The following is a 57269-nucleotide window of genomic DNA, read 5'->3' on the forward strand; positions in this document are numbered from 1 at the left end:
GCGAGAAATTGAGTGCCGCTCATGAAGCGGTCACCATTCGCGGGCTCGACCCGAAAACGATCAAGAGTTTGCGGTTGGTGCTCAAGCAATTGCTGGCCAACGTGTCGGCACCGCTGGACTGGGAAGCTGATGTTTCCTCATCCAAGGCACTGTCCGGCGCCGATCAATAGGCCGTGGTTCAGCTTGACACCGGGGTGTCCTTAAATAGATTAATATTCATATATTTAATCTAAATTCGAGGGGGGATGAAATGGGGAGCAAAAGAGCGAGTGTTTTCGCCGCGGTGATATTCGCATTCCTGGCCGTGCCGTTGGCGGCGCAAGCCCAGGTCTGGCCGAGCCGGGCCGTTACGTTCATTCTGCCTTTTGGAGCGGGAAGTGCCACCGATGCCGCCGCGCGGGTGATTGCCGAGCGCCTGCAAAAGCAATGGGACAAGCCGGTCGTTATCGAGAACAGGCCGGGTGGCGACGGCTTGATCGCCATCCGCGGCTTTCTGTCGGCCAATGACGATCACGTCTTGCTCTATGCTTCATCCGGCTCCTTTCTATCTCACCCCTATACCTTGCCCGAGAAGCCATCTTACGAATTGATGCGCGACTTGGTGCCGCTCGTTCAGGTCGCTCATACCGTGCCCGTCGTCGCCGCGCCCGCGAAGCTTGATGTGAAATCGCTGCGGGATTGGGTTGAACTCGCGCGCTCCACGCAATTGAATGCCGCCGGTGCTGCCGGCGTGCCTGAATTGTCGTTGAGGGCCTTTTTGAAGACGAGCGCACCCAGCGCCGCTCGCGTCCCTTATCGTGACATCGTGCCGGCAGCCAATGATCTCGCTGAATCTCGCATCCAGTTGTTGTTCACATCTTTCGCCGTGGTGCGTCCGCTCGTCGAAAGTGGGCAGATTCGCATTCTCGCTATTCCGAGCGGTGAACGTTCGCCGCTTTTGCCGGCCATTGCCTCTTCGGCCGAGCAGGGCTTTCCCAGCGCCTTGATGGATACGACATCGGGCATTTACGGCCCCGCCAAATTATCCGCCGCCGATGGCAGCCGTATTGCCAAAGACGTCATGACGGCGCTCTCCGATCCGGCAGTAAAGACGATCTTGAACAATACCGGGCAAGCCCCAGCGCCGGGCGACGGAAAAGTGCTGGCGGAGACCCTGACGCGGCAGCAGGAGCAAGTCAGGCGTCTTGCGGAGATCGGGCTGAATTAGCGCGAAGCGGCGTTCGTGAAGGACGGCCGGTCCGTCTAAATCTGCATCGCATAGGTCGAGAGCCCGCGCTTGTTCTCGTCGATCTCCAGCCGTTGCGACAGCGAGGGCATGGCGCGATCGGCGCAATCGCCGCGCGGGCAGACGCGGCAGGACACGCCGATGGGCGTGACGATCTGCGGATCGTCGAGATTGAGCCCGTCGGCGTAAACGAGTTCCTTGGCGAAATGCACGGCGCAGCCGAGGCCGACGGCGAGCTGGCCGATGCGGCTCGGCAAGCCGCCGCGCGGGCTGATACGGGCTGCCGTATCGATGGTGCGGGCGACGCAGAAATAGCTCGAATTGTCGGGCATGCGCGACACCTGCACGCGCACCATGCCGGGCGTGGCAAAGGCATCGTAAACGTTCCAGCGCGGGCAGGCGGCGCCGAACCGGGCGATGTGAATGCCCGAAGCCGAAAAGCGCTTGGAAATATTGCCGGCGATGTCGACGCGGATGAGATGAAACGGAATGCCTTCGTGGCCGGGGCGGCGCAATGTCGTCAGGCGATGGCAGATCTGTTCGAACGAGACGCCGAAGCGGTGTTGTAGCACGTTGATGTCGTAGCGCGTCGACTTGGCCGAGGCCAGGAATCTATCATAGGGCATCATCACGGCGGCGGCGAAATAGTTCGCCATGGCGGAGCCCGCCAGCGCATCGGCCTGCGGCGTCGTGAACTTGCCGGATGAGACGGCGTGATCGATTTCACGGCGATGGCCGAGCAGAGCGATCTGATAGGCGAGCTGGAAGGTGCGGCTGGGGCCGGGCAGCATTTCCGACAAGGTCAGCTTGCGCGTCAGCGGATTGAACATGCGCAGATGGCCGGGCATGGCGGAGGCGGGCGCGATTTCGAGATCGACGGCAAAGCGTTCGGCCAGCACTTTGATGAGGTCCTGCTGCAAGGTGAGCAGCGCCAGACTGTTGTCATGCCACAGCGACTCCGCTGCCTCCTCGAGGCCGGGGAAGTAATTGAGCTTGGCCTGCAGAAAGTCTGTCACTTCCTCGGAGGGCAGGCCGATTGGCGCAGCGTCGCTATCTGAATCGCCTTCCACCGGTGCCAGCGCCGTGCCGCGCCGATAGCTTTGGTAGAGCGCCAGCATGGCCCGCGCCATGGAGGGCAGGGTGGCGACGATGTCGCGTACGTCGGTCGCTTTGATGTCCTGCGCGTCGAAGACCGGATCGGACAAAGCCTCCATCAGATCGGTGACGAGGCGGCCGTCATCCTCGCCGCCCATGGCGGTGAGATCGACCTTGAAACGCTCCGCCAGGCGCAGAAGGATGTTCACCGTCACCGGGCGCTGGTTCGATTCCAACAGATTGAGATAGCTCGGCGAAATGCCGAGTTCTGCCGCCATCTGCGTCTGGTTGAGCTTCTGGTCTTGCCGCAGGCGGCGCAGCTTGCCGCCGATCCTCACCGAGCGCATCGGATTTTACCCTCGCTTGACATAATTATTACAATTTACAAATTGACAATTGTCAATCTGATGATGAATTGCATTTTCTCTCTGGATTTTCATATAGTTATTGTGAATCACAATTTGCAATGCCATTTTCCGCTCAGCCCAATGACGGCCAAACAGCGACGTAAGGGTCACTATTACAAGCGGAGTAAAAAGCAATGTCTTCCTTTTACAACCCGGAAAACCGCCGCGATTACACCGCTGCCGAGGTTGACCGGCTGTCCGGTTCGATCCGGATCGAGCACACCCTGGCGAAGCTCGGCGCGGCGCGTTTGCGCAAGCTTTTGGCCGAGCGCCCCTTCGTGCGTTCGCTGGGCGCCATGACGGGCGGACAGGCTCTGCAGCAGGTGAAGGGCGGCCTCGAGGCCATCTATCTCTCCGGCTGGCAGGTCGCGGCCGATGCCAACAATGCCGGCCAGATGTATCCGGACCAGTCGCTCTATCCGGCGTCTTCGGTTCCCGAGGTCGTCAAGCGCATCAACAACACCCTGCAGCGCGCCGATCAGATCGCGCGGGCGGAAGGCGATACCTCGACCTATTGGTTCGCCCCGATCGTCGCCGACGCGGAAGCGGGCTTCGGTGGTCCTCTGAACGCCTTCGAACTGATGAAGAGCATGATCGAGGCGGGCGCCGCCGGCGTTCACTTCGAGGATCAGCTCGCATCGGAAAAGAAGTGCGGCCATCTCGGCGGCAAGGTTCTGGTGCCGACCCAGACCTTCATCCGCACCCTCAACGCCGCACGCCTGGCGGCCGATGTCTGCGGCGTCGATACCATCATCTGCGCCCGTACCGATGCGCATTCGGCGACGCTGATCACCTCGGATATCGATGACTACGATCATCCGTTCATCGATCGTTCCAGCCGCACGGGCGAGGGTTTCTATCGCCTGAAGCAGGGCAACCACCACTCGGTGGAACATGCCATCGCTCGCGGTCTGGCCTATGCGCCTTACTCGGACCTGGTGTGGTGGGAAACCTCCGAGCCGGATCTCGGCGAAGCGCGTGAGTTCGCGCAAGAGATGCACCGCCAGCATCCGGGTCGGTTGCTCGCCTACAATTGCTCGCCGTCGTTCAACTGGCGCTCGAAGCTCGACGCCAAGACGATCGAGAGCTTCCAGGAGCAGATCGCCGAAATGGGCTATCGCTTCCAGTTTGTGACGCTTGCCGGCTTCCACGCCCTCAACCTGTCGATGTTCGACCTGGCCAAGGGCTATGCCAAGCGCGGCATGGGCGCCTATTCGGAGATGCAGGAGCGTGAATTCGCCGCTCAGGCCAACGGCTTCACCGCCGTGCGCCACCAGCGCGAAGTCGGCACCGGCTATTTCGATGCTGTGGCCATGGCGATCTCCGGCGGCAAGTCCTCGACGACGGCCATGGCCGGGTCGACCGAAACCGCGCAGTTCCACAAGTCTGAGCCCCGCGTCGCCGCGGAGTGACCATTCTCAACGCAACACCATCATTCAGGAGCATGTCATGAAGGAACAGTTCTGGGTTGTCGGCGGCGAGTTCTCCGATCTCGATTTCCGCCAAGTCATCGAAGGCACCGGCAAGACCTACGGTCCTTTTGAAAGCTATGAAGCGGCCGAGAAGGTCTGGCGCGATTGTTCGCTGGCCAACCGCTTCGAAGCCTGCGCGCGGTTCTCGATCGTTACCTCCGCGATTCCCGCGCAGCGCCGTCAAGCGGCGTAACTGAGCAGCCTGAGTTCCACAGCCCGAGGGCCGTCTCGGAGAATCGCCCCGTACCTCTGTGCGGGGCGGTTTTCGTTGACGCAGAAGGTATTGCCCCTGTCTAAGCAGCTTGCCCGAGGATGAGGTCGGCGGCGCGTTCGGCGATCATGATGGTCGGCGCGTTGATATTGCCGCCGACGAGATCGGGAAAGACGGAGGCGTCGACCACCCGCAGGCCCTCGACGCCGCGCACGCGCAATTCGCCGTCCACCACCGCCATCTCGTCCTTGTCGGCGCCCATCTTACAGGTGCCGGCTGGATGATGCGCCGTGACGGCGGTGTTGCGGACATAGGCTTCGAGCGCCGCATCGTCCTTGACGCTGGCGTCCGGGCCGATCTCGCGTGAGACGAAATCCTTCAACTCAGGCCTCCGCGCCATGTCGCGGAAGAGGGAAATGCCCTTTCTCAACACCGACCAGTCATTAGCTGTCGAGAGCAAGCCCATGTCGATCTTGGGATGCGCCAGCGGATCGGCCGAGGCGATCTTCACCGTGCCGCGGCTTTCCGGCCGCAACAGTACGATGCGGCAGGCGAAACTGTCGGCGAACGGCTTTTGGAACGGCGGCAGATAGGGATTGGCGGCCAAGGAGCCGGCAATGAACAGAAGCTGGATGTCGGGCAGGGCCTTCGCCGCATCGGTTTTGACGAAGCCGGTGATGCCGCCCGGCAGATCGCTCATGAAGCCCGTGCCGAACAGATAGGCCTGCACGGTGCCCAGCGCGACGCGATCGAGCCGCATGTTGCGCAGGAGCGGGCTGGTATCGCCACGGCCATAGATGAGCAGCGCCGCCGCATGGTCTTGCAGATTGCGGCCGACGCCGGGCAGGGCGGCCTTGACGGGAATTTTGTGAGCGCCGAGCAGGTCGGGATCGCCGATGCCGGAGAGCTGCAAGGTCTGTGGCGAATTGATCGAACCGCCCGATAGGATGACTTCCCGCTCGGCCCGCACCTGATGCGTCAGGCCATCCTGCACATATTCGATGCCGGTGGCCCGTGTGCCTTCAAACAGAATGCGGGTCACCTGCGCCTTGACGCGGATTTGCAGATTGGGGCGGCGCAGGACCGGGTGTAGATAGGCGGTGGCGGCGCTCTCGCGCCAGCCGTCGCGGATGGTCATCTGCATGCGCGAGAAGCCATCTTGGCGCGCGCCGTTGTAATCCTCGTTCTGTTCATAGCCGGCGGCGGCTGTCGCGGCGAAATAGGCTTCGATCAGCGGATCCTGATAGCGCGCCCTGCGGGTGGAGAGCGGGCCGCCTGAACCGCGATAGGCGCTGGCGCCGCCTTCCCAATTCTCCTGCTTGCGGAAATAGGGCAGCACGTTTTCGTAGGACCAGCCGTTCAGGCCATAAGAGGACCAACGATCATAGTCGCCGCGATTGCCGCGCACATAAGCCATGGCATTGATCGAGGATGAGCCGCCGACCACTTTGCCGCGCGCGCATTCGACCTGGCGTCCGCCCATGGTCGTTTGCGGTTCGCCGTCATAGCCCCAGTCATAGATGCGGTCGCGCAGCACTTTGCCCCAGCCAAGCGGCATCTTGATGAAGGGATGCCTGTCCCAGCCGCCGGCTTCGAGCACGAGAATTTTGAGCTTGGGATCGGCCGACAGACGGTTGGCGAGCGTGCAGCCGGCGGAACCGGCACCGATGATCACATAGTCGAACGAGCCGGCCACGATCCTCTGTCTCCCAAGAGCCTAAACGCGGGTATAAAAGAAGGCGCGTCGGATCCCGGCGCGCCTCGTTGTCGATACTTACGCCGCCTTGGCGATAGTGCTTTCCTTGCTGCCGATGGCGACCTGGAAGGCGGGGCGGCCTTCGATGGCCTTCATCCATCGGGTCAGGTTCGGCAGTTCCGGCTTATCGATTGGGAATTCCAGGCAGCGCTTGGCGACGCTCGCCATGGCGATGTCGGCGAGCGTCAGGCGGCCGAGCGCCAGCCAATCCTTGCCGGCAAGCGCACCGTCGAGGATTTTCATCTGCGCGACGAGATCGGCCGCCTGGGCGGCGAAATCGGCGCTGCGTTCGGCTTCCGGCTTCTTGGCATCGCGGAACACGGCGAGATAGGGCGCGTTCAGCGAGCCGAGATGCCAATCCATCCAACGCTCGACCTGCGTCTTCTCGGCCGGCGTCGCGCCGTTGAATTCCGGCTTATGCAAAGCGGCAAGATAACGCAGGATCGTGTGCGATTCCCAGGTGGTGACGTCGCCATCGACCAGCGTCGGCACCTTCATGTTGGGATTGAGCGCACGGTAGTCGTCGGTGTTGGTGTTGCCGAACTGGCGACCGTAGTCCTCGCGCGCATAAGGCACGCCCACCTCTTCGAGGAAGAACAGGACTTTCTGCACATTGCCGGAGGTTTGCCGGCCAAGAACACGGATCATTTGGTACTCTCCTCTAGTGGTAGCCTGACGCCTATCGCTTCAGCGGATTGGCGCCCTTGAGATATTTGTCGGTGAAGGCGGAGGCGGCCGGGATCGACTGTTTCATCACTTCCTGCTCGACCAGGGTCTTGACCGTCGAGGCCCAGACCGCTTCCGTCATCCAGCCGATGCCATTGGCCTTGGTGTCGTCGCTGAAGAAGCTGTGCTTCACGTCGGCTTCGATCTGCTGCACGAGCACGGTCTTGCGGTTGGCATATTCCGGATTGGCCTTGATGATAATGTCGGCGGCTTCAGCCGGATTGTTGGCCACATCGGCGAAGGCCTGCATATAGGCGTTGACGAAACGCTGCACCACGTCGCTTTTTTCGGCGATCATCTTCTCGGTGGTGAACAGGCCCGAGCCATAGACCTTGTAGCCGAAGTCCGAGCCCTGCATGATCGACAGCGAGCCCGGGCCGCCGGCCTTGGCTTCCAATTCCGGCACTTCGGCATCGATATAGCCGGGCACCGCATCGACACGGCCGAGCAGCAGATAGTTCTCGTAAGGCGGCGTCACCGTGCTCTGTTTGATGTCGTTGAGCGTCATGCCGTTGGTGGCAAGAAAGGCCTTGAGGAAGACGTAGGTCGAGCCCGACGGCTGCACGCCGATGTTGAGCCCCTTGAGATCCTGCGGCTTGGTCAGTTTCGTCTTGCTGGCCAGCGACAGCATTGCCAGCGGGCTGTGCTGGTTGACGGCGGCGAGCGCCACCACCGGCACGTTCTGCGAACGCGACACGGCGAGCGTCGGCAAATCGCCGAAGCCGAATTCGGCGTTGCCATTACCGACCAGACGCATGGCGTTGGGCGAGCCCGTGCCCTTCTGGATCGCCGTCACTTCGATGCCGTTCTTGGCGTAATAGCCCTTTTCCTGAGCGACGAAGAACATGGCATGATTGCCGCGCACCACATAGTCGAGCTGCACGCTGACCTTATCGGCGGCCTGGGCACCCGAATGGGCGGCCGAGCCGGCGACGACGAGGAGGGCGGCGAACGCTAATCTTCTCATAGGTCTGGTCCTCTGGTTCAGTTTGGATTGGCTTGTTGTTGTGGTTAGTGAGAACGTTGCCTCGTGTCGTATTTCGGAGCCCACGGCACGAGGAACCGTTCGGCCAGTTCCACCACGTAGTAGAAGGCAAGGCCGAGCACCGAAATGACGAGCAGAGCTGAGAAGACCAGCGGCGTATCCAATTGCGTCGAGGCAAACTGGATCACGTAGCCGAGGCCCGCATTGGCGCCGGCGAATTCGCCGACGATGGCGCCGATGACGCTGAAGGTGATCGCCACTTTCAGGCCGGCGAAGAGATGCGGCAGCGCATGGGGGATACGCACCCGCAACATGATCTTGTTCTTGTTGGCGCCGACCGATTTCATCAGCGACACGAAGGACGGTTCGACCGATTGCAGACCGGCGAGCATGTCGATGGTCACCGGGAAGAAGGCGATGACGACGATGAGCAGCAGCTTCGGCGCCATGTCATAGCCGAACCACAGGATGAAGATCGGTGCCAAAGCCACCTTCGGCACGTTCTGGAACAGGACGATCAGGGGATAAAGCGCCCGACCGAAGCGTTCGAAACGGGAGATGACCAATGCCACGGCGATGCCGACCACCGCCGAGAGGATGAAGCCGACGAGCACCTCGATAGCGGTCACCTTGGCCGCTACCATCAGATGATAACGGCTCTCGATCAACGAGCGGAACACGGCGCTCGGCGCCGGCACGACGAATTCCGGCACGTTGAACAGGCGCACGCCCAATTCCCACACGAGGAGGGCGGCGATCATCAGCCCGGCGGCCGGGATGAAGTCCGGCAGCGGCTTGCGCACGTTGTCTGATCGGGCCTGGGACACGCCGCTTTGCACCACTTCCGTCACGACGTCCTCCTGTGGCTTTCGATCAACAGACCGCGCAGGCGCTTTTCGGCGGCCTTGAACGCGGGTTCCGAATAACTTTCCTCGCCGCGCGGCCGGGCCACGGTGATCGGCAGGGTTTCGATGATGCGGGCAGGGCCGGTCCCCATCACATGCACTTCATCGGAGAGCAGCACGGCTTCATCGATGGAGTGGGTGACGAGCACGATGGTCTTGCCGGTGCGCTCCCAGATGTCGAGCAAACATTCGCTCATCTCTTCGCGGGTGATGGCGTCGAGCGCGCCGAACGGCTCGTCCATCAAGAGCACCTGCGGATCGAGCGCGAGCGCGCGGGCGATGGCGACGCGCTGGCGCATGCCGCCGGAAAGCTGCGACGGCATTTTCTTTTCCGCGTCGCGCAGGCCGACCAGTTTCAGCATCGCTTCGGCGCGGCCGAAGGCTTCCGACTTGGCGATCGATTCATCCGCCGTCATCAAGAGGAAGGCAGCATTCTCAAGCGCGTTCTTCCACGGCAACAGGGTCGCTTCCTGGAAGACGAGGCCGATCACGCGTTTCTTGGCGGCCTCTTCCGGCGCGATACCGTCGACGGTGACCGAGCCTTCGCTGGGCGGCACGAGGCCGGCCAATACTTTCAAGAGCGTGCTCTTGCCGCAACCGGATGGCCCGATCAGCGAAACGAAGCTGCCGCGCGGAATGGAAATGTTGACGCTCTGCAAGACGCGCTGGCGCCGACCCGCATGGGTGAAATCGACGGCGATATGGCGTCCGATGATTTGCGCCTCAGCCGTCTCCGGCAGGGAAGCGACAGAAGGGGCGGGGGCGACGGTCTCGGCGAGCATCATGGCATCTCCCTTAGCGGCTCACTTGCCCTTGATCGGCTTGTAAACGATCACTTCGATTTCGATCTTGGTGCTGATCACCGCGCGCGCTTCGATCGTGGTGCGGGCGAGGGTGGCGTCCTTGAAATATTGGCCGAACACTTTGTTGTAGCGGCCGAAGTCGCGCGTATCCTCGAGATAGGTGGTGGCGCGCACCACGTCGGCGAGCGTGCAGCCTTCGAGCGCGATGATGCGCTGAATAGATTCGATCGTCGCGGCGGTTTCTTCCTCGATCGTGCCGGAAATCATGTTGCCATCGGCATCCTTCGCCACCTGGCCGGAAACGAAAATGTAGTCGCCGGCGCGCACGGCCGGATGGAACGGCAGGTTCGGGTTCTTGTTGCCGATCGGATAAACGTCGTTACGCGTCTCAGTCATGACAGGTCCTTAGCGAAAAGCGTCCGCTTCGATGATGTCGACGCCACTGACGCGGTCGACGAGATAGATGAGCCCACGGCTGTCCATGGTGACGTCGTTGGAAGAGGGGCGATCGGCACCCGGTGCCGCCGGCGGCACGTAGTAGCCAATCTCCTTGGGCTGGTAGGGGTCGGCGAAGTCGACGATGCGCAGACCCTGCGCGAACCAGGCGAAGGGCACGATCGTGCCGGAAAAGCGCTCCGAGGGCTGATGACAACCGGTCATCGCTGGCTGCGCTTTGCCGTCGGGATCAAGGCCCGGCACCTGGAAGGTCGAGATTGGCACGGGCAGGCGCTCGTTGGTGATGTCGTAGACCCAGGTGAACGACGGTGGCGACGGCCACAGTTTCGCAACGTCCTCATCGGCCACGATCATGATGTTGCGGCCCTTCAAGGGCTTGGGCATCACCAGGCAGGTGTGGGTGGGGTGCGGATAGGACGGGCTGGTGTTGTAGGCGGAGACCAGCGTCGGCTTCGACATGTCGGAGATGTCGAGAATGAAGAAGCCGTGGTGCCAGTAGCTCACATAGAGCCGGTCGCCGTGGCGCAGCGGATGGTGGCAACGCGGCGTCGGCCAGTCGTTACCCCACGGATAGGCTTCGCCACCCGCCTGCCACTGACCGGGAATCCACCAGCGGCCGACTTCTTCAGGACGGGTCGGGTCCTTCAGGTCGAGGATCATCGTGATATTGCCGACATAGCCTTCGGCGGTTGGCGAGATATAGGCGTAGCGGCCGTCGAAATCGAAACGATGTACGCCGCCGCCCTTGGTGCGCCACTCGCACAGCAGTTTCGGCTGCGCCGGATTGGACACGTCATAGATGTTGAGGCCGCCGCCGATGTCGCCCGGCTGGTTCTTGCCGAACCGTTCGACGTTGACGACCATGATATTGTCTTTGACGCGCACCTTGTGCGAGTGCCAGCCGGTCGGCACTTCGATCTCGGAGATCACCTTGGGCTTGCGGGGGTCGGCGACGTCGATGATCGTCGTGCCCGAAGTCGGGCGCATATGACCGACATACATGGTCGAGCCTTCCACCCAGACCTGGCCACCGCCCGGTGTTTCGATCCGGGCGATGTGGGTCGTGTTGGATTGGCGGGCGGGTTTGTCGAGCACGGAAGACTCCTGCGAAAAGTAGTGTAGGGGGCGGGCGCCTATGGCCGGCCGGAACGTCAGGCCAATGGCCGGTCAGACCAGTTGTGAAACTTGGCCCGAGGCGCTCTTGCCCCACTTCTTGTAGAGATCGAGTTTCTTCAGCGTAGGCTCGTCGCTGGCGACGAAGAGAACCAACGGCTCCTTGTCGGATGTGTTGTGATGTTCGAACCAGGAGCCGCCGGGGATGGCCAGCGTGTCATATTCTTTCCAGTCCATGCGCTTGCCGTTGACGATGGAATAGCCCTGGCCTTCGAAAGGCGAGACGAGCAGGCTCGATGTCGTGCGCACCGGCAGGGTCTTGCCGCCCGGATGCAGCATCTGCGCGAAGAACGTCATGGTCTTGAACACCGGCTGACCGGTGGTCGGGTCGATATATTCGACCATCAGGCCATCGTGCTCGTCACCCGGGTTCTCGCGATGCTTGTTCAAGAGCTCGCGCACCATGTCCCAGCGATAGAGGAACATCGGCGAGGAATAGCCCGCGCCGCGTGACTTGGTGCCGGCGAAGCGCGGCATCAGGCCGCCATAGCCATAGGTCTTCTGCGAATAGTCGGGTGTGAAACGCTCGGTCTGCTGCTTCAGCGGCACGATCTTGCCATCGATTTCTTCTTTATAGTCGTGATCGAAGTGGATGGCGTTGAGCGTCTCGACGAGCGGCAGATCGAGCACCGAGAGGTTGAGCGCGCGTTCGTTGCCGACGGTGCCGTGATTGTGCCAGGTGTCGTTGGGCGTCAGCACGAGGTCGCCGGGACCAAACACCATGTTCTCGCCGTCGACGCCGGTGAAATTGCCCTGGCCCTTGAGGCCGAAACGCACCGCGCTTGGTGAATGCTTGTGCGGCGGCATGATCTCGTTGGCGTCGTTGAGCCGATAAGCCGTGTACATGGTCGACACGGTGGCGCGGCGCGGCGCGAGGCCCGGATTGACCAGCACCAGCGAACGGCGCTCGGAATCATCCATGGTGATGAGTTCGACGGCGCGATTGAGAATAGGCTCGATATCCTCGGCGCAGCGCCAGACGTAAGGCACGGCCTTGGGGCTCGCCATGAGCTGCTTGATTTCGTCATGCGCCACATCGGCTGACGTCGCCCAGAAGGGGAACATGTGGTTGGCGGCGACGTCGTCGTAGAGCGCCTTCAGTTCCACATCACGGTTGCGCAATAGAGTGTCGGACATGCGGGCCTCCCGTTAGCCTCTCGCTGAATGAGGGCAAGTTAGGCGCGCAACCCGACCGAGGTCAACCAAAAACAACCAATGATATTGGTTAAATGTTGGACGCCTGTGCATCATTGCAGTGCACATTGCATTGATGCAGTGCAAAATCACAAAATATCGGTATTTCAGGGCTATTTTGTGAGTTGGGACAAGCGTTCTGAGAGGCGATCGTAGACTCAACCAAAAATTTTGGTTGAGATATCGAGCCGACCGATGTACAAATTGCGGGGTAAGTTCACCGGCACGTTTGTCCTGCGTGGCATCCGCCCGTTAGTTTCTGCGGAGATCGATTCCGGTCGCTCCAGGCTCCACATTCCTCGAGGTTCGAAGACAGCCTTCATGACAGCGATTGTGTCCAGTACCCGTTCCACCCCTCGCAAGCCCAGCGGCGCGAAGCTCTCTCAGGCCCAAAAGCCCGATGACGATCTGGAAGAGTTGAAGGATGCCATCCGCGCCATGGCGGCGGACAAGAAGCTTGCGTCCGAGCGCGACCTGGCTGAAACCCTGGGCGTCAAGCGCCATCAATTGCGCCGCGCCTTGCTGGCCTTGCGTGCCAATGGTGAACTGGAACCGGCGCGGGCCAAGCGGCAGTCTTTGGTCAGTCACGATGGCGAGAGCCTGGTGCGGGCCACCAATCCGATGGAAGTGATCGAAATGCGCATCGCCATCGAGCCGTTTCTGGCGCGGCTGGCGGCGGTGCGGGCCTCGCCGCAGGAAATGGCGCGTATCGAACAGGCCGCGACCACGGCGAGCGACGTCGACAGCGGCGCTTGGGACGTGGCCTTTCATAAGCTGATCGCCGCCGCTTCCGGCAACAAGCTGGCGGCCTCGCTGTACAGCCTGCTGCGGCAGGTTTCGAGCGACGCACGCGTGCGGCTTGGCAGCAGCAACCGTCCGGCGACGCCGCAGCGCATCGCCACGCGCGACACGGAGCATCGCGCCATCGCCCAAGCCATCGTGCGCCGCGACCCTGATGGCGCCGACCGTGCCATGCGCGCCCATCTTGCGTCCGTGCAGAAGCGCGTCATGGAGCAGCTCAATCCGGGGGCAATCCCGCATCCCTAGCCGAGAGCGCTCAGGGGCAAAGCACAAGAGGCTTTTGGCAGTCCTTACCCGGAGATTCCGGCAAGATACTGTTGCGCCTGAGCTTCAAACATTGACAATGGGTAAAAACCCTGGAAAGTCCCAACTGGGCAGTCGGTAGATTTGCGTAGTCGTGAGTTTATACCGTAGGGGACTGGTATCCATGGAATTTACCGCTTTGTCGGTCGGCGCTGCCGACCGGATTGTCCGTTTGCGCGTGCAATTTCTGTCTGAGACCAGCCAGCTCGCGCTGCGGTCGGCGGCGGGGATGGTCGTGCTGGCAAGCTCGACGCTGTTCGTTCCCACAGGCGCCCAGGCGGCCTGCACAGTCGTCGGCACGACTGTGCAGTGTGACACCACCTCCACGAGCAATACGACCTTTGCGACCAATACGCCCAACGACCGGGAATACTCGGGGAATTCGGCAACTCCGCTTCAGCTCACGATTGACCCGGGCGCAGCGGTCAGCGGTTTCGGTATCGCCTTCTCCAACACGGGCGCTGGCGGTGTCACCGTCACGAATGGCGGCACGATCAGCGTCGATGCAGGCAACACGCCGACGGTCGGTGGTACGGCGGCACTGTCTGTCACCGCCGCCGGCGGGCCGATCATCTATACGGGCGGTGCGATCACCAACAACGGTAACGGCAACGCCTTCGATGTGCTTCAGAACGGCGCCGGTACGGTCAACATCAACATTACCGGTGCTATCACCGCGGCGACCGGCGAAGGTCTTACCGTGCGCGACACCGCCACCGGCGGCAACATCAGCGTCACGACTGGCGCGGTGACGGCGCTGGCCGGGGGCAAGGACGGCATCGACGTTCAGACGCAATCGACGAGCGCCAATGTGACGATCGTGGCGAACGGCGATGTCAAGGCGGGTAATGCCGGCATCGTCGGCGCGATCTTCCCGGCGGCGGGTACCGGCAATATCGACATCACGGCCAATGGCGCGATCGACGCGCGCTTCGGTATCGACGCGGAGAACTTCGGCACGGGCTCAACGACGGTGAAGACGGTTGGCCCGGTGACGGCGACGTCAGGCAACGGTGTGTTCGCGTTGACGACGGGCGGCAATGTGTCGGTGACGACAGGTGCGGTCAGCTCGACGGGCAATATTGCGATCGTCGCCCGTCAGACCAGTGCAGCTGGCGCAGGCACCATCGGCGTGACGACCAACGGCGATGTCTCGGGTACGACGGGCATCGAGGCGACCAACGCCGGTACCGGCGCGATCACTGTGATCACCGGCGGCACGGTGACGGGCACATTCTCCGAAGGCATCAAGGCGACGGGCAACGCCGGGGTAGACGTGCAGGTGGCTGGCACGGTGACGGGCGCCACGAGTGGCCTGAGCTTGATCGGCGGCACCGGCGGTGCGGGTAATATCTCGGTGACGGGCACCGGCGGTTTCGTCGGTGGCAGCGGCGACGCGGCGAACATCAAGAACAACGGTTCGGGCACGGTCACGGTCAATATCTCGGGCGCCAGCAGTTCGACGGCGGGCGAGGGCATCGTGGTGCGCGACACCGCCACCGGCGGCAACATCAGCGTCACGACTGGCGCGGTGACGGCGCTGGCCGGGGGCAAGGACGGCATCGACGTTCAGACGCAATCGACGAGCGCCAATGTGACGATCGTGGCGAACGGCGATGTCAAGGCGGGTAATGCCGGCATCGTCGGCGCGATCTTCCCGGCGGCGGGTACCGGCAATATCGACATCACGGCCAATGGCGCGATCGACGCGCGCTTCGGTATCGACGCGGAGAACTTCGGCACGGGCTCAACGACGGTGAAGACGGTTGGCCCGGTGACGGCGACGTCAGGCAACGGTGTGTTCGCGTTGACGACGGGCGGCAATGTGTCGGTGACGACAGGTGCGGTCAGCTCGACGGGCAATATTGCGATCGTCGCCCGTCAGACCAGTGCAGCTGGCGCAGGCACCATCGGCGTGACGACCAACGGCGATGTCTCGGGTACGACGGGCATCGAGGCGACCAACGCCGGTACCGGCGCGATCACTGTGATCACCGGCGGCACGGTGACGGGCACATCAGGCAGCGGCATCATAGCGAGCGGCACCCACGCGGTGAATGTGCAGATTGCCGGTACCGTGACCGGCGCTATGAATGGCCTGACTTTGATTGGCGGCGCCAGCATCATCAACGTCTCCTCATCTGGCGCGGTCCGCAATCTGTCAGGCCTGTCCAATGACATGGCGATCCAAACCAATGCCGCGACGCTGACGTTGACCAACGCTGGTTCGATCGTCGGCACGGTTCAACTCACTGGCGCCGCAACCCAGTTTCTCAATAACGGAAGCTGGAACAGCGCCGGCGGAACCAGCGACTTTGGTGGCGGCGCGAGTACGCTGGTTAACAACGGCACCTTTGTCGGCGGAAGCTCCGCTGGTATCGCCCAGATGACGCAATGGTCCAATCTGTCCCAGTTCACCAATCAAGGTCTTTTGACCATGATAGACGGCGGCGCTGGCGATATGATCCGGCAGACGGGTGGCAATGCCACTTTTGCGGCCGGTAGCACCCTGGCGATCGATATCAACGCGGCTGGTGCGGCCGACAGGTTCAGCACATCGGGCACTGCGACGATCAATGGCGCGACGCTGGCGGTGAATGCATCAGGTGGCATAGCCGCTTACGGCACGCGCTACACCGTGCTCACTGCCGACGCTGGTGTCAGCGGTCATTTTAATTCTGTAACGGGTCTGCCCGCGGGCACCGCCTTTGTGAAGCTCGTCGATGTTTACGACGCCAACAACGCCTATCTCGAAGTGCAAAAATATCGCAACTTCGCCGATGCGGGCTGGACGCCGAACCAGATCTCGACGGGACGCGGCCTCGACAGCCTCGGGCCGGGACAATTGGCCAATGCGGTTGGCGCCTTGGCCACCGATGCCCAGGCGCGCGCCGCCTTCGATCAGCTTTCAGGTGACACGCATGCCTCGATCAGCACGGCGCTGGTCGAGGACAGCCGCTTCGTGCGTGGCAGCGCGCTTGATCGTCTGCGCAGCGCCTTCGGAGCGCCGGGCGCGGCGAGTGTGCCGGTCATGTCCTATGCGCCAGGTGGCCCGTCCTCCGTGCGGCTGGCGCCGGTCGAACGTTTCGCCATCTGGGGCCAGGCCTATGGCTCCTGGGGCCGCTGGAACGGCGATGGCAATGCGGCAGGACTGAAGCGTTCGACGGGCGGCTTCACCGTCGGTGTCGACACGCCTGATTTCGGCACGCTTGCGATGCCTGTCCGTTTTGGCATGCTCGCCGGCTACAGCAACACCAGCTTCAACGCTGGCAGCCGCACCTCGTCGGGCTCAAGCGACAATTATCACATAGGTCTTTATGCCGGCACGCAATGGGGGGCGTTCGGCTTCCGCGCCGGCGTCATGCACACTTGGCACGACATCCGCACGAGCCGCTCCGTCGCCTTCATGGGCTTCGCTGACTCCTTGCGCGGTAGCTACGACGCGCGCACCACGCAGGTGTTCGGCGATCTCGGCTATCGGATCGATGCGGGCCGCTTCGGCTTCGAGCCCTTCGCCAACCTCGCCTATGTCAATCTGCGCACCAATGGCTTCCGCGAAACAGGCGGCGCGGCGGCTCTGACGAGCCAGGGCAGGACCAGCAGCATCACCTTCTCGACGCTCGGTCTGCGGGCCTCGAGCCAGCTCGACCTCGGCGGCATGGCCTTGACGGTTCGCGGTACGCTCGGCTGGCGCCATGCCTTCGGCGCGGTGACGCCGCAGGCGGTGTTCGCCTTCGCCGGCGGCGCCCCGTTCACGATCTCCGGCATTGCCATCGCCCGCGATGCAGCGGTGGCTGAGGCGGGCCTCGATCTGATGTTGACGCCGGCTGCGACATTTGGGATCAGCTATAGCGGTCAGTTCGCCCGCGCCGCCAACGATCAGAGCCTGAAGGCCAATCTGGCGGTGAAATTCTAAGAAGGATTCACCGTGCTTCGTTCTGTCATATTTGCTGCTCTGATGTCGGGAACGGTTTTGGCGACGGGGGCGGCTTTGGCCCAATCTCCGTCAACTCAGTCGCCGGCTGCGCAAAGCGCGCTTCCCGGCGGTGCCACCTCCCTGCGGGAGACGTTCGAGGATTGGCAGGTGGCTTGCGTCACCCAGAACAATGCCAAGCGGTGCGCGCTCGGGCAGGAGCAGTTCGGCCAGAACCGTCAGCGCGTGCTGGCGATCGAACTCGTTCCCGGCGACAACAATTCGCTCAGCGGGACCTTGGTGATGCCGTTCGGCCTGTTGTTCGAGCCGGGCATCACCATGCAGCTCGACGACAAGCCGTTCGGCAAGCCGTTGCGCGTGCGCACCTGCGTGCCGGCCGGCTGTATCGTGCCGCTGCAATTCGACACGGCGACGTCCAATGCCCTGAAGGGCGGTGCTACGTTGAAATTGACCGCCACGCCGAGCGAGAGCACGACGCCGGTCAATTTTGCGATTTCGCTGAAAGGCTTTTCGGCGGGCTTGAACCGCACCGTTGCCCTGGCGAAATAATTAGCCGGCAGCGAAGGCGCGCGCGCCGAAATATCCGGCGGTCGCGGCGAGAGCGGTCAGGAACGTTCCCCAACACAGGTCGACGATCGTGATGATTGTCGACCATTTCGCCAAAGTCGCCTGATTGGTCAGGTCATACGTGCCATAGGCGACGAGGCCGAGCAGGGCGCCATTCAGAAGCGCGGTCGTCCACTGTCCCGCGGCCAGCGCCGGCACAACTGCGAACCAGACGATGCCGAAGACATAAAGCGCATAGAACAAGATGGCGGGCGCCAGATTGAAGTCTGGGCGCAACAAATCTCCAAGCTGGTTCCGGTAAAGCGGTTGCGCGGTCGCAGACAGCCAGACTACATCGAGCGCCAACATGCAAAGCGCGGCGGACAGATACCCGGCGATAAAATTTCTCATTCTTCACCCCTCATCTCTCCGTCATTACGAAGCTGGAATGATGTGGGATTTCCTACCGATATCCGCGCACGATCACATATCCGTTACATCGCTCTGCTGGAACGTTTTGCAGTGCGGCGACATTATCCTCCATGGCCCGGAACGCTTGACTTTTCAGAGGGTGAGCCCGACCTTCGCCCTCGTTCAAGAAAGCCGTTCCCGGTTCAGAGGCGGGAGTGGTCGATCCGCGAATGACGCCATTGGCGTTTTCGGGCGAAGTGGATACCGGTTCGCCTCAAGAAAACGCGTGAGAATTCTAGGTTTAGTCTCGAGGTCCCGTTGGGCCGCCATCGGAGGAACGTATGACGTTGAAAGCTTCTGTGTCGATGACCTGTCTCGCGGTCGCGCTCGGTCTCGGCCTGACTTCGGCCGCGTTGGCGCAGGCCCAGCCGGCGCCCTCAACCGACTACAAGCCGTCGGTCGGTCAGCAGGGCAAGGACGTGGTGTGGGTGCCGTCGCCGCAAGCCCTGGTCGATCGCATGCTCGACATGGCTAAGGCCACCACCAGCGATTTCGTCATCGATCTGGGATCGGGTGACGGCCGCACCGTCATCACCGCCGCCAAGCGCGGCATCAATGCGCTCGGCATCGAATACAATCCCGACATGGTGGCGCTGGCGCAGCGCAACGCCGCCGAGGCGGGTGTCACCGACAAGGCGAAATTCGAGAAGGCGGATCTCTTCGAGAGCGATTTCTCCAAGGCGACCGTCATCACCATGTTCCTTCTGCCGAACATCAATCTGCGGCTGCGCCCGAAGATTCTCGACATGAAGCCCGGCACCCGCATCGTCTCCAACACTTTCGATATGGGTGAATGGCAGGCCGACGATCAGGTGCAGGCGACGACCGACTGCACCTCCTATTGCCGCGCCTATTTCTGGATCGTGCCGGCCAAGGTCGACGGCGGCTGGCGCAGCGGCAACAGCGAGATCAAGTTGGAGCAGAAGTTCCAGCAGTTCACCGGCACGGTGACGACCGGCAATGTGGTGGCGCCGATCTCCAACGGCAAACTGGTCGGCGACACGATCACCTTTACCGCCGGCAGCACCGAATATACCGGCAAGGTCAACGGCGATGCCATTGAAGGCACCGCCCGCACCAACGGCACCGATGCCAAGTGGCAGGCGAGCCGCGTCGCCAAATCGTAATCGGCGACGCCCAAGTCTAAGCGTTGCGACGAGCCGCCCGTACCAACGGGCGGCTCATTTTTTAAAGTTATGTAAAATCAAAATCCTAATCAGTTTATTTCATAAATCAGATTAGGCTGGACCTCGGCCGGCCATTGAAGTGAAATGTCAGGAGGCCGCCAGGATTCGGGCGCAGCGGTTGCCTGTCTGACGGGGCCGGGGAGCAAACGCGCATGGCTGAAGCTGGGACGTCCGTATCTTCGACGGCGCGAAGCCTTGCCGATATCGAAGCCTCCACCATGCGCAAGGTGTCGTGGCGGCTCATTCCCTTTTTGATCCTGGCCTATTTCCTGGCTTACCTCGATCGCGTCAATCTCGGCTTCGCCGCGCTGACGATGAACGACGAGCTGAAATTCTCCCCGCTGATCTTCAGTTGGGGCGCCGGCATTTTCTTCATCGGCTACTTCCTGTTCGAAGTGCCGAGCAACGTCATTCTGCACAAAGTGGGCGCCCGCCGCTGGATCGCGCGCATCATGGTGACCTGGGGGCTGATCTCGGCGCTGATGGCCTTGGTCGGCGGGCCGATCAGTTTTTACATCCTGCGCTTTCTGCTTGGCGTCGCCGAGGCTGGCTTTTTCCCCGGCATCATTCTCTATCTGACCTATTGGTATCCGGCCGAATATCGCGCCCGCATTCTCGCGGCTTTCACGGTCGCCGTGCCGCTGTCGACGGTGATCGGTGCGCCGATTTCCGGCTATCTGCTTGGCCTCGATGGTCTCGGCGGCCTGCGTGGCTGGCAATGGCTGTTCATTCTCGAAGGCGTGCCGTCGATCCTGCTTGGCATTGTCACCTGGTTCTATCTCACCGATCGCCCGGCGCAGGCAGGCTGGTTGAGCGGCGAACAGAAGCAATGGCTCATCGCACGGCTGACCGAGGAAGAGAGCGCCAAGGAGACGGCGCAGCACATGACACTGAGCGAGGTCTTGGCGTCGCCGAAAGTGCTGGTGCTGAGCCTGGTCTATTTCGGTTTCGTCGCGGCTCTCTATGGCATGCAGTTCTGGCTGCCGCAGATCGTCAAGGCCTTCGGCCTCAGCAATCTGCAGACCGGTTTTGTCACGGCCATCCCTTATCTCTTCGGCTCGATCGCCATGGTCCTCTGGGGCCGGCATTCGGACCGAACGCGCGAGCGCGTCTGGCATGTGGTGCTGCCGCTGCTGCTCACCGCGCTGGCCCTGGCTGCCGCCAGCACCTTGACCGACCCGATCCTTACCATGGTGGCGCTGACCCTGGCGGCGATCGGCATTTTCTGCACTTTCGCCCTGTTCTGGACCTTGCCCACCGCTTTTCTCAGTGGTGCTTCGGCGGCCGCCGGCATCGCGATGATCAATTCCATCGGCAATCTAGCCGGTTTCGGCGGGCCTTATCTGATCGGCTGGATCAAGGACAGCACCGGCAGCACCTCGACCGGGCTGCTGATCCTGGCGGTCATGCCGTTCGTGGCGGCGCTTCTCGTGGTTCTGCTCAGGCATGACCGTCGCGCCGAATTCGCGGCGGCAAAATAGGGGCTAATCGGCCAAATGGCCTGGTCCAGCTCAAGATGGATGCGAAATGTCCCGAGATGGGCCATAATCTCTTGTCAGATTTCGCCTTCTTCGGCCGCAAGCTTCACAGAAGATAAACGACATTTAGCGATATGATTATGTCTGAGACGCCGCGCCCCATAGAGTTTGGACGGGGTAGAGCTGGAACTTGGACTTTCGGGGCGCTAATCGATGCTGACGACGCAAAAGGCTGGACGTGGGATCGTTGGGGCCCTGATCGCCACCTGCATGGCTCTGGGCATCGCAACGATCGGGACGCAATACATCGTCTCGAGCCAGGGCGATGTCGCCGCGCGCGCGACCGCGCAGACCCAGCAGATCGCCCAACTCGCCCGTTTCCCGGCGCAGCTCGCCGCCACCGAAATGGATTTCCGCAATCAGGCCGCCGTGCCGCGCGGCACGCTCACCGCCAAATTCAGCCAGGCCATGAGCCAGCTCGACGCTTCCGCCAACGCCATCGCCCGCAACTATGCCGAGGGCAGCGCGACGCGTGTCCAGTTCAGCAATCTCTACGGCGATTTGCGCAGCCGCTATGACGCGGCCTTCCGCGCCTTGTCCGAGGATCTCGCCGGCAATCGTCGCAGCACCGATTATTTCGTCGTTCATGCCGATGGCATCAACCAGGCCTCGCAGGCAGTCTCCACCGCCGCCACGGGCTTGATGGAAGATGAGCTGCGGCAGATGCCGTTGCAGGCGCAGGCGCTCGCCAATGCCGGTAGCCGCATGTCGGAAATGTGGATTCTCGCCGGGCTCGCAGTGCTCGGCATCATGTGCGCCTATGGTCTCGTCGTTGCGCGCAACGCCAACAAAGTCATGCGTCTCGCCGATGCCGTGCGCCACCATCGCACCGTGCCGGTGCAAGCCGCCAGCGAAGCCGAGAAAGACGCATCGCCCGAAACACCGCGCACGCGTCCCCCAGTAGCTGCCGCCGATCTGCCGCGGCTGATCGACGAAGCCATTCCGACGGCGCTTGCCGACGAATTGAAGACCGGCGTGTTGTTCATCGCCATGACCAATCTCGAGGCGTTGCGCCTCGATCATACCGGCGAAGAAGTCGAGGATTTGCAACTTGGCGTGCGCGACAGCATCGCCGCGGCGCTGCGTCCTTCCGACGTGGTGGCGCGCTTGGGCGACGGCGAATACGGCATCCTGCTCGCTGAAATGCGCCAGCGCGGTGACTTCGTGCCGATCGAACAACGTATCCGCCGCGCCATCACTTTCGCGCAAATGCGTTTCCCGCAATTCGCCGGCAAGAACATCGCGCTGCGCAGCAACTCGGCCATGTATCCGATCGACGGCTATCGCGGCGACGATCTGCTGCGCTCGGCCCGCACCATGGGGCACGTCAATCGCGAGCACGTGCAACTGAGCCACGATCCCGCTCAAGTCGAAGAAGCACCGCTGGCTTCGGCCGAGATCGCTGAACCGCCCGTCCAACAAGCTGCCGCGCCGGTGGTTGCGCCACAGCCGCAGGCGGCGCCGGCTCCGCAGAACGGACGCAAGCCGCCTGATCGCTGGGACCGCGACGATCTGATTTTCACCTAATCTAAAGCGATTTTCGGGCCAAAAACGTCTAACTGCGTGCATTTGGCATGGGACAACTGGGGTTCTGACGCGCGCCCGCTGTCGCTGCTGGTCTTCCGGCAGGCTACCATGCGTCCATGTTGGACACGGCGGTTCGGCCCGCATTCCTCAATGTCGAACGCTCGGTGACGGGCGTGCCCTGGCGTGATCGGCTGGGGCCGGACGGGCGTGCCATATCGGAAGCCCTGGTGCAGCAGTTCGGCATCAGCGACATTCTTGCCCGTGTTCTTGCCGGCCGTGGCGTGACGCCTGAAACGGCGCTGCCTTTCCTGCATCCAACCGTACGCGACGCCATGCCTGATCCAGCCACCATGGTGGACATGGAGCCGGCCATCGCGCGATTGGCGCAGGCCATCACGGCGGGCGAACGGATCGCCATCTTCGGCGACTATGACGTCGATGGCGCATGCTCGTCGGCTTTGCTCGCCGACTTCCTGCGCCATTGCGGCAGCGACCACGCCGTCCATATTCCCGATCGCATCTTTGAAGGCTATGGCCCCAACAACGATGCCATCAGCCGCTTGGCTGCCGACGGTGCGACCCTGCTGGTGACGGTCGATTGCGGCACGGCGAGCATCGAGCCATTCGAACATGCGCGCACGCTTGGGCTCGACGTCATCGTGCTCGATCACCACCAGGCGCCGGAAGTGCTGCCCTCGGCCAGCGCCATCGTCAATCCGAACCGGCTCGATGATCTCTCGGGCCTCGGCTACCTCTGCGCCGCCGGCGTCGTGTTCATGACCCTGGTCGCGCTCAATCGGCGCCTGCGCGAGCAGGGCTTTTGGCGTGAGAGCCGTCCGGCACCGGATCTCTTGAAGAGCCTCGACCTCGTGGCGCTCGCCACCGTCGCCGACGTGGTGCCGCTGCGCGGTCTCAATCGAGCCTTCGTCAGCACTGGCCTACAAGTGATCCGCGGGCGCGGCCGCATCGGTCTGCGCGCGCTCTTCGATGCCGCCGGCCTTGATGGACCGCCGCAGGCCTTCTCGCTCGGCTTCATGATCGGGCCGCGCATCAATGCGGGCGGGCGTATCGGCGATGCTTCGCTCGGCGCGCGGCTTCTCTCCCTCGATGACGAAGCGGAGGCGGTGCGCATCGCCGCCGAACTCGATCGTCTCAACAAGGAACGTCAGGTTCTCGAAATGGCGGCCGTCGCCGAAGCGGAGGCGGAAGCTCTAGCCTCGCTCGGTCTCGACGAAGAAGGAGCTGCGGTGGTCGTCGCCGCTTCGCAAGGCTGGCATCCTGGCATCGTTGGCCTTGTGGCGGCACGGCTGAAGGAGCGGTTCGGCCGGCCGGCTTTCGCCATCGCCATGGGCGGGCTCACGGGCACGGGTTCCGGCCGCTCCATTCCCGGCGTCGACCTCGGCAAGGCGGTGCGCGCCGCTGTCGAAGCACACATCCTGGTGAAAGGCGGCGGCCATGCCATGGCGGCGGGCGTGACGGTCGAGCGCGACAAGCTCGGTGCCTTCCGCGCCTGGCTCGAGGAGCGGCTCGGCGAGACCGTGGCACGCGCCCGGGCCGAACATGCCCTTATCATCGACGCGGCGCTGACCGCTGGCGGCGCGCGCAAGGAAATGGTCGCCGACGTGGAACGGGCAGGACCTTTCGGCTCGGGCAATCCGGAGCCGGTGTTTGCTCTGCCGTCGCTGCGCATTCTCGATGCTTCTCAGGTCGGCACCCAGCACGTACGGGTACGTGCCCAGTCGGGTGATTCTGCCCGCATTGACGCCGTGGCCTTTCGGGCGCTGGAAAAGCCGCTCGGCCAGGCCCTGATCCGCCATCGCGGCGAGATTTTGCACCTGGCAGGCACGCTTTCCATCGACCGCTGGGGCGGCAACGAGCGGGTACGGCTGCGCATCATCGACGCCGCCGTGCCGGATTAACCTCGAAAATCCGCGATTTACGTTCAAAATGCCACGCCAGCGGCGCCGGCGCGGCAAGGCGACAAAAACTCCACGAAAATCGCCGGCAAAAACGTCGTCTATGGCTTGCATCGGGCAGGGGCTGTGACTATACCGGCGGCGGTTCGCGAGACCTCTTGCGGAAACGCCGCTGGCGTCTCCATTTCCCGCGATCCCCGCGCCCATCGTCTAGCGGTCTAGGACGTCGCCCTTTCACGGCGAAAACAGGGGTTCGATTCCCCTTGGGCGCGCCAATCGAATCAAATGCTTAGCTGTTTCATTCGACAATCCGCGCTGGCTCAAAACCAGCATGAGAGCACGGATCTGTTAAGCTGCGATGGATCGTCCGGCGCTTCAGGATGAGCCGCGCGAGCGAACAATAGCTGCAAGCTCATCATCCCTCATGTCGTTGACGCCGCGATGTTCGGCTGATGTTCCTCGACGCAAACGCCAGCCACCCCTCTCGGATCGCTGCGATGGCTGGTGCTTGCCACAATGCGACAGATTTGATTTCTTCCAGATCCAAAAAATTGGGGGGATCAGCTCAAAATGAAGCTGTCGAGGCTATTTCGCGAACCCGAGCAGGCTGACATCTTGCTCGACATCAAGAACTCAATCCAAACCCTGTCAGAACAAGTTGGCGCGCTTCAACAGAAGCTTGCACGTATCGAAACCATGGAACACGGTGGCAGGGCCACCTATGTTGGAAATGGCCGCGTTCTGAGCAAGGCGACATTCCAAGACTTCAGTCTGTCCTACTTAGTTCCCGGGAACGATAGGCTTATTGCTCCTCATCTTATCACCCATGGTGAGCATGAGCCCGAGATAGCTGAGTTTTTCATTTCCCATGTCACGAAGGCAGACCATTGCGTCGATATCGGCGCGAATTTTGGCTTTTTCACCGCCCTTATGGGTCGATTGGCAACCGAAGGACGCACGATCGGCGTTGAGCCAGATCCAGAAACCTTTGCTCTTATGCGGGACAATATCTACATCAATTTTCTGGAAGGCCGGGCCGAAGCTATTTGCGGGGCCATTTCAAACCAAGATGGCTCGCTCACGCTTCACCGACGCGATACAAGACCAGGTAACACCAGCATCATTGTTGAACCCTTAGAAAAGCTAGAGCGAATGGGCGAGGCCCCATCGGTAGAATTCTCCGTTCCATCCTACCGGATCGATAGCCTGCTAGAGCGAATGTCGGGTCGTATCGATCACATGAAAATCGATGTCGAAGGAGCTGAGCCTCTTGCCTTCGCGGGGATCAGCGAAACACTAAAAGCCAATCCGAATATTCAGATCGTCATGGAATGGGCGCCAGGGCAAATTCGATCCGCCGGCTTTGATGTTCCTGAATTCACCCGCGAACTGCAAAAACTAAACCTTTATCCCACCGGGATTGCGCAACATGGAGCCACTTGGTCGTTAGGCTATGACTACCTGCTAGGCACTCCATATATGAGCGGCGTTCTATTGACTTTGCAATAAGAGTTGGCCAGTGGGTTCGCTGGATTAAGCCCTCCGACCGATGATCGGAACTATTCCTCATCGATGTTCGCTGTCTTTACGATCTCGCGGTAGCGAACGATATCCCGCTTGATGAAGCTGGCGAATTCGTCGGCGGTGCCGCCCACCATATCGTAGCCAAGATCGGCGAAGCGTTTCTGGAAGGCGGATTCCTTGATGACCACTTGGATGTCATGATTGAGGGCTTCGCGAATGTTCCGCGGTGTCTCGCCCGGAGCCATGATCCCTAGATATCCCGAGTTGTTGTAATTCGGCAGGCCAGCTTCCGCCATTGTCGGAACGTCGGGCAAGACGCTCACTCTTGTATTGCTCGTCACAGCCAAGGGGATCAGTTGGCCTCTTTTGATCGGCTCCATCGCCCCCAGTATGTCGCTACAGTAAATTCCGATTTCATCGCCCAGCACGGCAGCCAATGCGGGCGACACGCCCTTGTAGGGTATATGCGTCAACTTCACGTTGGCCTCGATTTGCAGAAGCTCCATACAGAAGTGATGCGCGCTGCCCTTGCCGACAGAAGCATATTGCAACGGTGGATTGCTTGTTTTGGCCAGATCAAGCAACTCTTTGAGTGTCTTGATGTTCATTTTCGGCCGCACCACAAGGACGTTCGGCGAGGCCGCGAGATAACTGACTGCGGAAAGATCCTTGTCCGTGTCGTAAGGCAAGGACTTATATACGCTTGGATTGACTGAAATAGATGTCGAAGCCAGCAACAGCTTTTGACCGTTCGGCTTTGACTGCGCGATGGCCGATGCGGCAAGAATGTTGCCGGCACCTGGCTTGTTTTCTATCAGCACGGGCACGCCCCAAACCGTTTCCAGGCCTCGTCCGAGTTCACGCGCGACCTGATCAACGGTTCCGCCGGCAGCAAATGGTGCGACAATGGTCACGGGGCCGTTCGGCTTGAATTCCGCAGCCTGAGTCGGCGCAATCGTCTCAAGCCCGAACAACAGTGCGCAAGAAATTGAAGTGATTAGCCAGCGCTGCAAGCCCACGAGCATCTCCCCGAATTTTGTTGTTGTCGAGAAACTGGCAACTGCACTCAACGTTGTCAAATTTCATCCGATGATGTCTTATTTCACTAAGCAACAAGGACTTCATAGGGAGGTCGTATTGGGAAATCGTGCGAAGCGTATTGCTGTCATTGGTGGCGGGATTGGTGGCATGACAGCCGCCGCAGCTCTTCATCAGCGTGGGTTTGAAGTGTCCATTTACGAGCGGGCAGCAAACCTTGGTGAAGTGGGATTTGGTCTCCAGCTTGGTCCCAACGCTGTTAAAGTTGCGCGCGCAATTGGTATTCTCGATGAGTTGAAGAGCTTCGCCGTCGAACCGTCCTCGATGGTTTCGCTCACATGGGACACGGCTGATCTTCGCTTTCGAAATCCGTGGGACGGGCTGATGGAGCGGCGGTTCGGCGCGCCCTACATGATGGCTCATCGTCCAGATCTTCACGAGGCTCTGATCGGCAAAGTACCGTCGGACGCAATCCATCTCAGCAAAAGCTGTGTCGGCGTTGCCAATACCAAAGACGGTGCGACGGCCATTTTTGCCGACGGAACGCAGATCGAAGCAGACGTCGTTATCGGAGCCGATGGTATTCACTCGGCCGTGCGGAAGGTGGTTTTTGGCGAAAGCACGGCACGTTTTACAAATCAGATCTGCTGGCGTGCAGCGGTGCCGATGGAAGATGCGCCTTCTCAAGTCGGACCAAATCGGTCAGTGGAGTTGCACACCAAGGATTACATTGGCTGGATTGGCCCGACCGGCCACGTCATTTGCTATCCAGTCCGCGGCGGTAAATACATGAACATCTTTGCGGGACGTGTCTCGGAGGAATGGGCTGAGGAGTCGTGGTCGGTTCCGTCGAGCGTCTATGAGATGCTCGAAGCTTATGCCGGCTGGAATGATGCCTTGCTCGATATGTTCCGGAAGATAGAGAGCTGCTATCGCTGGGGCATTTATGATCGTGAGCCACTGGAGACCTGGGTGAATGGCAGGATTGGTCTTCTCGGGGATGCGGCTCATCCTATGATGCCGACCCTCGCTCAGGGGGCCGCCCAGTCGATGGAAGACGGTCTGGCCCTGGCGAGGATCTTGTTCGAGCACAAGGACGATCCAGGCGCCGGACTTCTGGCCTATGATCGTGAGCGCCAGCCGAGAGGCAAAAAGGTCCAGCTGCAGGCCCGCGATCAATTTAACAACAACCGGAAGCCGGTCGCGCCCCCGCCGATCAGTGTCGATTGGATCTATGGGTATGACGCTGGCACCGGCGCGACGACGATCGTGGACTAGGGGCACCGCTCTCACGGAATGGGCGCATGTCCGCTTAGTGTGTCAATAATTCCAACAGCTTGCGGGTGTAACCTAATCGGCCTGTTCAATAACAGTCTGATAAGACCTGCATGCGAGCATGTTCCTGCTGGCCTTGCCAATAGACCCGTGTGACGGCAATCTCAGCTTAGTCAGGCGTTTCTGCGAGTTTATCATGATCGACGATGGCATTGCCGCTGCTGGCAAAGGAAACCAGGGTACTGCGCTTGGGCGTCAGTTGGCGCTTCTCAACCGCCGGTCGTTTCTGGCCGGCTCGGCCGCCGGTCTCGGTGCGCTTGGACTTGCCGGCTGCGCGACGACCGACGGCATGAGTTTCGCCGAGGCGACGGCGCTCTACGGGCCGGTGCCCGAGGAAAAGTTCCCGATCCCGGCAACCGATATCAGCAAGCTCGATCCAAAATACTATCGTCGGAAGGTGCGCTACGACAGCAAGGAAGCGCCCGGTACGATCATCGTCGATCCCGGCAACTACCATGTCTACCGCATCGAAGGCGACGGCAACGCCACCCGCTACGGCGCCAATGTCGGTCGCGATGGCTTCCGCTGGAGCGGCGACGCCTATGTCGGGCGCAAGGGCGAATGGGCGACCTGGACACCGCCCAAGGAAATGATCAAGCGCCAGCCCGAGGCAGCGAAATATGCCCGTGGCATGCCAGGTGGTCTCGACAATCCGCTCGGCGCGCGCACGCTTTATCTCTACCAGAACGGCCGCTACACGCTCTACACGATCTACGCCAGCAGCGATGTCGACTCGATCGGCTCAGGTATTACCAGCGGCTGCGTCGGTCTCCTCAGCCAGGACATGCTGCACCTCTATGCGCAAACGCCGGTCAAGACGAAAGTGGTTGTGCTGCCGGCCTAGCCAAGGAATTTGAAATCGGAAAGACGTAGGATGAGCGATTGCCAAAGCAATCGCTCATGTTGCTTTAGGGCGACTGAGCTTCGCGGCGCAGGTCCTTCACCGATAGCCAGACGGCCGAGATCAGGAAATAAACCGCGCCCACCGCGGCATAGCCGGCCACGTTGCTGACGGACGGCGGCGCCGGCATGCGGGCCTGTGAAATGAAAAAGGCGCCGGCCAAGGCCGACTGAGCGCCACTCAAGATCATCGCCCATTGCCCGCCAAAGCTCTTCCAGCGCCGAAGGGCGGTGCCAAGTTGCAACAGGCCGGAGAGAATGGCCCAGGCGCCGAACACCGCGAGCACCCAGTTCATGCTGAACTGCAGCGCCAGGATGACGGCGAGTGTCGTTGCAACGCTAACGGCAACATTGATGGCCTGCGTCCGATTTTTGCCCAGACCGCCGCTGCGTGCCGCATCGACAAAGTTCGCCGCCGCATCCCAGGCAGGATAGGCGACGAGCAGGATGCTCGCGAGCGCCGAGGAATGCTGGGCCAGCGTGAAGGCGGCCACCACCCAAACGACCGAGAAACCCGCGCGGACGAAGTAATAGAACTTGAGCCGTTCCTCCTGAGCGGCGTCAGCGAAATCGGTTGAACTGTTGGTCATATTGATACCTTTCAACTAGTTGGTAGGTTAGGGATGAAATCTGGAGGGCGATTTGCCTGATTTGAGGCCCAAATCCGGAATGGAATCTACCAATTAGATGGTAGGCTTGATCGTCAAATGGATGCCTCCGGTCTCTTCGTTCATTGGCGAGCCGCGACAAGTCTTTCGATGAGGGGGCGGGTAACCGCGTCGAAGATCGAGGGGTCGCCGTAAGCGCGGGCCGAAAGCATGGCGCCGTGCACCGTTGCCATGAATGACTCTGCTTCGGATCGAGCAGTGCCGGACAGAGTGAGTTGCCCCTGTTTTACGCCGCGTTCCATGACGGACGTGAGCCATGCGGAAAGCGCCCGAAAATAAGCCCTGACTTCCAAGGCGATTTCCGGTGGTAGCGCTGGTATTTCGCTCGCCAGCAGGGCGCAGACGCAAAAAGTGACGGTCCCGTCGGCGATGCAGTCCCGCCAGAAGCCAGTGTAAGCGCGGAGCTGATCCACCGGGTCGGGATGATGGCGTTCCAGCTCGGCGATCCCCACCTCGGCTTCCTCGCGGTATCGCACCACAAGGGTGCGCACCAACTCGGCCTTGCTGGGAAAATGGTGGTGAATGCTCGCCTTGCGGATGCCCACGACCTGGGAAATGTCCGCGTAGCTAAACCCGTTGTACCCGCCTGCGATGGTCAGCGAGCGGGCGCAACGCAGAATGTCGTCGGAGGTCGTCGTAAGGTTGCTCATAGTTCTGTCTACCTTCTAGTAGGGAGTCCGTCAAGTGTCCATAAGATGCGCGGGCAGGGCGCTCGAAGCCAATCCGGCAACTCGGATAGGCCAGCTATTCCACCTTGCCGATCTTTCTGGTCGCAGCGATCGGCCGGGCGCTATCGGCCTCGACGAAGGCTTTGAAGGCGACCGCGTCTTGATAGGCCGGCGGACTTTCAGCTTTCTCGAAGATCTGCCGGATTGCGGAAGGGAATGCGCTGCGCGCCCGAGCAGCGGAGGCGGCGAACCGTCTACGCTGCTGCCGTGGCGCTTTGGCCCGGCCTTTAATGGGCGAGCACCGTTTCGTTGGACGGAGCATCGGCGCCGGTGTCGTGAAGAAATATCATCACGACGCAGGCGATGACGGAGATGACCAACGGTGCGGCGGCAATGAGGTAGAGATGCTCGAGTGGGAAGTTCATTCCGATGAGCATGCCGCCCAGTGCCGGTCCGCCGAAGGCGCCGAAGCGTCCGATGCCGAAAGCATAGCCAACGCCCAGCGCACGGACGTGGGTCGGGTACATAATGCCCGCCGTCGCATTGAGGCCGAACTGGATGCCGAGCAGGCAAAATCCTGAGACGAAGGTGATCCACACCAGCCAGGGCGTTGTTGCCAAATATCCGATCGCGGCCGTCGATGGGATGCCGAGAAGGATGAGCAGAATGACCGGCCGCAATCCCATCTTGTCGACGAACCGGCACATGACGAGCCCGCAGACTGAGCCGCCGAGCTGGAACATGAGGCCGGCATTCTGCGCCGTGGCGGCACTTCCGCCAGCCTTGATCAGGGCAGGGGTGATGATCGTCTGCAACCAGATGTTGACGAAATAGAACACCATCAGGTTGATCGCAAACAGCAGCCACATGAGCGGCGTGATCACCGCGAATTTACCGACGAACAGATCGATGAAGCGCGCCTTGTCCCGATTGTGGCTTGCGGAGACGATGACGTCGTTAGGTCCGATCGTCGTTCCCATGCGGGCCGCCAGACGCACCATCTCAGCCCGCCGCGAGGGAACCAGGCTGAGATATTTGATCGACTCGGGCAGAATGAAGAATGAGAGGGCGGCGATCACGAGCGGCACAATGCCGCCGATCCAGAAGATGATCGGCCAATCGTAAGTGGCGACCAATGTATTGGCGACGATGGGTGGAAAAATGCCGCCGAGCGTTGTGCCGATGAACATCAGAATGATGAATGTTGCGCGCACGCGCCGCGGCGCCATTTCCGCGTTCAGCGAGATCGTGTTTGAAACCACGCCGCCGACTCCAAAGCCGGTCAGGAACCTCGCCCAGGTGAGATGGTCGACAGAATTCGCCACAGCGACAAGCATCGTAAACAGACCGAAGACGATGAGCGACAGGATGATCGCGATCTTCCGGCCGTAACGGTCGCCGATCCAGCCAAAGAGCGGCGCACCGAACAGCACGCCGAAATTAGTCGCGCTGAAGGGGAATGTCAGCGCCGCCGGTGAAGCGAGGTGCCAGTCACGCACAAAGAAGGGGCCGGCCGCAGGCGCCGCCGAAATGTCGTAGCCGTCGATGAGGGTGATGACGAAACACCAGAAAACCAAAAGCCAATTGAAGCCCGTGATTTTTTGACTATCGACCAAATCGTCAATGTTGATCGTTGCGGATTGTTGCACGGGGCGTCCCTCCTAGGGGTATGATTTGAGCCAGCCAGATGCTGAGCGTGTCGTTGCCGGAGCCTGTCACAGGCTTAGCTGGAAGATATCGATCTGTCACTCGCGTCAAGATCTTACAAGTAAGGCGCGTGCTGAGTATTACGCGATGATGGTTTTCGGATTGCAGTCCCGACACTTTTGAGCCGGGTAATTTCTTTTGTGCGCTCCTCGGCCTAATATCATAGGGATACGAAGCGACAATGTGACGTGACGCGACGATCTATACCCGTCGTGCCGACAGCTGTGTGAGATCGGGTCCGCATGAGTTTCGGTGTGAATGCAAGCTGCGATGTGGCTTCTGCCCAGGCAGAACAGGCGCGTTCTCCGGCTGAACATCCCAATCTTGTGTTGGCGACGACGGTCCTTGCGTCGGGGCTGGCGTTCGTCGACGGTTCGGTCGTCAATGTCGGCCTGCCGACCATCGAAGCCTCGTTCCAAGTTGGTTCGGCGGATCTCCAGTGGGTGATCAACGCTTATCTATTGCCGGCGAGCGCCTTGCTGCTGTTTGGCGGTGGCGCTGGCGATCGTTTTGGGCGGCGGCGGATTTTGATTTTGGGCATGCTGCTGTTCGCGGCTTCGTCGCTCCTCTGCGCACTTGCGCCAACGCTTTCGTGGTTGTTGATCGGACGGGTTCTGCAAGGAACGGGCGCCGCGCTCCTGTTGCCCAATAGTCTGGCGATCCTCGGCGAGTCCTTTTCGGACGAGGCGCGTGGGCGGGCTATCGGCATCTGGGCGGCGGCTGGTGCGATCATGGGCGCCGTGGGGCCGGTGCTTGGCGGATGGTTGATTGATCTTACCGGATGGCGCGCCATTTTCCTGATCAACCTTCCGCTGGCGCTGGCCGCCATCGCACTGGCCTTGGCCTATATTCGCGTGCCGCGCACTGACGGCGCGAAGGGCCCATTGGATGTGGCCGGCAGCATGTTAGCCGCGGTCGCATTGGGCGCATTGACCTGGGGCCTCACGATCGGCTCGGGACCAACAGGATGGACCTCGCCTGCGGTCGTCGCGGTTACTCTGGGAAGCGCGCTTCTCGTCGGGTTCATCGTTCTCGAAGGCCGACGGGGCGATCATGCCATGATGCCGCTTGCGCTGTTTGCGTCGACGACTTTTGTTGGATTGTCGCTTCTGACATTGCTTTTATATGGGGCGCTCGGCGGGCTGCTGGTTCTTCTGCCTTACGTGCTGATCCAATCGGCCCAATATTCGGCGACGGCAGCGGGAGCGGCGATGCTGCCTTTTCCGCTGGTGATGGCGGTCGCTTCGCCGATGATCGGCGCCTTCTCCGGTCGCGTCGGCCCGAAGCTTCCGCTCGCCGTAGGATCCATAGGGGTCGCGGTGGGGCATCTGCTGTTGCTGCGCGTCGGCGCGGATGCCGATTATTGGATGACCGTCTTTCCCGCGCTTTTCGTCATCGCGCTCGGCATGTCATGCGCGGTGGCACCCCTGACGACAGCTGTTCTGGGGTCGGTGGATGAACAACACACCGGATCGGCTTCGGGCCTCAACAGCGCTTTGGCGCGCGTCGGCGCTTTGGTTGCGACAGCGCTTTTAGGGATCGTTCTGTCGGCGACGGGAGCGGCGCTCATCGGCGCGTTTCATCTCGCAGCGATGGCGGGCGCCGCACTGGCGATGGCGGCCGCTCTCTGCGCCATATTGTTGATCGACGATCAAGCGCCCTAGCGTCCGTGCTTTTCCAGAAAGATATATGGATGAGTTGACGGTGCGAATTTCAAGTTCCCTTTACGCCATGGCGCTTGCACCGGCTATTCCACCTTGCCGATCTTTTTGGTCGCAGCGATCAGCCGGGCGCTGTCGGCTTCGACGAAGGCCTTGAAGGCGACGGCGTCTTGATAGGCCGGCGGACTTCCTGCTTTCTCGAAGATCTGCTGGATCGCCGGATCGGCCATGGTCGTCTTCATCGCGTCTTCGAGCTTGCGCGTGACGGCGGCGGGCAGGCCGTTCGGTGCGAACAATCCGGCCCAGATGTAAAACTCCACATCGTCGTAGCCCAACTCCTTGAAGGTCGGCAGGTCGGGGAAGGAGGGAATGCGCTGTGCGCCCCAGTTGGCGAGAACGCGCAAAGCGCCCGAATCGACATGCGGCTTCAAGACGCCTGGTGCCGAGGCAAGCGCCTTGAGCTGGCCGGAGAGCAGATCGTTCAACGCGGGCCCGGCGCCGCGATAGGGAACATGCAGCAGTTTGATGCCGGCCGAGGCCGCGAACATTTCCATGGCGATATGCAGCGTGCCGTAGGACCCCGACGAGCCGTAGGAAATCGTGCCGGGATTGGCTTTCGCGTCAGCGACGAAATCCTTCAGCGTCTTCCAGGGCGAAGAAGCAGGAACGGCGAGCAAGGTCGGGTCGGCCAAGACACGGGCGATGGGGGCAAGCTGCGTGACTTCATAGGGTGACGGCCGGTCGAACAGGCGCGCGGCCTCCGGCAGCACGGCGAGAGAAGACAAGGTCATCAGCAGCGTATAGCCGTCTGGGGTCGCGCGTGCGGTCGCGGCATTGCCGATCGCGCCGCCGCCACCACCGCGATTATCGACCACGATGGATCGCCCGAGCAATTTCTCCAGCGATTGCGCGACCGGCCGCGCCGCCAGATCGGCCTGTCCGCCAGGCGGGAAGGGCACGATCATCGTGATGTTCTGCTCGGGCCAGGCACTCTGTGCGGCAGCGAACTGAGGCAGGCACGCGCCTGCCGAAATGGCCGTCAGTCCGGCAATGATCTCGCGACGATCCATGGTCTCCTCCCCCACTATCGTGATCCGTGATGATGATACGAAATTTCAGTCGTTGACCAGAGCAATGCGGAAAAAAGAATGCGCCAGGGTGTGAACATTTCATTCCGCCATTGGCGAAGGATGATTGCGCAAACATTTGCATGAAGTCGCGATGTCGATGCGATGGAAGGGGCATATGTCGGTAACAGGTCGAGAGGAGAAGCGATGCCTCTCATCGATTGGATGCTGTCTCCGTGATTTACAACGCCGCCGGTGCGACGTTGCCCGATGAAACGAAGGTAAAAAATTTTGAAGCGGGTAAAATGAGCGCGTTCTTTTCGCCACGAATGACAATCACAAAAGCGCGATTGTTAATCATCGCGACGCGAGATGTTAATTCATGAACTAGCTGCGGCACAGTGATAAGTCTTTCGCCGCCTTTTCATCGCATTACCGAATGTTCATGCACGATGGCAGGCCTGACAAAATTAAGCCGAAGTGCGTTCGCAATTGTGGAGCAGTTGAGGCATCGAGAAACAAACAGGGAGAATCGCCATGTTCGATCGTCCAAAACTTGCCGTAGCTGTCGTTGCTGTTGCTCTCGTTCCGGGCTTTGCAACCTCTTCAGCATTTGCGGCGGCCGCGGCATCTCATGCCGTCGTCCATCATCCGGTCCATTATACAGTGCCGGCTGAACACCAAGCGGCTCCCGCTGCGCCAGAACAGCCGATCCCTTCGAACTGCTATCGAAGCCTGATCCAAAAGCCGGTGTTCGGCGAAGGCTTGGAGTGGGTCAATCTGATGATCTGCACCTGACTGATCAGCGATGCAGTGGAGGTCGGCCATTCCAAGCAGAGATGCATCTTGGCCGATCTACGAGTCAGATCGTTGAAAAACGTTGGCTAGGCCAGCCAATGCCATATCACCGTGAAAATCCAGAACATCCCCGCTAATGCGAGGCTTGCTGCCGCTTTGCGTTCAATAGGACTCATATTGAAATCCCAAAAAAGAAGACCGGAAAAATCCGGTCTTCTCCTGAGCGCTTGTATGGACTGTGCCAGTACATCCGTGGTCACAGGCCCAAGCACTAGTCTTCTTGGCGACTGATATTTTGCGCCGCGACTTTTCCGTTGCTGCCGACCACAGCATCAAACCGAAGTTTCTCGCCTTTTGTCGGAGCGCGAATCCCCGCTTGTTCCATGGCTGATATATGGACAAAAACGTCTTTGCCGCCATTCTCCGGTTCAATGAATCCAAATCCTCTGCCGATGTCGAAAAACTTCACGATCCCGTTCGTCATGGCGAATTCCCGCGTTGAATCGAGAGTAGCGTACCGTACTCACACGGCGCGAGATCGATTTTGTAAGGGGAAATCGTGAGGTCGCTGGGACGGACTCAAAAAATCAGCAGGCAAGATCGACTTGCTCAAAACAAGATGCGCGTCGTTTGTGTTGGAAGTGAGACCTGATCCATCTATCTACTTTGAATTCCAACTGATACAAGACACCGTGGCGATTGCGAAAAGACAGAGTGCCAAGCTTCACTGCACGCTATGCAATTGATCATTGTCTATGAGGCGAAGCATTCATGCACTCGGTCGAAGGACTTTTCGAGAATGCGCCTTTTCATGTTCAAATCGGACTTCAAGAAAGAGCTAAGAGCATTTTCCGACGATTCTTCCGGCGAAAAACTGCCTAAGCGTTTTGGTCCTTGGATAGGCGTTGGTGTCGTGCGGGCTGATAAAAGCCCACCTTACGGGTTGCCACGAGACATTATTGAGAAAGCCATTTTAGACAACGGTTTTCAGTTGTGGCGTGTGAAATAAGAATCCTTCGGAAGATCATCCTTCGCCTCTGGTTATCTTGAGTTTCTAACGCCAAGCCCTGATGCGTTCCGATGGCTTCAAATCAAAGCGACGTCAAATTCAATATCACGCGCAAATAAACGACGACGGCCAGAAAAAGCGCGGCCAGGATCGCCATGGCCCAGTAGAAGAACGTCTCTAACTTTCCCATTTCGCGATCCTGTTCGGCGGCCCGGCACGGTGAAGTGAATAAGTTCACTTCGATACGGGCTACTTTGAATGCGTCGACATGATGCTAGAAGCAGCTTTCTCTGCCATTCAAAGTAAAGGAGCCCAGCGAACCAGGCTCCTCCAAGACCGCGTTCAGGTGGAATGAAACCTGCGGCGGGCTTTCTCCTCCCTCGCGATGGGCGGATCAGTTAGGTGCGCGGGGCAAACCACTCTCGCATCAACTGCACCTGAGACCATACTCTCATTCCAAGTAAGTACAACACAAATAAGCATGCAGCATTTATGCGTATTAATTCTGCCGGAAGGCGCCTCGGCAGATTACATGCTTGCTCCAGTTATATTGGCTACTCTCCCGTCAGCTCCTTGAGACGGTCGACGACCGCCTGGGGTGCGCGGTAGAGTTTGAGCACCGTTTCCTGGACCTCATCGGCCTTCACGCTGTAGATCTCGAGCTGCTGCTTCTCCGCATCGGCGAGAAACTGCTTGTCCTGCAAGACCTCGGCGAAGCCTGTTCGCAGAAGTGCCAGATGTTCCTCTGGTGTCTGCGGCGGGGCGATATAGGCTTTGCCGAAAGCCTGCTGGAAGTTGACCATCATGAGAACGGCTTGCCGATCGAGGTCGTTCTTTATGAGCGACCAGGGTTGGGGCACGCCGAGCGCTTGAAGTTCGTCGTTCGGGCTCTCGTTGAACTGGACGAGGATGTTGACGGTCTTGTCGCGCACCCAGTTCGGCTTTTGCGCTTTCAGCGCGGTCCAGTCGACACCGCACACACCATCGATCTCGCCGCGTTCCATGGCGTAATACAGACTGCCTGGTCCGCTATAGCCATAGACGATGTCGAACTTCACACCCGTCGATCGTTTGAGCGAGTTGGCATAGTCGGTGGTCGGACTGCCTTGCGCCGTCGTGCCGATGACCGCCTTTCGTGTCATCGCCTCTTGCAATGTCTTCACGTCCGAGCGCGCCGAGGTGAGGCAGAGACGTGAGCCACGTTCGGCGCCGCCGATAAAGCTGAATTGGGTGGGGTCGGCCTGAACCTTGCGGCCGAACAGGCGATCCATCATCGCGTTCGCGGGGATTGTCGCGATGATGGTGCCATCGCGCGGCGCCTGCCGCGTCATATAAGCGGCGGCGGTGCTGCCGCCGGCGCCCGGCATGTTGCGCACGATGACGGTCGGGGATCCCGGCAGATAGCGGCCGAGATAAGAGGCGATGAGGCGCGAATACAAACTGTAGCCGCCGGACTCGTCCGTGCCGACTAAAATCGTCACGGTCTTGCCGGCGTAATAGCCGTCCGTCGCGCTGGCGCGAGTGGCGGCTAGTGTCAACGTCGTGATGGCCAATATGGCGGTGAGCGCCGGTTTCCTCAGTTGCATGCGATCCTCCCCGATCGTGTCAACGCGTCATGGTTTTGCTTAATGTGGCTTGCGGCAGGTTGGCGCCTTGCTCGCGCAGGCGCAGCACCAGGTCCTCGGTATCGAGATCGCACGCGGGTTGCCCGGTGGCGATGCTTTGCACGGCCGCGGTGCCGGCCGCTTGGCCCATCATATAGGCGGCCGATTGCGCGCGAATGGAGCCATGCACCTTGGTGTCGCTGGAATGACAGCGGCCGGCGACCCAGAGGTTCGTCCATCCCTTCGGAACGAGAATGCTATAGGGAATGCCGAGGCTTTGCCCGACACCCAGCCCATGCTTGCCCTCAAAATCCTGGGTGAACCGTTTGAACTCTTTTTCCGACGTATCGGTCGGATGCACGTCTGTCGGCCGGTTATAGACGGCGATCTGATCGGGAAATTGCCGGCCGCTGGTATAGTCCTCGAACAACAGTTCAAATTCGCCGACGATGCGCCGCGTATCGCGCACGCCCATGACCGGCGCCGTCGTCAGCAGTTCGATGTTTTCGCAGCCCGGCATATATTTTCGGAAGAAGGACTCATATTCGACCGCGAGCTTGCGCCCGAAGATCATGCCGTCCGACAGCGACCGCACATCGAGCCCGTTCAAGTTGAAGACATGGCCGCCGTTGAGCTGCGCCGCCTGTTTACCGATCTTGTTCATGCCCGGCATGAACCGATCGGGCTGCGTGAAATGCTCGTCGTCAATAGCCTTGAGGAGAAGCTTCTTCGACAGCGCTTTCGCCGCATCGATGCCGCGCCAATCCTCGCCATAGGCCGGATCGTCCCAGTTCACGCCGGAGTAAAGCGAACATAGCGTGCTCGGCGCCACCGCATCGATGTCGCGCAGGATGACCTTGCATTCGGCGCCGCAGAGATCGGACAAAGCGGCATCGCCCGTCGCATCGATGTAGGTTTTGGCGCGAATATAGCGATAGCCCTCCACATTGCTGATGACGACACCGTCGATCTTCGTGTCCGTCACTTCCGCATCAATGACGCGGGTGAAGAAACGCACGTCGACGCCAGCATCCTGCACCAGTTCATCGAGCAGCCGCTTCAAGCCTTCCGGTTTGAAAGGCACCCAGCGGTTGAGCTGGCTATGCAGATATTCCGGCACGACATGCGGGCCGAGCTGGCCGCGCTGCTGCAAGGCCAAGACGATCTGCTTCATGAGGCCGCCGACCAGCATTTGCTTGCCGTCGGAGACAGGTCCGAAGGTCGTCACGAGGCCCGACGTGCCCATGCCGCCGAGGCAGCCGGTGGCTTCCAGCAGCAGAACCTTGGCGCCGAGACGCGCGGCACAGACGGCCGCGGCCGTTCCGGCCGGCCCGCCGCCGGCGACGACGAGATCGAATTCGTCCTCGATCGGAATTTCGCGCTTTAACGTATACGTGCTCATGCGGCGTTTCCTCTGCGGCGTTTCTTTGCCAGCGTTTCTTCGGCCTTGTTTTTCAGATCAGGCTCTTTTGCAAATGCGCGAGGGCCGCCTGAACGCCACCCGCGCGATGGGGCGCCTGACACAGCGCCAATCCCATTTCCACGCCGGACAACGTGCCGGCGAGCATCAGATCGTTGAAGTCGCCCAGATGACCGATCCGGAACACTTTGTCGGCGAGGCGCGAAAGGCCATTGCCCAGCGACATGTTGAATGTCTTGAGGACGGCGGCGCGGAAGGCATCGGCCGAATGTCCTTCAGGCAGGAAGACGGCCGTCAGCGATGATGAATGATGGCTTGGCGTGGTGCAAACCGTCTCGAGCCCCCAGGCTTCGACGGCAGCGCGCGTGGCGGCGGCGTGCCGGGCATGGCGCGCGAGGATGGATGCCAGACCTTCCTCCTCGAAAATCGCCAGGGCTTCGCGCAGGCCAAAGAGCAGATTGGTCGAGGGCGTGTAAGGGAAGGCGCCGGAACGGTTGGCCACCGCCATGGCAGGCCAGGACCAGTAGGAGCGCGTCATGCGCGCCTGTTTCGCCGCGTCCATGGCCTTGGCACCGACCGCGTTGAACGACAGGCCGGGCGGCAGCATCAGACCTTTTTGCGAACAGCCGATCGTCACGTCGGCACCGAAACGATCATGGCTGTAAGGGATGGAGCCGAGCGAGGAGATCGTATCGACCAAAAGAAGAGCAGGGTGGCCGGCCGCGTCCAAGGCCGCGCGCACCTCGGCGATCGGGCTGACGCAGCCGGTTGAGGTTTCGTTATGGACGACGCAGACCGCGCGGATCTGATGGTTGATGTCTTGCCGCAGAGCATCCGCAATGGCGTTGGCGTCAGCGCCGCTGCGCCAGGAGCCCGCAATGACCTGGGCCTTGAGACCAAGGTTTTGCGCCAGCTCGCTCCACAGCTTCGCGAAGTGGCCGGTCTCATACATGAGAACGGTGTCGCCGGGTGAGGTGGTATTGACCAGCGCCGCTTCCCAAGCGCCCGTTCCCGAGGCCGGGTAGAGGAAGACGTCGCCCGAGCAATCGCAAAGCTTTTTTAGCCCGGCGAGCACGCCATGGGTCAGTTCGGCGAAATCGGGACCGCGATGATCGATCGTCGGGCGCCCGATGGCTTGCAACACGCGGTCCGGAACGTTGGTCGGGCCGGGAATCTGCAAAAAATGGCGCCCTGTCAAAGCGACCTCCCATTGATTATTTGAATTATGAATGCATAATTCGTTTTTGAGAGTCAAGCGAGAGGCCGGCTGATGCCGATGGATGCGAATTCGACCGCGGATGTGATGGTGGCGCCCATCTCCCGCCGCAGCCTCCATGAGGAACTGGCGGCGCGGTTGCGCGACATGATCGTGGAGGGCGCGCTGCCGGCGGGCAGGAAGGTCCCCGAGCGCGAGTTGTGCGAACGGTTCGGCGTCTCCCGCACGCCGCTGCGCGAAGCCCTTAAAGTCTTGGCTTCGGAAGGGTTGATCAGCCTCAATCAGAACAGGGGCGCCACAGTCGCGGCGCTCACGCGCGCTGACCTTGAAGAGGTGTTTCCGATCATGGGCGCGCTCGAGGCGCTTTCAGGCTCCTTGGCCTGCGCGCGGATGAGCGATGCCGAGATCGAAGCCGTTGCGAAACTGCACGATCAGATGGTCGAAAGTTTCAAGGCAGGGGATCGGCCGACTTACTTCAAACTCAACCAAGCCATTCATCGCGCCATTCTGGTCGGCTCGGGCAACGAGACTTTGGTCGCGACCCATCAGATGCTGGCCGGACGCATCCATCGCGCCCGCTACATGGCTAACGACGATTCAGACCGCTGGCGCGCCGCCATCGCAGAACACGAACTTATCCTGGCGGCGCTGCAGAACCGCGATGGACCGCGCCTCGCCGTCATCCTGAGCGATCATCTGCGAAACAAACTGGCGAGCGTGATGCGCCATTTCTCGGGGGAGTGACGGGCTTGGAAGCAGCCGGCTCTCATTTGACGAATGCATTCGAATAGAATGTATCGACGGGCGCTTCCTTATAAACGATGCCGAGATTCACATAGCTTTTCTGAATTTGAGCCAGCAACTCGGGATCGGTCTCCCCGATCGTCTTCTGCCCTTTATAGGTGCGTTCGATAAAATTCTTGAACATGCGAAGCACCACATCCTCCTTTCCGTCGAAAGAGGGAACGCTGCGGATATAGATTTTCGTTGCCGCTTCCGGATCGTCCATAACGAACCGCATGCCCTTCAATGTGGCTTGAACGATGGCGCGAACCATTTCGGGTTTCTTGGCGATCATGTCATCGGATGCGACGATGGCCTGCGCTGTCGTTGCCGTATGATCCTTGAGGGGAAACGATATCGTCTGCGAGACGCCGTCTTGCACGGCGACTTCCCAATCCGGCGTGCAAATGCAGGCATCGACCGCACCGGCAAGTACCAGGCCGATCACTCCAGTAGGCCCGACCGCTTGAATATTCGCGTCGCTTTTGCCGATCCCGACCTTTTCCAACGCGCTTAACGCGGCATAGAAATTCGCTTCCTGAAACGACATGACGGATATGTTCTTACCGCGAAGATCTTCGACTTTTCCGATATTGCGATCTTTCCGGGCAACAATAATGCCGAGTGCCCCGCCGCCAAGCGTCGCTACGACCTTGATCGGAATTCCATTGCCACGAACGACGATCGGTGCATCTCCCAGCGACAATCCGAATTCGGCGTTTCCAACTCCAACCTGTTTGGCGATATCAAGCCCGCCGCGCGCGGTATGGAATTCCACCTCATATCCGGCCTCTTTGTAATAGCCGTTTTCCTTGGCCATGATCAGCGGGCCGAAGGCGGGCAAAGCCAGAGGAGCGGCAATAAGGAAGTTGATCTTTTCGAGAGCGTGACTTGGCAGGGGAGCCGTCAAAGTCAGGAGTGCGGCCATCGCACCGACGTGTAATGCTTTCATGGAGCCATCTCCTCATCACATGCGTGTTGCTAGATTCTTTTGAACGCGCGGCTTATGCGGCCAGCAGCCGTTCGACGAGCGGCCAAACATCGATCCCATGTTTTTTAAGTTCGTCGTCGTAAGCGTTGGAGCGGAAGGCCGTGATAGCCGTATCGAAACTCGGTCGTGCCCGGGTGGCTTCGAACCAGCGCGCGACATTGGGCCGATCGGCCCACATGCCGTCGAGACCGAGCCGTTCGAGACGGGTCACATAGGGAATGATCGCCACGTCGGCGAGCGAGAATTCGTCGCCTGCGAGCCAGGGTTGATGGCCGAGCACGACGTTCATGTCCTTCAGCACTTTGTCGTGGAGCAGCACTGCGTCCCGGACGAACGGTGCATCGAATTCCTGTTCGAGAATCTGTTTCTGACGGGCCGCCCTGAACCGATCGGGCAGTTTGGCGATCCGCTCTTCCCATTGCGTCTTGTCATGGTGGGCGCGCAATTGATGAACGAAGGCCGAGGCATAGGTGACCGAGGCGCAGGCGATGTGGAGGCCTTCGTCAGGCACCTTGGTCCATGTGCGCATCCTGGCGCGCGCGGCTGGTGCGGCGGGGCGCAGTGGATGTTCGGGGAAAACGTCCTCGATATATTCGAGAATGACGGTCGACTCGCAGATCGTCTCCTCGTCATGAACAAGGACGGGAACAAGGCCTTTGGGATTGATGGCAAGGAAGGCGGGCTCGAGATGTTCGCCGGCCATCAGGTCGATCTCTTTTCCTTCATAGGCGAGCTGCTTTTCGTCGAACGCGATCCTCACCTTCTGTGCGCAGACCGAGATGTTGTGGTGATAGAGCGTCAGCATGTCCGTATCGCCTCCAGGAATGACGTTGCGGCCACAATGAACAGGCGAGGCTTGCCAAAAAAGGCAAATTGAGAACTAATTTATATTCCTAACTGGAATGAATGGTGTGCCATGGATTTTCTGGCCGCGCTCGGCGCTTTTGTGCGGGTTGCGCAGTCTCACAGCTTTTCTCGTGCCGCCGAGGAGCTTGATGTCACGCAATCGCGGATCAGCAAGCAGATCGCCTTGTTGGAGGCGCGTCTCGACGTCAGGCTGCTGAGCCGCACGACCCGTCGCGTCCGCCTGACGGAAGAGGGCAGCCGCTTCCTGACTTTCGCTTTGCGCATGCTGGACGATCTGGCCGAAGTCGAAGCGCAAATTGGCAGCGGGAAGGGGCTGCCGAGCGGTCTTGTCAAAATAGGCAGTCCTTCGGCCTTCGCGCGACGGTACCTGGTCGAGAGCGCGAACCGTATCCTGGCAAAATATCCGGCGCTTCGGCTGGAGATTGTGACCGGCGATCTCGCGGAAGATCTTGTTGAACAGGGCATCGATATGGCGATCCGTTTCGGAACAGTTTCCGGCAGCATGATCGCCAAACGCGTCGGCAATTTCCCGCGCGTGGTTGTCGCATCCCCTGACTATCTCAAGCACGCGGGGGAGCCAACGACATTGGAAGCCTTGGCCTCTCACCAATGTCTCATCTATCTCAATCCCGATGCTGGCTCCGATTGGGCTTTTGCCACTTCATCCGGCCGCCGCCGGATTGCAGTCACCGGACGGTTGCAATCGAACAATGCCGACGTCGTCAAACAAGCTTGCTTGAGCGGTGCGGGGATCGCGCTCATGCCCGAATGGTTTTTCCAAGATGAGATTGGAACGGGGCAAGTCAAACGCCTGCTGCCGCAATTTCGCCCTGACGGACTGACCGTTACGCTCGCTTATGTATCGCGCAGCTTTCTACCGCCGAAAATCCGCATTGTTTTGGACGCGTTGAGCGCGGATCTGCGTGGAATCATCAGAGCCAAGTGATCTGTGCATGCGCGACGATTCGTCTCTTCGCGCGTCCTGACGCTGTTTCACATTTCATGAGCCGATATTGCGCGGATCAATTTTAACGCGCGAGCTCGCCGAAAAGTTGAGCGTTATGAAGCACGCGCGGTTTCGCAAGGCCGTGTGTGGATATCTTGGAGGGAACCAGAGTCCCGTCTCGTCGATTGCTTCCTTTGTGACCAACCAGGGCTTCGCCATGGCGGCCTGCGCGCGATTAGTTTGATCTCCGCGATGAAAGGACTTCGATGAAGCGGCTTAAATTCTTTCTTCTTGTAGGGGTTGCTCTTCCCTCATTCATTGTCGGCGAGGCTGCCGCGCTCCCCCTGAAGATGGCCCAGGCCGAGCCTTCCGCGCCATCGCAGCGACGTGACGGACCCGGAGAGAGACCGCTCGGAGAAAGGCCGTCCATTGCAAAGCCGCCGGCGGAACGGCCGGACGCGCCCGCGCGACAAGCGCCCGAGCAACGTCAGGAACGGCCAGATCGGCAGGAACGGCCAAGCGGCGAAGCACCGAGAGCGCCCCGCGCTCCGCAAGCGCCCGCCGCAGAACCAAGAGTGCCCGCGGCAGAATCGAATAGGCCACGTACGCCCAACGCCGAACATCCTCCGACCGCCAAACCGCCGGAAGCGCCAACGGCTCCCGCCGAAGGAAACCGGCGTTCGCCTCAAGCAACGCCGCCGGAACCTGCGACACCTGGAACTCAGACCAAGCCGGTTCCGCCTCCCGCTCCAGGAACGCGGCCGCAAGCGGTACCACCTCAGGCCGCGCCACCCCAAACTGCGCCACCACAAACCACGCCGCCGCAAGGCAGCGCGCCGGCTACGCCACCGCGTCGAGAGGGCGGGGAGCGTCCTGGCGACAGCAATGACAGGCGCGGCCGCGGACCTCGTGGAGCAGAGCCGCAAGCGCCCGCGCCATCGGCGCCTGGCGCAACCAATCCAGCAGCCCCTCAGGCTCCTCCGCCGGCTGCCGATCGTGCCAGACCGCCAGCCAATCCGCCCAGTCCTCAGGGGGCCGACACACTGCGTCCGGGAAATCCTGCGGTTCCGCCGGCGGCCGAGACTACGCAGTCGCCGCGCCCGGCGCCCTCGGTCGATTCCGTATCGGGGAGGGGGCAGTCGCTGCAGGATTTCCGTGGCCAGCGCCGCGAGACGACCCAAGGCAATCGAACCATTATTCAAGAGCCTGGCCGCACCATCATTCGGGAGGGCGATCGGACGATCATTCGGCGTAACGAGGCCGATCGTTTCCGCTTCGATGCCCGCGACGTGCGGACAGAACGACGTGGCGGCGAGCTATCGACCATCGCCGTGCGGCCAGATGGCACGCAGATCGTCACGATCACCGATGACGATGGCCGTCTGATCCGGCGTCTGCGGCGTGATCCGCGCGGCGGTCGTGATATCGTCATTATCGACAACGCCAGGCCTGGCGCGCGGGGGATAGGGGCAGCAGGTGGCTTCTTCATCGATATGCCACCGCCGCATGTCTCGATCCCTCGCGAGCGCTACATCGTCGAGATGGATCGCGCCGACCAGGGCCTGATCTACGACACACTGGTGGCGCCGCCGGTCGAGCGCATCGACAGGCCTTATTCGCTGGATGAAATCCGCTATAGCGCGCCCCTGCGCGACAGAATGCCGAGGGTCGATATCGACACGGTGACATTTGAAAGCGGGTCCTGGGAAGTGGCGCCCGGCCAGGTCGACAGGCTTTCCGTCATTGCCAATGCGATCAATCGGGCCGTGCAGCGCAATCCGAATGAGGTCTTCCTGATCGAGGGACATACCGATGCCGTCGGTGCGGATATCGACAATCTTTCCCTGTCCGATCGTCGCGCCGAGTCGGTGGCGCTGGCGCTCAGCGAAAGTTTCAAGGTGCCGCCGGAAAACCTCACGACGCAGGGCTATGGCGAGCAGTTCTTGAAAGTGAATACGCAAGGCGATGAACGGGCGAACCGGCGTGTCACCGTGCGGCGCATCACGCCCTTGTTGGGGCAGACGTCCAATGCGGGAGGCGCCCCGCCGCCGCCCCGTCGCTGAGAACGGAACGTCTTGAGCAACGAAGAAGGGCACGTCGTCCGCGACGTGCCCTCAGCAATTTCTGCTTCAGCAGCGCTATTGATTGATCTCAGGTTCGACGACCCGCGCCAGGTTGCGCAGGGATTCCTGCCAGCCGAGATAGCAGGCCTCCGGCGGAATGGCATCGGGAATGCCGGCCTGTTCGATTTCGACCTCGGTGCCGACGAGCACTTTTTTCAATTTCACCGTTACCCGCATCTCGCCCGGTAGGTTGGGATCGTCGAATTTGTCCGTGTAGACCACCCGTTGGCCGGGAACCAATTCGACATATTCGCCGCCAAACGAATGGCTTTGAGCCGTCGTAAAGTTACGGAACGACATTTTGAAGGTCCCGCCGACCTTCCCCTCCAAATGATGCACGGTGCAGAGAAAGCCGTTCGGCGGCAACCATTTCGCCAAGGCGTCGGCCTCGATGAAGGCGCGATAGACTTTCTCCGGGCTAGTGGCCAGAACGCGGTGCAAGCGGATCGTATTGGGCATGTCGTTGATCCTCATAATGTGACGAAACGGACTTGAGGGGCCGTCGATTGAGCGGCTGTTCCGAGGACGAACGAGGTTTAGCCGATCCGACACGGGATCTTAGATTTTTTTCCGGTACTGACCAAGGCTGGCTGGGACGGCGGCCCCATCTGGCTTTGTCCGGCGGGTGAGAGTTCCCATCCAGGGCCTCCAAACCCGATTTCGCCACAAGAATGGGATAAGCTACGACCTCCTTGGAATGGGAGGTGCAGATGCCTTGGACATTCTGGGACAAATTCTATCTGATCGGCGTTGTCGTTGCCTTCCTGTCACTGGCGGGAAGCATTTTCTATGCGAGCATGATCGCCGGGAAGTGAGCGCGGACGCGGTCAGTCGAGGCGAATGATCTTGAACAGGCCTTCGTCCGCAACGCGATGGCTGGATAGAATGACGATGCGCTCGCCGAGTTGATCGAGAAGACGCGTCAGAATGCGTTGGCCCTGAGCTTCGTCGAGATGTTCGGTCGGCTCGTCGAGCAAAACGATCGGCCTGTCGGAGAGGACCGCACGGGCGAGATTGAGACGCTGCGCTTCCCCCAGAGACAGCACCTCTTGCGTGATCCAGGCATCCAGTCCGCCCAAAGCCTCGATGCGGCCGTCGATCTCCATATCTTGAAGCGCTTGCCAAAGGTCTTCGTCGGTGGCGGCTGGGGCAAACAGATTGGCGCGCACAGTGTCGGCGAGGATGGCGGCGTCATGCAGGCAAAAGAAACTTAAAGATTGGCGCTCGGCCGGCGACAGCACGCGATCGTCATAAGCCATCGCATCATGGCCGACCCAGCCGGCGATCTGTTTCAACAGACTGGTCTTGCCGCTACCGCTCGTGCCGGCGATCACGGTCGGTTGGCCTTGTCGAAAGCAAGCGTTCAACGGCGTGCCGATCGAACGGCCGTTCGGCGAGCGCCGCTGCAATTTGGTGACGGCAAGCTTGCTGGCGTGATGGTTCGTGATGGCGGCGGCCACCGGCACATCGGTTGGCTTCTCCGTCCATTTCGCGATCTCCGCGCGCGCCGCCTCTCGTCGCAACTGGGCGGTCAGCATTTTGGAGCCGGCTTGAATCGTTTCGCCAAGCGCAAGCCAGGCGAAGGCGAGGAAGGCCGGCGCCAGCAGCGCGTCGGCCTGTTTGCCCGCGAGCCATGCAGCGCCGATGACGCTGAGCGCCGCCAAGGGGCCGAAGAGGCCGATGATCGCATCGACGACCGATTGAGAAAGACGCAAGTCGAGCAGTTTGCTTTCGGCCTGCGTGAAGCGTGCAAGTGCGTTCTGGCTCTGCGGGGCCCATTGCTTCTCCGCCTGCAGGGCCATGACGGACGCCGCCGAGGCACCGAATTCGCCGGCGCCTTGGGCGCGCAGTCGGCGCGCCTCGGCCAGATTCGTGGCGCCGTTGTGCAGGAAGCGCCGGCTCAAAGCGACAACGATCAGCAGCAGAACGGCGATAGGAAGGATGGCCAGAGGCGCAAGGATGACGCTGGCGATCAGGCACAGCAGCACGCCCGCTGCCGCCGTCAGCGCAGGCAGATCGACACGCAAGCGGCCGTAGTCGACATCCTCGACATCGTCGAGATAATCGGTGAGGCGTTCCTGCCGGCCGAACTGCCAACCGGTTTGCACCGCGCTCGGGGCTGAAGCCATCGCACTGAAAAGTTCGACGCGCCGTGCCAATTGCTCCTGCAACGCGACACTGTGGCCGGCAATCCGCTCGCCATATTTGGCGGCGGTTCGCCCCACCGCGAACAAGCGCACCAAAGCCGCCGGCATATGAAAATTGAACGTATAGGCCAGGGGCGAGAGCCCGGCGATGGCCACCGCGCCGAGAAACCAGGCGGAAAGGCCGCTCAGCAGCAGGGCGCAAATAACCGCCGTAAACGCGAGCACGAGCGTCCAGCGCCAGCGCGCGCGAACGTTCGGGCGCGGCGGGGCCTTCATATCGCCACTCCCACGGCGAGGGGCACATCTGTCGCGACGTCGATCCGCTGATCGGCGCTCTGCAACAGCTCCTCATCATGGGTCGCGACCACCACGAGCCTTTTGTCGGCGGCTTCCCGCAGCGCCTTGCGCACGAGAGCGGCCGACCGGCTGTCGAGTTTGGCTGTCGGCTCGTCGGCCATCACGGTGGCATCTGTGAGCAGGGCACGGGCGACGGCCACGCGCACGCGCTGGCCGCCGGAGAGATTGGCGCCACCGGCATCGACGAGTGCATCGAGGCCGCCGGGCAGCAGCGCATCGTCGAGCAAAGCGAGTTGTTTCGCCACATGGGCGCGACGCGTCGGGCAGGGATTGCCTGTGCCCCAGGCGAGGGCATCGGTGAGCTTGCCTGGCGGGATGAAACTGTCGGTCGCCACCCAAGTGATGGGGGACGTGATGGGGGAGGTGATCCGGGGCTGTGCAGCTTCAAGGCCGATCAGGCGGCGTAGCAAAGTCGATTTACCCGATCCGCTCGGTCCGGAAATCGCAACGAGACCCTTGGCTGGCAGCACAAGTATCTCCAAAATCCGATCGACGTTTGGCAGCGCCGCTGGGGCTGGCGGCTGCGTTGCGAGGAGACGATCGAGAGCGGCCGCGGCGGCCAGCCCCTCGGCTTTGATGTGATATTGCTCGGCGAAGCGCCGGAACGGCGCGAAATACTCCGGCGCGACCATCAGGATGAACAGGCTCTGCCAGAGTTCGAAATGGCTGAAGCCGGGAATCTGGGCGAGCTTCAGATGGCCGAGCCCGAGCAGGACGGCGAGAAAGGCGATCGACAGGGAGGCGAAGAAGTCGATGATGCCGGCGTTCAGAAAGGCGACTTTCAGCACGCCCATCGTCTTGTGCGCATAGGCTTCGAGTCGCTGGCGTAGTTTGGCTTCCTGATCGAGGATCGCGTGATTGGCGACGATCGTCGGCAAAGCGCGGATGCGATCGGCGAATTGGCCGGCGAGATGGCTGAAAGCCTTCTCTTGTGTCTCGGTGCGCCGGCGGATCGTATCGCCGATCAAAACGAAGAAGATGATCATGATCGGCGTCAGCGCCAATACGGTTAACGCCGCCTGCCAGGAGACGATGGCGATTGTTGCCGCCGCGATCAGCGGGCCAACGGCCATCATCGAGCGGGCCGCACTCTGGCCGATGACGAGAGCGGCGATCGCGTCAGGATGACGCTGCAAGCTGACGATCAGTCCGCCGACCGGCAGCGATTGAACGGTGCGGGCCGGCATGTCTCGTAGTTGTTCGCTGGCCTGCGCGCGCAGCCATGCGGCAAGCTCCGTCTCAGCTTGGGCTTGCGTGCGCTCGGCCATCAGTCCGGCTGCCGTGGCAAGCGCCAGAAAAAGCGGGACGGTCGCCAGAATCGAAATGGAAACAGGGGCTCCCATGATGAGCCGGCCGACCAGCAGGGCCGTCGCGGCGGCGAAACCGAGCCGGAAAACCGTGCGCATGACCTGCCAGCCCAGCACACGCCGCAGAGGCGCCTTGCCGAACTGGCGCGTCCGTTCAAGGATCGTGTGGACGACGGCCGGGTCCGTCGCGGACGGGCGTTGCGAGGATGACATCGATCTAAGCATACTAGCTTACAGTAGGCCTGCCTCTGGATTCATCTGTTTGATTCACATCAAACCGCATTCGGGGCGCAGGGAGTAGCTAGCGATCATTCCTAGGGGGTTCCTATGATCGACCCGCTTCTCGTCGACCTGTCGCGGCTTCAGTTTGCCCTGACTGCTCTTTATCATTTTCTTTTCGTGCCATTGACGCTCGGGCTTTCCATCCTCCTGGCGATGATGGAGACGGTCTATGTCATGACGCGCCGCAAAATCTGGCGCGATATGACCAAATTCTGGGGCGTGCTGTTCGGCATCAATTTCGCGCTCGGCGTCGCCACCGGCATCACCATGGAATTCCAGTTCGGTATGAACTGGGCTTATTATTCGCACTATGTTGGCGACGTGTTCGGCGCGCCCCTGGCGATCGAGGGCCTGATGGCCTTCTTTCTGGAGGCAACCTTCGTCGGTCTGTTCTTCTTCGGCTGGGACAGGTTGTCGGCCCGCGCGCATATGATCGTCACATGGTTGATGGCGCTGGGCACGAATTTCTCGGCGCTGTGGATACTGGTCGCCAATGGCTGGATGCAGAATCCGGTGGGCGCGGCTTTCAACCCCGATACGATGCGCATGGAAGTGACGGATTTCATCGCCGTCATTTTCAATCCGGTCGCGCAGGCGAAATTCGTGCATACGGTCTCGGCCGGCTATGTCTGCGGTGCCACATTCGTGCTCGGCGTCTCGGGCTGGTATCTGCTGCGTGGCCGCCATATCGAACTCGCCAAACGCTCCTTCGTCATTGCCTCGGCTTTCGGCCTGGCTTCGGCGGCCTCGGTCATCGTGCTCGGGGACGAAAGCGGCTATGCGCTGACCGACAACCAGAAGATGAAGCTCGCCGCGATCGAGGCCATGTGGGAGACCGAACCGCCGCCGGCGTCCTTCACCATCATCGGCTGGCCGAGTCTCAAGGATAAGAAGACGCATTTCGGCATTCACGTGCCTTGGGTCATGGGCCTGATCGGAACGCGGTCGATCGACAAGCCGATCGAGGGCATCGATCAACTGGTTGCCAAGGCCGAGACGCGCATCCGTAACGGTCTGCATGCCTATGATGCGCTGGAGAAACTCAAGGTCGATCGCAACGACACTGCCGCGCGCATCAGTCTGGGGCTGTCGCAGGCGGATCTCGGTTATGCCCTGCTGCTGAAGCGGTTCGTCGCCGATCCGCGTCAGGCGAGCGAAGCGCAGATCAAGGATGCCGCCTGGACGACCGTTCCAGAGGTGCCTTATCTGTTCTTCTCCTTCCGCCTGATGGTGCTGTGCGCCTTCCTGCTGCTCGGGGTGTTCGCTACCTCGCTATGGTACACGGCGCGCGAAGAGGAGGCGCCGCGTTGGCTGTTCCGCATGGCGGTTCTTGCCATCCCGCTGCCGTGGATCGCCATCGAAGTGGGCTGGTTCGTCGCCGAGTTCGGACGCCAGCCCTGGATCATCGAAGGTGTATTACCGACCTTCCTCGCCACTTCGGAACTCGGCGTTTTCAATCTGATCCTGACCATTGCCGGCTTCACCGTTCTCTACGGCATTCTGGCGGTGATCGAAGTGCGCCTCATGCTGGCTGCGATCCGCAAGGGGCCCGAGATTGGCGATGTCCCGGATGAACTGGCCGCCGGTTGGCGCGGCGCGCCGCAGCCGGCTCAATAATCGGAAAGGACTGCTGAGATGATCGAGTTTCTTTTCGACTACGCGACCTTGCGGGTAATCTGGTGGGTGCTGCTCGGCGTCCTCCTCATCGGCTTCGCGGCCATGGATGGTTTCGACATGGGGGTGGGGGCGCTGCTGCCCTTCGTCGCCAAAACGGATATCGAACGCCGCGTCGCCATCAATACGATCGGACCCGTCTGGGAGGGGAACCAAGTCTGGTTCATTCTCGGCGGCGGTGCCATCTTCGCCGCCTGGCCGGCGCTCTATGCGCTCAGCTTCTCGGGCTTCTATCTTGCCATGTTTCTGGTGCTGATGGCGCTGATCCTGCGTCCGGTCAGTTTCAAATATCGCTCGAAGAAGCCGGACGCCGGTTGGCGCTCGCGCTGGGATTGGGCCTTGTTCGTCGGCAGCGCCGTTCCGGCTTTGATCTTCGGTGTCGCCGTCGGCAATACGCTGCGCGGCGTACCGTTCCATTTCACCACGGATCTGCGCCCGATCTATGAGGGCACGCTGTTCGGCCTCCTCAATCCGGTGGCGATCTATTGCGGCCTGGTCTCGGTTGCCATGCTGGTCATGCACGGCGCCGCCTGGCTCGCCTTCAAGGCCGATGGGATCGTGGCCGAACGAGCGCGGTCGTTCGGCATGAAGGCGGCGGTGCTGGCGGCCTTGCTCTTCGCCGGCGGCGGTCTGCTGGTGTGGAGCGGCTTGTTGGGCGGATATCGCGTGACCTCGCCGATCGCCTGGGATGGTCCGTCCAATCCCTTAGGCAAGACGGTCGTCGCCGATCCCAGCGCCTGGTTGGCGAATTTCAACGCCCATCCGATCCTCTGGCTGGTGCCGGCGCTCGGCGTCCTCCTGCCGCTGGTGGCCGCCCTCGGCTTCCGCAGCCAGCGGGCAGGGTGGACCTTCATCGCCTCGAAACTCAGTGTCGCGATGATCATCGCCACCGTGGGGCTGGCGATGTTCCCGGTCCTGTTGCCGTCGAGCAGCAATCCGAACCATTCACTGACGGTGTTCGATGCCTCGTCCAGCCGCGCCACTTTGCGCAACATGCTGCTGGCGACGGTCATCTTCTTGCCGATCATTCTGGCCTACACCGCCTGGGTTTACCGCGTGCTGTGGGGCAAGGTCAGCGAGAAGAGCGTCGAGAACGCCGGCTCGTCGGCTTATTGAGAAAGGAGAGGGGTCATGTGGTATTTCGCCTGGGTTCTCGGCCTTGGACTGGCCGCCTCCGTCGGCATTCTCAATGCGCTTTGGTATGAGCTGCGCATGGTGCGCGAAACGCCTGAAGACGAGCAGCTTCGTCTGCCGACGCCTTAGAGCAAATTGCGTTTCGACAGAAACGCGATTTTGCATAGACCTCAGTTTTGACGCGTCTTTGTACCGTTTGGCTGCGCCAAACGGCAAAACGCTATGATAAGAAAGCCCCGCTGACAGGATCAGTTGTCAGCGGGGCCGTTTGCTGCCAGTACGGGCCTAACATTGGCGGGCAGGCCCGATGAACAGGCTGCCGCTCGATGGTTGCTGAAACGTTAATTTTCGCTCGATAACATCACTTCGCATCGGCAACGCAATCCAGAGAGACACTTAGGGACTGATCTTCACGCGGCGCTCCAATTCGAGCGTCCGGTTTTTGATGTCGCCGAGTTCGAAAGCTTGAGAATCAAGGAATGCCACGGACCCATTATTCGGATCGGCGGCCAGACGATGGGTTTCCTGTAGGTGATGCTTGAGCCAGGCGCGCTGCTCGTTGCGCAGTTTCGTCTTTTCATCGGCTCGGGCGTGCTCCGACAATGTGCGATAGGCGGCATTGAGCCGGGTATCCCATTGGTCGATTTCCTGTTTTCCGCAGTTCAGCATTTCCGACGACACGCCACCCGCGGCATTCATGCAGGCATCGAAGCGTTGCGCCCCAGCGTCTTGCGCCTGCGCTAGTGGAATCCCCACGAGGATCGTCGTGCAGGCCAGAAAATACCTTACGCCATCCATGTTTGACCTCGTATGTCGTGTGTCGAAATGAACCTGAAAGACGGATCTCGGTGTTCATTCCCCAACGCTGTCATCAGCCCGTGGTTTCACATCTAATAGCTTGATCCCGGTCATCGAATGGCGATGATGAGACGCGCCAGGACGAGGCGCGACGCGCGAAAAAGAGAGCTGCCGAATGGATATGTTGGCCGATATTTTCACCGAGCCGGATCCGATCGATTCCGACACGCTGGCCAATTTGGGGCCGCTGCGTCGGTTGGCTGGGATCTGGGAAGGGCAGCGCGGCATCGACGTCAATCCCAAGGCCGATGGTCCAGAGCGCAAAAACTATTACGAGCGGATCGTGATGCAGCCGATCGATCCGCAAACGAACGGACCGCAACTCTTCTATGGCCTGCGCTATCACGTCCATATCAACACGCGGGAAGAGGAGATCACCTTCCACGATCAGGTCGGCTATTGGCTGTGGGAGCCGGCGACCAAGCTCATTTTGCAGACCTTGGCGATCCCGCGCGGTCAGATCGCCATCGCGGCCGGGCATGCGGAGCCCGACGCCACCAAATTGATCCTGAAAGCCGAGCGCGGCCAGACCGATTACGGCATCTGCTCGACGACATTTCTCGAACAGGCCTTTCGCACCGATGCCTATCGCATCGAGGTGGATTTCAACAGCGACGGAACCTGGAGCTACGTCTCCGACGTTACCTTGCAAGTGAAAGGCCGCGACGCGCCTTTCCAGCATATCGACCGCAACAAGTTGACCAAGATCGCCGAGGCCGATCTCAATCCTTGGGCCAAGCTCGTGCGTGACAAACAAAAGACCGCCGGCTGAATGACATAGGATCAACGGTCGGATCGGAGGAGGGGCGATGCTGGCGCGCAGAACAGTGCTCGGTGGCTTGCTTTTGCCGGTTCTGCTGCGCCCGGCGCTGGCCCTCGACAGCAAGGCGGCCATCACCGCGCTCAACCGGCCTGATCTGGCGCCGGACCTCGGTCGCAGTCCGGAACGCGTCGTTCTGGGCGATTGGGGAAATAGCGCGGAGCGGCTCGTCGCTTGTGCCATTCTCAATCAGGACGACGATTCCGTCATGGCCTTGCTGCTGCGGGACGGGCCGGACGGGCGCGCAGAGATCGTCGCCGGCCCGGGCCAGATACCGGCCGTCAAGATCGATCCGTTCTGGACCGCCAACGCGCAAATCATGCGGCAGACGCCTCTGGGCGCGGCGCCTGTCGTCGCGATCAAACTGAGCAACAGCTATCTGTCGACCTCGCGCAGCACGACGACCGAGGCTGTCCATTTCTTCCTGCGTCAGGATAAAACGCTCGTGCCGATCTTCGCGAGCCTGACGATGGCGGGGCATTCGGAAGGAAAACTGCGCTGGCAGCGCACATGGCGCATCACCGCCGAAGGCCGGCCCAATGAGGCTGGCGTACCGCCGGTCCTGGTGGTGCGCGACGGGCGAAGCGGCGAGAGCGTGTCGCGCCATCGCTGGCGCCGCAGCGCTTATCATCCGCTGATCTTCGATCGCACGCCGCCGCTCGGGCCGGGCTGAAGGCGGCGGCCGAAGCCATCCCCGGATCTGTCGTGTATCGAATAATTGATTGATTTGGCAGCAAATAGCTCCAAATTTCGGTAACGTTTGTTCAACCAAAGAGCGATTAAATACCACGGTATCCTGCTTGCGCGCCGCGGATCGTCGGCTGGGAGCGCTTGCCATGGCAATAGCCCGGTATGTTGTCAGCGCGATTTCCATCGCCCGTCTGAAGGTGGGTTTCGTCCCGCCGCGAAAACATGCGTCTGTCGAGTTCGTCCATGATTGCCGTGGATCGACGATGATCCTGACGGCGATTGCTTTGGCCGCGCTGATGGGTTTCGTCGCGCTTAGCGTCGATCTCGGTTCGCTGTTCTTTCAGAAGCGCCGCCAGCAGACGGCGAACGATTTGGCTGCGCTGGCCGCCGCCAGCGATTTGAGCCATGCGTCGGCGGCTGCCTTGGCGACGCTCGCGCGCAATCAAACGCCAACCGGCGCCGGGATCGTGGTTGAAACCGGGACCTACACGCCTGATCCGGCGTTGACGCCGAGCGCCCGCTTTGTTCCAAACACGTCGTCGGGGGTCAATGCGGCGCGCGTCACGGTACAGAGCCAGCAGTCGATTTATTTCGGCCGTATCCTAAGCCTGTTCGGCGGCGGCGGCGCGGGTCCTGCGACGGTCAATGTGCAGTCTTCGGCCATTGCCGCGACCAATGCGCAGGCAGCCTTCACCGTCGGGTCGCGGCTCTTCAGCCTGAATGGCGGGGTCCTCAACTCGGTTCTGGGCGGGCTGCTGGGCACGAGCATTTCATTGTCGCTGATGGACTACCAATCCCTCGTCAGCGCCAAGATCGATCTCTTCAGCTTCATGGATAAGTTGGCGACGCGTCTCAATCTGACAGGGCTCAGTTATTCGCAGATCCTGTCCACCAGCGTCCATACCGCCGACGCCTTGCAGGCGGTGGTGAGCGCGGCGAGCGCCAATTCCGCCAACAGTGCCGCGGCGATCGCCGCGCTCTCGCAAATCGCCAATGCCAAGCAAGGCTCGAACGATCTGATCAATCTGTCTTCGCTCTTGTCCC

52 protein-coding genes and 1 tRNA gene (2 of these 53 running past the window's edge) are annotated in these 57269 nt (G+C 60.9%); 28 read left to right on the plus strand and 25 right to left on the minus strand.

What is annotated here, in order from left to right; all coding sequences use genetic code 11:
• Both OIM99_RS13905 and OIM99_RS13910 read left to right on the plus strand, forming a co-directional pair.
• Window positions 1–170, plus strand: partial view of a MarR family winged helix-turn-helix transcriptional regulator gene (locus tag OIM99_RS13905; protein ID WP_311851018.1) — the final stretch only. 316 nt of this gene lie to the left of the window's left edge; only the last 170 of its 486 coding nucleotides appear in the window; the start codon falls outside the window, past its left edge; it ends in the stop codon at window positions 168–170.
• Between the two features lie 80 nt (window positions 171–250).
• Complete coding sequence (locus OIM99_RS13910; protein ID WP_311851019.1) at window positions 251–1207, plus strand: tripartite tricarboxylate transporter substrate binding protein; 957 nt, start codon at window positions 251–253, stop codon at window positions 1205–1207.
• 35 nt (window positions 1208–1242) lie between these two features.
• Here OIM99_RS13910 and OIM99_RS13915 read toward each other — a convergent pair whose 3' ends face one another.
• Window positions 1243–2667 carry a short-chain fatty acyl-CoA regulator family protein gene (locus tag OIM99_RS13915; RefSeq protein ID WP_311851020.1) on the minus strand — a complete coding sequence of 475 codons (1425 nt, stop codon included), beginning with the start codon at window positions 2665–2667 and terminating at the stop codon, window positions 1243–1245.
• A gap of 194 nt (window positions 2668–2861) precedes the next feature.
• Here OIM99_RS13915 and aceA point away from each other — a divergent pair, with 194 nt between their 5' ends.
• Both aceA and OIM99_RS13925 read left to right on the plus strand, forming a co-directional pair.
• On the plus strand, window positions 2862–4139 hold the full coding sequence (gene aceA, locus OIM99_RS13920) for an isocitrate lyase (protein WP_311851021.1): 1278 nt from the start codon (window positions 2862–2864) through the stop codon (window positions 4137–4139).
• Between the two features lie 37 nt (window positions 4140–4176).
• On the plus strand, window positions 4177–4392 hold the full coding sequence (locus tag OIM99_RS13925; RefSeq protein ID WP_311851022.1) for a hypothetical protein: 216 nt from the start codon (window positions 4177–4179) through the stop codon (window positions 4390–4392).
• A 100-nt stretch (window positions 4393–4492) separates the two neighbouring features.
• Here OIM99_RS13925 and OIM99_RS13930 read toward each other — a convergent pair whose 3' ends face one another.
• From OIM99_RS13930 to OIM99_RS13965, 8 genes are all read right to left on the minus strand, one after another.
• On the minus strand, window positions 4493–6106 hold the full coding sequence (locus OIM99_RS13930) for a choline dehydrogenase (RefSeq protein ID WP_311851023.1): 1614 nt from the start codon (window positions 6104–6106) through the stop codon (window positions 4493–4495).
• Between the two features lie 78 nt (window positions 6107–6184).
• Complete coding sequence (locus OIM99_RS13935; RefSeq protein WP_311851024.1) at window positions 6185–6814, minus strand: glutathione S-transferase family protein; 630 nt, start codon at window positions 6812–6814, stop codon at window positions 6185–6187.
• 31 nt (window positions 6815–6845) lie between these two features.
• The gene (locus OIM99_RS13940) at window positions 6846–7859 is read right to left on the minus strand and encodes an ABC transporter substrate-binding protein (protein ID WP_311851025.1); all 1014 of its coding nucleotides are present in this window, start codon (window positions 7857–7859) and stop codon (window positions 6846–6848) included.
• Window positions 7860–7903: 44 nt separating this feature from the next.
• Complete coding sequence (locus tag OIM99_RS13945) at window positions 7904–8728, minus strand: ABC transporter permease (protein WP_311851026.1); 825 nt, start codon at window positions 8726–8728, stop codon at window positions 7904–7906.
• Window positions 8725–9567, minus strand: a complete 843-nt coding sequence (locus OIM99_RS13950; RefSeq protein ID WP_311851027.1) for an ABC transporter ATP-binding protein — start codon at window positions 9565–9567, stop codon at window positions 8725–8727. Before OIM99_RS13950 ends, OIM99_RS13945 begins: the two co-directional genes overlap by 4 nt.
• Before the next feature lie 18 nt (window positions 9568–9585).
• The gene (locus OIM99_RS13955; RefSeq protein ID WP_311851028.1) at window positions 9586–9981 is read right to left on the minus strand and encodes a RidA family protein; all 396 of its coding nucleotides are present in this window, start codon (window positions 9979–9981) and stop codon (window positions 9586–9588) included.
• Window positions 9982–9990: 9 nt separating this feature from the next.
• Window positions 9991–11136 carry a hypothetical protein gene (locus tag OIM99_RS13960; protein ID WP_311851029.1) on the minus strand — a complete coding sequence of 382 codons (1146 nt, stop codon included), beginning with the start codon at window positions 11134–11136 and terminating at the stop codon, window positions 9991–9993.
• Between the two features lie 72 nt (window positions 11137–11208).
• Window positions 11209–12351, minus strand: a complete 1143-nt coding sequence (locus OIM99_RS13965; RefSeq protein WP_311851030.1) for a cupin domain-containing protein — start codon at window positions 12349–12351, stop codon at window positions 11209–11211.
• A 378-nt stretch (window positions 12352–12729) separates the two neighbouring features.
• Between OIM99_RS13965 and OIM99_RS13970 the strand changes: the two genes are divergently transcribed.
• The 3 genes from OIM99_RS13970 to OIM99_RS13980 all read left to right on the plus strand — a co-directional run bounded on the left by OIM99_RS13970 (window position 12730) and on the right by OIM99_RS13980 (window position 17995).
• On the plus strand, window positions 12730–13455 hold the full coding sequence (locus OIM99_RS13970) for an FCD domain-containing protein (RefSeq protein ID WP_311851031.1): 726 nt from the start codon (window positions 12730–12732) through the stop codon (window positions 13453–13455).
• Between the two features lie 181 nt (window positions 13456–13636).
• The gene (locus OIM99_RS13975; RefSeq protein ID WP_311851032.1) at window positions 13637–17428 is read left to right on the plus strand and encodes an autotransporter domain-containing protein; all 3792 of its coding nucleotides are present in this window, start codon (window positions 13637–13639) and stop codon (window positions 17426–17428) included.
• A 12-nt stretch (window positions 17429–17440) separates the two neighbouring features.
• On the plus strand, window positions 17441–17995 hold the full coding sequence (locus OIM99_RS13980; protein ID WP_311851033.1) for an invasion associated locus B family protein: 555 nt from the start codon (window positions 17441–17443) through the stop codon (window positions 17993–17995).
• Here OIM99_RS13980 and OIM99_RS13985 read toward each other — a convergent pair whose 3' ends face one another.
• The gene (locus OIM99_RS13985) at window positions 17996–18403 is read right to left on the minus strand and encodes a DUF2177 family protein (protein ID WP_311851034.1); all 408 of its coding nucleotides are present in this window, start codon (window positions 18401–18403) and stop codon (window positions 17996–17998) included.
• A 341-nt stretch (window positions 18404–18744) separates the two neighbouring features.
• Between OIM99_RS13985 and OIM99_RS13990 the strand changes: the two genes are divergently transcribed.
• From OIM99_RS13990 to OIM99_RS14015, 6 genes are all read left to right on the plus strand, one after another.
• Entirely contained in the window at window positions 18745–19590 is an 846-nt protein-coding gene (locus OIM99_RS13990; RefSeq protein WP_311851035.1) for a class I SAM-dependent methyltransferase, read from the plus strand.
• A gap of 212 nt (window positions 19591–19802) precedes the next feature.
• Window positions 19803–21131: an MFS transporter gene (locus tag OIM99_RS13995; RefSeq protein ID WP_311851036.1), complete on the plus strand. Its 1329-nt coding sequence runs from the start codon at window positions 19803–19805 to the stop codon at window positions 21129–21131.
• A gap of 210 nt (window positions 21132–21341) precedes the next feature.
• Window positions 21342–22715 carry a diguanylate cyclase domain-containing protein gene (locus tag OIM99_RS14000; RefSeq protein ID WP_311851037.1) on the plus strand — a complete coding sequence of 458 codons (1374 nt, stop codon included), beginning with the start codon at window positions 21342–21344 and terminating at the stop codon, window positions 22713–22715.
• A gap of 116 nt (window positions 22716–22831) precedes the next feature.
• On the plus strand, window positions 22832–24634 hold the full coding sequence (gene recJ / locus OIM99_RS14005) for a single-stranded-DNA-specific exonuclease RecJ (RefSeq protein WP_311851038.1): 1803 nt from the start codon (window positions 22832–22834) through the stop codon (window positions 24632–24634).
• 196 nt (window positions 24635–24830) lie between these two features.
• Window positions 24831–24906: transfer RNA gene (locus OIM99_RS14010), tRNA-Glu, on the plus strand.
• A 295-nt stretch (window positions 24907–25201) separates the two neighbouring features.
• A complete protein-coding gene (locus tag OIM99_RS14015) occupies window positions 25202–26140 on the plus strand; it encodes an FkbM family methyltransferase (RefSeq protein WP_311851039.1) in 939 nt (312 codons plus the stop codon).
• Window positions 26141–26190: 50 nt separating this feature from the next.
• On the opposite strand, the gene OIM99_RS14020 is transcribed toward OIM99_RS14015, so the two are convergent.
• Window positions 26191–27174 (minus strand): tripartite tricarboxylate transporter substrate binding protein, encoded by a 984-nt coding sequence (locus tag OIM99_RS14020; protein WP_311851040.1) that lies wholly within the window; start codon window positions 27172–27174, stop codon window positions 26191–26193.
• On the opposite strand from OIM99_RS14020, the gene OIM99_RS14025 reads away from it, so the two are divergent.
• Window positions 27149–28471 carry an FAD-dependent monooxygenase gene (locus tag OIM99_RS14025; protein WP_311851041.1) on the plus strand — a complete coding sequence of 441 codons (1323 nt, stop codon included), beginning with the start codon at window positions 27149–27151 and terminating at the stop codon, window positions 28469–28471. The two genes, OIM99_RS14020 and OIM99_RS14025, sit on opposite strands and share 26 nt — an antisense overlap.
• A gap of 193 nt (window positions 28472–28664) precedes the next feature.
• A complete protein-coding gene (locus OIM99_RS14030; RefSeq protein WP_311851042.1) occupies window positions 28665–29372 on the plus strand; it encodes a L,D-transpeptidase in 708 nt (235 codons plus the stop codon).
• Window positions 29373–29436: 64 nt separating this feature from the next.
• Here the strand turns inward: OIM99_RS14030 and OIM99_RS14035 are convergent, their stop codons facing one another.
• The 3 genes from OIM99_RS14035 to OIM99_RS14045 form a co-directional block, all read right to left on the minus strand.
• On the minus strand, window positions 29437–30018 hold the full coding sequence (locus OIM99_RS14035) for a DUF308 domain-containing protein (RefSeq protein ID WP_311851043.1): 582 nt from the start codon (window positions 30016–30018) through the stop codon (window positions 29437–29439).
• 140 nt (window positions 30019–30158) lie between these two features.
• Window positions 30159–30746 (minus strand): TetR/AcrR family transcriptional regulator, encoded by a 588-nt coding sequence (locus OIM99_RS14040; protein ID WP_311851044.1) that lies wholly within the window; start codon window positions 30744–30746, stop codon window positions 30159–30161.
• 305 nt (window positions 30747–31051) lie between these two features.
• Window positions 31052–32413: an MFS transporter gene (locus tag OIM99_RS14045; RefSeq protein WP_311851045.1), complete on the minus strand. Its 1362-nt coding sequence runs from the start codon at window positions 32411–32413 to the stop codon at window positions 31052–31054.
• A 300-nt stretch (window positions 32414–32713) separates the two neighbouring features.
• Here OIM99_RS14045 and OIM99_RS14050 point away from each other — a divergent pair, with 300 nt between their 5' ends.
• Complete coding sequence (locus tag OIM99_RS14050) at window positions 32714–34135, plus strand: DHA2 family efflux MFS transporter permease subunit (protein WP_311851046.1); 1422 nt, start codon at window positions 32714–32716, stop codon at window positions 34133–34135.
• 83 nt (window positions 34136–34218) lie between these two features.
• On the opposite strand, the gene OIM99_RS14055 is transcribed toward OIM99_RS14050, so the two are convergent.
• Window positions 34219–35202, minus strand: a complete 984-nt coding sequence (locus OIM99_RS14055; protein WP_311851047.1) for a tripartite tricarboxylate transporter substrate binding protein — start codon at window positions 35200–35202, stop codon at window positions 34219–34221.
• A 233-nt stretch (window positions 35203–35435) separates the two neighbouring features.
• Here OIM99_RS14055 and OIM99_RS14060 point away from each other — a divergent pair, with 233 nt between their 5' ends.
• Window positions 35436–35585, plus strand: coding sequence for a hypothetical protein (locus OIM99_RS14060; protein WP_311851048.1), 150 nt, complete (start codon window positions 35436–35438; stop codon window positions 35583–35585).
• Between the two features lie 151 nt (window positions 35586–35736).
• The gene (locus tag OIM99_RS14065; protein WP_311851049.1) at window positions 35737–35997 is read left to right on the plus strand and encodes a hypothetical protein; all 261 of its coding nucleotides are present in this window, start codon (window positions 35737–35739) and stop codon (window positions 35995–35997) included.
• A 271-nt stretch (window positions 35998–36268) separates the two neighbouring features.
• Here the strand turns inward: OIM99_RS14065 and OIM99_RS14070 are convergent, their stop codons facing one another.
• On the minus strand, window positions 36269–36481 hold the full coding sequence (locus OIM99_RS14070; protein WP_311851050.1) for a cold shock domain-containing protein: 213 nt from the start codon (window positions 36479–36481) through the stop codon (window positions 36269–36271).
• Window positions 36482–36796: 315 nt separating this feature from the next.
• Here OIM99_RS14070 and OIM99_RS14075 point away from each other — a divergent pair, with 315 nt between their 5' ends.
• A complete protein-coding gene (locus OIM99_RS14075) occupies window positions 36797–37006 on the plus strand; it encodes a hypothetical protein (RefSeq protein ID WP_311851051.1) in 210 nt (69 codons plus the stop codon).
• A gap of 554 nt (window positions 37007–37560) precedes the next feature.
• Here the strand turns inward: OIM99_RS14075 and OIM99_RS14080 are convergent.
• Genes OIM99_RS14080 through OIM99_RS14090 form a run of 3 tightly spaced genes read right to left on the minus strand, consistent with a single transcriptional unit; the run spans window position 37561 to window position 41228 of the window.
• A complete protein-coding gene (locus tag OIM99_RS14080) occupies window positions 37561–38592 on the minus strand; it encodes a hypothetical protein (RefSeq protein WP_311851052.1) in 1032 nt (343 codons plus the stop codon).
• A gap of 19 nt (window positions 38593–38611) precedes the next feature.
• Window positions 38612–40012: an FAD-dependent oxidoreductase gene (locus OIM99_RS14085; RefSeq protein WP_311851053.1), complete on the minus strand. Its 1401-nt coding sequence runs from the start codon at window positions 40010–40012 to the stop codon at window positions 38612–38614.
• Between the two features lie 52 nt (window positions 40013–40064).
• On the minus strand, window positions 40065–41228 hold the full coding sequence (locus tag OIM99_RS14090; protein WP_311851054.1) for an aminotransferase class V-fold PLP-dependent enzyme: 1164 nt from the start codon (window positions 41226–41228) through the stop codon (window positions 40065–40067).
• A 72-nt stretch (window positions 41229–41300) separates the two neighbouring features.
• On the opposite strand from OIM99_RS14090, the gene OIM99_RS14095 reads away from it, so the two are divergent.
• Window positions 41301–41990, plus strand: coding sequence for a GntR family transcriptional regulator (locus OIM99_RS14095; RefSeq protein WP_311851055.1), 690 nt, complete (start codon window positions 41301–41303; stop codon window positions 41988–41990).
• A gap of 22 nt (window positions 41991–42012) precedes the next feature.
• On the opposite strand, the gene OIM99_RS14100 is transcribed toward OIM99_RS14095, so the two are convergent.
• On the minus strand, window positions 42013–42981 hold the full coding sequence (locus OIM99_RS14100; RefSeq protein ID WP_311851056.1) for an ABC transporter substrate-binding protein: 969 nt from the start codon (window positions 42979–42981) through the stop codon (window positions 42013–42015).
• 52 nt (window positions 42982–43033) lie between these two features.
• Window positions 43034–43825 (minus strand): glutathione S-transferase family protein, encoded by a 792-nt coding sequence (locus OIM99_RS14105; protein ID WP_311851057.1) that lies wholly within the window; start codon window positions 43823–43825, stop codon window positions 43034–43036.
• A 111-nt stretch (window positions 43826–43936) separates the two neighbouring features.
• Here OIM99_RS14105 and OIM99_RS14110 point away from each other — a divergent pair, with 111 nt between their 5' ends.
• Together OIM99_RS14110 and OIM99_RS14115 are read left to right on the plus strand one after the other, a co-directional pair.
• A complete protein-coding gene (locus OIM99_RS14110) occupies window positions 43937–44833 on the plus strand; it encodes a LysR substrate-binding domain-containing protein (protein WP_311851058.1) in 897 nt (298 codons plus the stop codon).
• A 1289-nt stretch (window positions 44834–46122) separates the two neighbouring features.
• Window positions 46123–46896 (plus strand): OmpA family protein, encoded by a 774-nt coding sequence (locus OIM99_RS14115; RefSeq protein ID WP_311851059.1) that lies wholly within the window; start codon window positions 46123–46125, stop codon window positions 46894–46896.
• Between the two features lie 75 nt (window positions 46897–46971).
• Here OIM99_RS14115 and OIM99_RS14120 read toward each other — a convergent pair whose 3' ends face one another.
• From OIM99_RS14120 to OIM99_RS14130, 3 genes are all read right to left on the minus strand, one after another.
• Window positions 46972–47415, minus strand: coding sequence for an SRPBCC family protein (locus OIM99_RS14120; RefSeq protein WP_311851060.1), 444 nt, complete (start codon window positions 47413–47415; stop codon window positions 46972–46974).
• Between the two features lie 368 nt (window positions 47416–47783).
• Window positions 47784–49379, minus strand: coding sequence for an ATP-binding cassette domain-containing protein (locus tag OIM99_RS14125; protein WP_311851061.1), 1596 nt, complete (start codon window positions 49377–49379; stop codon window positions 47784–47786).
• Complete coding sequence (locus OIM99_RS14130) at window positions 49376–50980, minus strand: ATP-binding cassette domain-containing protein (RefSeq protein ID WP_311851062.1); 1605 nt, start codon at window positions 50978–50980, stop codon at window positions 49376–49378. The genes OIM99_RS14125 and OIM99_RS14130 overlap by 4 nt, the downstream gene beginning before the upstream one ends.
• Window positions 50981–51094: 114 nt before the next feature.
• Here OIM99_RS14130 and OIM99_RS14135 point away from each other — a divergent pair, with 114 nt between their 5' ends.
• The 3 genes from OIM99_RS14135 to cydX are packed head-to-tail and all read left to right on the plus strand — an operon-like array spanning window position 51095 to window position 53986.
• Window positions 51095–52666, plus strand: a complete 1572-nt coding sequence (locus OIM99_RS14135) for a cytochrome ubiquinol oxidase subunit I (protein WP_311851063.1) — start codon at window positions 51095–51097, stop codon at window positions 52664–52666.
• Window positions 52667–52684: 18 nt separating this feature from the next.
• Complete coding sequence (gene cydB / locus OIM99_RS14140; protein ID WP_311851064.1) at window positions 52685–53839, plus strand: cytochrome d ubiquinol oxidase subunit II; 1155 nt, start codon at window positions 52685–52687, stop codon at window positions 53837–53839.
• A 15-nt stretch (window positions 53840–53854) separates the two neighbouring features.
• Window positions 53855–53986: a cytochrome bd-I oxidase subunit CydX gene (gene cydX, locus OIM99_RS14145; protein ID WP_311851065.1), complete on the plus strand. Its 132-nt coding sequence runs from the start codon at window positions 53855–53857 to the stop codon at window positions 53984–53986.
• A gap of 267 nt (window positions 53987–54253) precedes the next feature.
• Here the strand turns inward: cydX and OIM99_RS14150 are convergent, their stop codons facing one another.
• Entirely contained in the window at window positions 54254–54655 is a 402-nt protein-coding gene (locus OIM99_RS14150) for a lysozyme inhibitor LprI family protein (protein WP_311851066.1), read from the minus strand.
• A 175-nt stretch (window positions 54656–54830) separates the two neighbouring features.
• Between OIM99_RS14150 and OIM99_RS14155 the strand changes: the two genes are divergently transcribed.
• The 3 genes from OIM99_RS14155 to OIM99_RS14165 form a co-directional block, all read left to right on the plus strand.
• On the plus strand, window positions 54831–55487 hold the full coding sequence (locus OIM99_RS14155) for a heme-binding beta-barrel domain-containing protein (protein ID WP_311851067.1): 657 nt from the start codon (window positions 54831–54833) through the stop codon (window positions 55485–55487).
• Window positions 55488–55524: 37 nt separating this feature from the next.
• The gene (locus OIM99_RS14160) at window positions 55525–56208 is read left to right on the plus strand and encodes a hypothetical protein (protein ID WP_311851068.1); all 684 of its coding nucleotides are present in this window, start codon (window positions 55525–55527) and stop codon (window positions 56206–56208) included.
• A 163-nt stretch (window positions 56209–56371) separates the two neighbouring features.
• Window positions 56372–57269 carry the 5' portion of a pilus assembly protein TadG-related protein gene (locus OIM99_RS14165; RefSeq protein ID WP_311851069.1) on the plus strand. Its footprint extends 884 nt past the window's final position, so the window shows 898 of its 1782 coding nt (coding positions 1–898); the start codon lies at window positions 56372–56374; its stop codon lies off the right edge, out of view.

Source organism: Methylocella sp. CPCC 101449 (assembly GCF_031921685.1).
In the GTDB taxonomy this organism is placed as follows: Bacteria; Pseudomonadota; Alphaproteobacteria; order Rhizobiales; family Beijerinckiaceae; genus Terripilifer.

Bases quoted from the DNA above. Each gene is read 5' to 3' on its own strand.
- OIM99_RS13990 (WP_311851035.1), top strand. From the start codon at position 18,745: ATGACGTTGAAAGCTTCTGTGTCGATGACCTGTCTCGCGGTCGCGCTC.
- recJ (WP_311851038.1), top strand. From the start codon at position 22,832: ATGTTGGACACGGCGGTTCGGCCCGCATTCCTCAATGTCGAACGCTCG.
- OIM99_RS14065 (WP_311851049.1), top strand. From the start codon at position 35,737: ATGTTCGATCGTCCAAAACTTGCCGTAGCTGTCGTTGCTGTTGCTCTC.
- OIM99_RS14050 (WP_311851046.1), top strand. From the start codon at position 32,714: ATGAGTTTCGGTGTGAATGCAAGCTGCGATGTGGCTTCTGCCCAGGCA.
- OIM99_RS14095 (WP_311851055.1), top strand. From the start codon at position 41,301: ATGCCGATGGATGCGAATTCGACCGCGGATGTGATGGTGGCGCCCATC.
- OIM99_RS13940 (WP_311851025.1), bottom strand. From the start codon at position 7,859: ATGAGAAGATTAGCGTTCGCCGCCCTCCTCGTCGTCGCCGGCTCGGCC.
- OIM99_RS14135 (WP_311851063.1), top strand. From the start codon at position 51,095: ATGATCGACCCGCTTCTCGTCGACCTGTCGCGGCTTCAGTTTGCCCTG.
- OIM99_RS13975 (WP_311851032.1), top strand. From the start codon at position 13,637: ATGGAATTTACCGCTTTGTCGGTCGGCGCTGCCGACCGGATTGTCCGT.
- OIM99_RS13955 (WP_311851028.1), bottom strand. From the start codon at position 9,981: ATGACTGAGACGCGTAACGACGTTTATCCGATCGGCAACAAGAACCCG.
- OIM99_RS13950 (WP_311851027.1), bottom strand. From the start codon at position 9,567: ATGATGCTCGCCGAGACCGTCGCCCCCGCCCCTTCTGTCGCTTCCCTG.
- OIM99_RS13985 (WP_311851034.1), bottom strand. From the start codon at position 18,403: ATGAGAAATTTTATCGCCGGGTATCTGTCCGCCGCGCTTTGCATGTTG.
- OIM99_RS14155 (WP_311851067.1), top strand. From the start codon at position 54,831: ATGGATATGTTGGCCGATATTTTCACCGAGCCGGATCCGATCGATTCC.
- OIM99_RS14120 (WP_311851060.1), bottom strand. From the start codon at position 47,415: ATGCCCAATACGATCCGCTTGCACCGCGTTCTGGCCACTAGCCCGGAG.
- cydX (WP_311851065.1), top strand. From the start codon at position 53,855: ATGTGGTATTTCGCCTGGGTTCTCGGCCTTGGACTGGCCGCCTCCGTC.
- OIM99_RS13965 (WP_311851030.1), bottom strand. From the start codon at position 12,351: ATGTCCGACACTCTATTGCGCAACCGTGATGTGGAACTGAAGGCGCTC.
- OIM99_RS14075 (WP_311851051.1), top strand. From the start codon at position 36,797: ATGCGCCTTTTCATGTTCAAATCGGACTTCAAGAAAGAGCTAAGAGCA.
- OIM99_RS14080 (WP_311851052.1), bottom strand. From the start codon at position 38,592: ATGCAACTGAGGAAACCGGCGCTCACCGCCATATTGGCCATCACGACG.
- OIM99_RS13925 (WP_311851022.1), top strand. From the start codon at position 4,177: ATGAAGGAACAGTTCTGGGTTGTCGGCGGCGAGTTCTCCGATCTCGAT.
- OIM99_RS14070 (WP_311851050.1), bottom strand. From the start codon at position 36,481: ATGACGAACGGGATCGTGAAGTTTTTCGACATCGGCAGAGGATTTGGA.
- OIM99_RS14055 (WP_311851047.1), bottom strand. From the start codon at position 35,202: ATGGATCGTCGCGAGATCATTGCCGGACTGACGGCCATTTCGGCAGGC.
- OIM99_RS14100 (WP_311851056.1), bottom strand. From the start codon at position 42,981: ATGAAAGCATTACACGTCGGTGCGATGGCCGCACTCCTGACTTTGACG.
- OIM99_RS13995 (WP_311851036.1), top strand. From the start codon at position 19,803: ATGGCTGAAGCTGGGACGTCCGTATCTTCGACGGCGCGAAGCCTTGCC.
- OIM99_RS14040 (WP_311851044.1), bottom strand. From the start codon at position 30,746: ATGAGCAACCTTACGACGACCTCCGACGACATTCTGCGTTGCGCCCGC.
- OIM99_RS13915 (WP_311851020.1), bottom strand. From the start codon at position 2,667: ATGCGCTCGGTGAGGATCGGCGGCAAGCTGCGCCGCCTGCGGCAAGAC.
- OIM99_RS14035 (WP_311851043.1), bottom strand. From the start codon at position 30,018: ATGACCAACAGTTCAACCGATTTCGCTGACGCCGCTCAGGAGGAACGG.
- OIM99_RS13970 (WP_311851031.1), top strand. From the start codon at position 12,730: ATGACAGCGATTGTGTCCAGTACCCGTTCCACCCCTCGCAAGCCCAGC.
- cydB (WP_311851064.1), top strand. From the start codon at position 52,685: ATGATCGAGTTTCTTTTCGACTACGCGACCTTGCGGGTAATCTGGTGG.
- OIM99_RS14150 (WP_311851066.1), bottom strand. From the start codon at position 54,655: ATGGATGGCGTAAGGTATTTTCTGGCCTGCACGACGATCCTCGTGGGG.
- OIM99_RS14085 (WP_311851053.1), bottom strand. From the start codon at position 40,012: ATGAGCACGTATACGTTAAAGCGCGAAATTCCGATCGAGGACGAATTC.
- aceA (WP_311851021.1), top strand. From the start codon at position 2,862: ATGTCTTCCTTTTACAACCCGGAAAACCGCCGCGATTACACCGCTGCC.
- OIM99_RS14125 (WP_311851061.1), bottom strand. From the start codon at position 49,379: ATGAAGGCCCCGCCGCGCCCGAACGTTCGCGCGCGCTGGCGCTGGACG.
- OIM99_RS13910 (WP_311851019.1), top strand. From the start codon at position 251: ATGGGGAGCAAAAGAGCGAGTGTTTTCGCCGCGGTGATATTCGCATTC.
- OIM99_RS14130 (WP_311851062.1), bottom strand. From the start codon at position 50,980: ATGTCATCCTCGCAACGCCCGTCCGCGACGGACCCGGCCGTCGTCCAC.
- OIM99_RS14105 (WP_311851057.1), bottom strand. From the start codon at position 43,825: ATGCTGACGCTCTATCACCACAACATCTCGGTCTGCGCACAGAAGGTG.
- OIM99_RS14015 (WP_311851039.1), top strand. From the start codon at position 25,202: ATGAAGCTGTCGAGGCTATTTCGCGAACCCGAGCAGGCTGACATCTTG.
- OIM99_RS14110 (WP_311851058.1), top strand. From the start codon at position 43,937: ATGGATTTTCTGGCCGCGCTCGGCGCTTTTGTGCGGGTTGCGCAGTCT.
- OIM99_RS14000 (WP_311851037.1), top strand. From the start codon at position 21,342: ATGCTGACGACGCAAAAGGCTGGACGTGGGATCGTTGGGGCCCTGATC.
- OIM99_RS13935 (WP_311851024.1), bottom strand. From the start codon at position 6,814: ATGATCCGTGTTCTTGGCCGGCAAACCTCCGGCAATGTGCAGAAAGTC.
- OIM99_RS14160 (WP_311851068.1), top strand. From the start codon at position 55,525: ATGCTGGCGCGCAGAACAGTGCTCGGTGGCTTGCTTTTGCCGGTTCTG.
- OIM99_RS14030 (WP_311851042.1), top strand. From the start codon at position 28,665: ATGATCGACGATGGCATTGCCGCTGCTGGCAAAGGAAACCAGGGTACT.